The 57,671-nt window shown below is 41.9% G+C and carries 45 protein-coding genes and 1 tRNA gene (2 of these 46 running past the window's edge); 20 read left to right on the plus strand and 26 right to left on the minus strand.

Annotated features, from left to right (window positions below; genetic code table 11):
* The 3 genes in view from K8B83_RS13280 to K8B83_RS13290 are tightly spaced (at most 16 nt apart) and all read left to right on the plus strand, a layout consistent with a single transcriptional unit that may run on beyond the window.
* Nucleotides 1-265 carry the end of an MBL fold metallo-hydrolase gene (locus tag K8B83_RS13280; protein WP_188737690.1) on the plus strand. Its footprint begins 605 nt before the window's first position, so only the last 265 of its 870 coding nucleotides appear in the window; its start codon lies off the left edge, out of view; the stop codon is at nt 263-265.
* A gap of 16 nt (nt 266-281) precedes the next feature.
* Entirely contained in the window at nt 282-1,031 is a 750-nt protein-coding gene (locus K8B83_RS13285) for a sulfite exporter TauE/SafE family protein (RefSeq protein ID WP_188737688.1), read from the plus strand.
* A gap of 15 nt (nt 1,032-1,046) precedes the next feature.
* Nucleotides 1,047-1,451 carry a rhodanese-like domain-containing protein gene (locus tag K8B83_RS13290; RefSeq protein WP_188737686.1) on the plus strand — a complete coding sequence of 135 codons (405 nt, stop codon included), beginning with the start codon at nt 1,047-1,049 and terminating at the stop codon, nt 1,449-1,451.
* A 191-nt stretch (nt 1,452-1,642) separates the two neighbouring features.
* On the opposite strand, the gene K8B83_RS13295 is transcribed toward K8B83_RS13290, so the two are convergent.
* The 3 genes from K8B83_RS13295 to K8B83_RS13305 all read right to left on the minus strand — a co-directional run bounded on the left by K8B83_RS13295 (nt 1,643) and on the right by K8B83_RS13305 (nt 4,653).
* On the minus strand, nt 1,643-2,509 hold the full coding sequence (locus K8B83_RS13295) for an MBL fold metallo-hydrolase (protein ID WP_188737684.1): 867 nt from the start codon (nt 2,507-2,509) through the stop codon (nt 1,643-1,645).
* 225 nt (nt 2,510-2,734) lie between these two features.
* Nucleotides 2,735-3,370 carry a Tll0287-like domain-containing protein gene (locus tag K8B83_RS13300; protein WP_188737682.1) on the minus strand — a complete coding sequence of 212 codons (636 nt, stop codon included), beginning with the start codon at nt 3,368-3,370 and terminating at the stop codon, nt 2,735-2,737.
* Nucleotides 3,367-4,653, minus strand: coding sequence for an NAD(P)/FAD-dependent oxidoreductase (locus tag K8B83_RS13305; protein WP_188737680.1), 1,287 nt, complete (start codon nt 4,651-4,653; stop codon nt 3,367-3,369). Before K8B83_RS13305 ends, K8B83_RS13300 begins: the two co-directional genes overlap by 4 nt.
* Nucleotides 4,654-4,893: 240 nt before the next feature.
* On the opposite strand from K8B83_RS13305, the gene K8B83_RS13310 reads away from it, so the two are divergent.
* On the plus strand, nt 4,894-6,216 hold the full coding sequence (locus tag K8B83_RS13310; RefSeq protein ID WP_223417410.1) for a sigma-54 interaction domain-containing protein: 1,323 nt from the start codon (nt 4,894-4,896) through the stop codon (nt 6,214-6,216).
* On the opposite strand, the gene K8B83_RS13315 is transcribed toward K8B83_RS13310, so the two are convergent.
* Nucleotides 6,213-6,737: a NifB/NifX family molybdenum-iron cluster-binding protein gene (locus tag K8B83_RS13315; protein ID WP_188737678.1), complete on the minus strand. Its 525-nt coding sequence runs from the start codon at nt 6,735-6,737 to the stop codon at nt 6,213-6,215. The genes K8B83_RS13310 and K8B83_RS13315 overlap by 4 nt on opposite strands.
* Before the next feature lie 551 nt (nt 6,738-7,288).
* Between K8B83_RS13315 and betI the strand changes: the two genes are divergently transcribed.
* The 6 genes from betI (at nt 7,289) to K8B83_RS13345 (ending at nt 13,822) form a co-directional block, all read left to right on the plus strand.
* Complete coding sequence (betI, locus tag K8B83_RS13320; RefSeq protein WP_188737676.1) at nt 7,289-7,885, plus strand: transcriptional regulator BetI; 597 nt, start codon at nt 7,289-7,291, stop codon at nt 7,883-7,885.
* The gene (betB, locus tag K8B83_RS13325) at nt 7,885-9,351 is read left to right on the plus strand and encodes a betaine-aldehyde dehydrogenase (protein ID WP_188737674.1); all 1,467 of its coding nucleotides are present in this window, start codon (nt 7,885-7,887) and stop codon (nt 9,349-9,351) included. Before betI ends, betB begins: the two co-directional genes overlap by 1 nt.
* 14 nt (nt 9,352-9,365) lie before the next feature.
* Nucleotides 9,366-11,048: a choline dehydrogenase gene (betA, locus tag K8B83_RS13330; RefSeq protein ID WP_188737672.1), complete on the plus strand. Its 1,683-nt coding sequence runs from the start codon at nt 9,366-9,368 to the stop codon at nt 11,046-11,048.
* 214 nt (nt 11,049-11,262) lie between these two features.
* Complete coding sequence (locus K8B83_RS13335; protein ID WP_223417411.1) at nt 11,263-12,480, plus strand: BCCT family transporter; 1,218 nt, start codon at nt 11,263-11,265, stop codon at nt 12,478-12,480.
* A 24-nt stretch (nt 12,481-12,504) separates the two neighbouring features.
* Complete coding sequence (locus tag K8B83_RS13340; protein ID WP_188736814.1) at nt 12,505-13,212, plus strand: TorF family putative porin; 708 nt, start codon at nt 12,505-12,507, stop codon at nt 13,210-13,212.
* A gap of 127 nt (nt 13,213-13,339) precedes the next feature.
* Nucleotides 13,340-13,822, plus strand: a complete 483-nt coding sequence (locus tag K8B83_RS13345) for a MarR family winged helix-turn-helix transcriptional regulator (protein WP_188736815.1) — start codon at nt 13,340-13,342, stop codon at nt 13,820-13,822.
* A gap of 84 nt (nt 13,823-13,906) precedes the next feature.
* Here the strand turns inward: K8B83_RS13345 and K8B83_RS13350 are convergent, their stop codons facing one another.
* Both K8B83_RS13350 and K8B83_RS13355 read right to left on the minus strand, forming a co-directional pair.
* Nucleotides 13,907-14,575: an SDR family oxidoreductase gene (locus K8B83_RS13350; RefSeq protein WP_188736816.1), complete on the minus strand. Its 669-nt coding sequence runs from the start codon at nt 14,573-14,575 to the stop codon at nt 13,907-13,909.
* Entirely contained in the window at nt 14,572-14,886 is a 315-nt protein-coding gene (locus K8B83_RS13355) for a hypothetical protein (RefSeq protein WP_188736817.1), read from the minus strand. Before K8B83_RS13355 ends, K8B83_RS13350 begins: the two co-directional genes overlap by 4 nt.
* Nucleotides 14,887-15,129: 243 nt before the next feature.
* Here K8B83_RS13355 and K8B83_RS13360 point away from each other — a divergent pair, with 243 nt between their 5' ends.
* Together K8B83_RS13360 and yghU are read left to right on the plus strand one after the other, a co-directional pair.
* Entirely contained in the window at nt 15,130-15,801 is a 672-nt protein-coding gene (locus tag K8B83_RS13360; protein ID WP_188736818.1) for a haloacid dehalogenase type II, read from the plus strand.
* Between the two features lie 117 nt (nt 15,802-15,918).
* Complete coding sequence (yghU, locus tag K8B83_RS13365; RefSeq protein WP_188736819.1) at nt 15,919-16,770, plus strand: glutathione-dependent disulfide-bond oxidoreductase; 852 nt, start codon at nt 15,919-15,921, stop codon at nt 16,768-16,770.
* A gap of 353 nt (nt 16,771-17,123) precedes the next feature.
* Here the strand turns inward: yghU and K8B83_RS13370 are convergent, their stop codons facing one another.
* A complete protein-coding gene (locus K8B83_RS13370; RefSeq protein WP_188736820.1) occupies nt 17,124-19,139 on the minus strand; it encodes an oxidoreductase in 2,016 nt (671 codons plus the stop codon).
* 163 nt (nt 19,140-19,302) lie between these two features.
* On the opposite strand from K8B83_RS13370, the gene sppA reads away from it, so the two are divergent.
* Nucleotides 19,303-21,147 carry a signal peptide peptidase SppA gene (sppA, locus tag K8B83_RS13375; protein ID WP_188736821.1) on the plus strand — a complete coding sequence of 615 codons (1,845 nt, stop codon included), beginning with the start codon at nt 19,303-19,305 and terminating at the stop codon, nt 21,145-21,147.
* Between the two features lie 145 nt (nt 21,148-21,292).
* The gene (gene ansA / locus K8B83_RS13380) at nt 21,293-22,306 is read left to right on the plus strand and encodes an asparaginase (RefSeq protein ID WP_188736822.1); all 1,014 of its coding nucleotides are present in this window, start codon (nt 21,293-21,295) and stop codon (nt 22,304-22,306) included.
* Between the two features lie 84 nt (nt 22,307-22,390).
* Here ansA and K8B83_RS13385 read toward each other — a convergent pair whose 3' ends face one another.
* The 10 genes from K8B83_RS13385 to K8B83_RS13430 all read right to left on the minus strand — a co-directional run bounded on the left by K8B83_RS13385 (nt 22,391) and on the right by K8B83_RS13430 (nt 34,094).
* Nucleotides 22,391-22,672: a YeaC family protein gene (locus tag K8B83_RS13385; protein ID WP_188736823.1), complete on the minus strand. Its 282-nt coding sequence runs from the start codon at nt 22,670-22,672 to the stop codon at nt 22,391-22,393.
* The gene (locus K8B83_RS13390; protein WP_188736825.1) at nt 22,669-22,986 is read right to left on the minus strand and encodes a zinc ribbon domain-containing protein; all 318 of its coding nucleotides are present in this window, start codon (nt 22,984-22,986) and stop codon (nt 22,669-22,671) included. Before K8B83_RS13390 ends, K8B83_RS13385 begins: the two co-directional genes overlap by 4 nt.
* 32 nt (nt 22,987-23,018) lie before the next feature.
* Nucleotides 23,019-24,143: a M14 family metallopeptidase gene (locus tag K8B83_RS13395; RefSeq protein WP_188736827.1), complete on the minus strand. Its 1,125-nt coding sequence runs from the start codon at nt 24,141-24,143 to the stop codon at nt 23,019-23,021.
* Between the two features lie 294 nt (nt 24,144-24,437).
* Entirely contained in the window at nt 24,438-25,097 is a 660-nt protein-coding gene (locus K8B83_RS13400) for a response regulator transcription factor (protein WP_188736828.1), read from the minus strand.
* Nucleotides 25,098-25,255: 158 nt separating this feature from the next.
* Nucleotides 25,256-27,055, minus strand: a complete 1,800-nt coding sequence (locus K8B83_RS13405) for a DUF885 domain-containing protein (protein WP_188736830.1) — start codon at nt 27,053-27,055, stop codon at nt 25,256-25,258.
* A gap of 286 nt (nt 27,056-27,341) precedes the next feature.
* Complete coding sequence (locus tag K8B83_RS13410; protein ID WP_188736833.1) at nt 27,342-28,658, minus strand: DEAD/DEAH box helicase; 1,317 nt, start codon at nt 28,656-28,658, stop codon at nt 27,342-27,344.
* Between the two features lie 193 nt (nt 28,659-28,851).
* Nucleotides 28,852-28,941: transfer RNA gene (locus tag K8B83_RS13415), tRNA-Ser, on the minus strand.
* 244 nt (nt 28,942-29,185) lie between these two features.
* On the minus strand, nt 29,186-29,818 hold the full coding sequence (locus K8B83_RS13420; protein WP_188736835.1) for a YchE family NAAT transporter: 633 nt from the start codon (nt 29,816-29,818) through the stop codon (nt 29,186-29,188).
* 477 nt (nt 29,819-30,295) lie between these two features.
* A complete protein-coding gene (locus K8B83_RS13425) occupies nt 30,296-32,347 on the minus strand; it encodes a dipeptidyl-peptidase 5 (RefSeq protein WP_223417412.1) in 2,052 nt (683 codons plus the stop codon).
* Between the two features lie 190 nt (nt 32,348-32,537).
* Nucleotides 32,538-34,094, minus strand: a complete 1,557-nt coding sequence (locus K8B83_RS13430) for a fumarate hydratase (RefSeq protein ID WP_188736839.1) — start codon at nt 34,092-34,094, stop codon at nt 32,538-32,540.
* Between the two features lie 190 nt (nt 34,095-34,284).
* Here K8B83_RS13430 and pabB point away from each other — a divergent pair, with 190 nt between their 5' ends.
* A complete protein-coding gene (gene pabB, locus K8B83_RS13435) occupies nt 34,285-35,721 on the plus strand; it encodes an aminodeoxychorismate synthase component I (protein WP_188736841.1) in 1,437 nt (478 codons plus the stop codon).
* A 22-nt stretch (nt 35,722-35,743) separates the two neighbouring features.
* Here the strand turns inward: pabB and K8B83_RS13440 are convergent, their stop codons facing one another.
* On the minus strand, nt 35,744-36,370 hold the full coding sequence (locus tag K8B83_RS13440) for an HD domain-containing protein (protein ID WP_188736843.1): 627 nt from the start codon (nt 36,368-36,370) through the stop codon (nt 35,744-35,746).
* Between the two features lie 285 nt (nt 36,371-36,655).
* On the opposite strand from K8B83_RS13440, the gene K8B83_RS13445 reads away from it, so the two are divergent.
* The 3 genes from K8B83_RS13445 (at nt 36,656) to K8B83_RS13455 (ending at nt 41,914) form a co-directional block, all read left to right on the plus strand.
* Nucleotides 36,656-37,333: a glutathione S-transferase family protein gene (locus tag K8B83_RS13445; protein ID WP_188736845.1), complete on the plus strand. Its 678-nt coding sequence runs from the start codon at nt 36,656-36,658 to the stop codon at nt 37,331-37,333.
* Between the two features lie 232 nt (nt 37,334-37,565).
* Complete coding sequence (locus K8B83_RS13450; RefSeq protein ID WP_188736848.1) at nt 37,566-39,287, plus strand: phospho-sugar mutase; 1,722 nt, start codon at nt 37,566-37,568, stop codon at nt 39,285-39,287.
* 233 nt (nt 39,288-39,520) lie between these two features.
* Complete coding sequence (locus K8B83_RS13455; protein WP_188736850.1) at nt 39,521-41,914, plus strand: TonB-dependent receptor plug domain-containing protein; 2,394 nt, start codon at nt 39,521-39,523, stop codon at nt 41,912-41,914.
* Between the two features lie 92 nt (nt 41,915-42,006).
* On the opposite strand, the gene K8B83_RS13460 is transcribed toward K8B83_RS13455, so the two are convergent.
* The 6 genes from K8B83_RS13460 to malQ form a co-directional block, all read right to left on the minus strand.
* Nucleotides 42,007-43,698, minus strand: a complete 1,692-nt coding sequence (locus tag K8B83_RS13460) for a glycogen synthase (protein ID WP_223417413.1) — start codon at nt 43,696-43,698, stop codon at nt 42,007-42,009.
* A gap of 9 nt (nt 43,699-43,707) precedes the next feature.
* On the minus strand, nt 43,708-44,970 hold the full coding sequence (glgC, locus tag K8B83_RS13465; protein WP_188736854.1) for a glucose-1-phosphate adenylyltransferase: 1,263 nt from the start codon (nt 44,968-44,970) through the stop codon (nt 43,708-43,710).
* A gap of 98 nt (nt 44,971-45,068) precedes the next feature.
* Complete coding sequence (locus tag K8B83_RS13470) at nt 45,069-47,591, minus strand: glycogen/starch/alpha-glucan phosphorylase (protein WP_188736857.1); 2,523 nt, start codon at nt 47,589-47,591, stop codon at nt 45,069-45,071.
* Between the two features lie 3 nt (nt 47,592-47,594).
* On the minus strand, nt 47,595-49,694 hold the full coding sequence (gene glgX, locus K8B83_RS13475) for a glycogen debranching protein GlgX (RefSeq protein WP_223417414.1): 2,100 nt from the start codon (nt 49,692-49,694) through the stop codon (nt 47,595-47,597).
* 44 nt (nt 49,695-49,738) lie between these two features.
* Nucleotides 49,739-51,964 (minus strand): 1,4-alpha-glucan branching protein GlgB, encoded by a 2,226-nt coding sequence (gene glgB, locus K8B83_RS13480; RefSeq protein ID WP_223417415.1) that lies wholly within the window; start codon nt 51,962-51,964, stop codon nt 49,739-49,741.
* 13 nt (nt 51,965-51,977) lie between these two features.
* Nucleotides 51,978-54,167 carry a 4-alpha-glucanotransferase gene (gene malQ, locus K8B83_RS13485; protein ID WP_223417416.1) on the minus strand — a complete coding sequence of 730 codons (2,190 nt, stop codon included), beginning with the start codon at nt 54,165-54,167 and terminating at the stop codon, nt 51,978-51,980.
* 449 nt (nt 54,168-54,616) lie between these two features.
* Between malQ and K8B83_RS13490 the strand changes: the two genes are divergently transcribed.
* The gene (locus K8B83_RS13490; protein WP_188736866.1) at nt 54,617-55,192 is read left to right on the plus strand and encodes a CoA pyrophosphatase; all 576 of its coding nucleotides are present in this window, start codon (nt 54,617-54,619) and stop codon (nt 55,190-55,192) included.
* A gap of 76 nt (nt 55,193-55,268) precedes the next feature.
* On the opposite strand, the gene K8B83_RS13495 is transcribed toward K8B83_RS13490, so the two are convergent.
* A complete protein-coding gene (locus K8B83_RS13495; protein ID WP_188736867.1) occupies nt 55,269-55,604 on the minus strand; it encodes a hypothetical protein in 336 nt (111 codons plus the stop codon).
* A 247-nt stretch (nt 55,605-55,851) separates the two neighbouring features.
* Between K8B83_RS13495 and asnS the strand changes: the two genes are divergently transcribed.
* Complete coding sequence (asnS, locus tag K8B83_RS13500) at nt 55,852-57,252, plus strand: asparagine--tRNA ligase (RefSeq protein ID WP_223417417.1); 1,401 nt, start codon at nt 55,852-55,854, stop codon at nt 57,250-57,252.
* A 54-nt stretch (nt 57,253-57,306) separates the two neighbouring features.
* Here asnS and K8B83_RS13505 read toward each other — a convergent pair whose 3' ends face one another.
* On the minus strand, nt 57,307-57,671 hold the end of the coding sequence (locus K8B83_RS13505) for an EAL domain-containing protein (RefSeq protein WP_223417418.1). The gene runs 409 nt beyond the window's last position; 365 of the gene's 774 nt are visible here — the last part of the coding sequence; the start codon falls outside the window, past its right edge — the gene reads right to left on this strand; its stop codon occupies nt 57,307-57,309.

Below are 57,671 nucleotides of genomic sequence, written 5' to 3' on the forward strand. Positions count from 1 at the left end.
TATTTATGTTTGTCATGACTACCCTACAGAGGGTCGTAACCATCAATTTAAAACTCAGGTCGGCGAACAGAAAGCACACAACATCCATGTCAAAAATGGCATAAATAAAGCAGATTTTGTCGAACTTCGTCAAAAGCGCGATGCCACCTTACCCATGCCAAGACTGATATTGCCATCAATTCAGGTCAACATTCGTGCAGGTAATATGCCCGCACCTGAAGACAATGGCACCGTGTACTTAAAAGTACCAATCAACTTACTTTAAAACTAAGGTTGTCAATATGATACAAGCTGTTTTAGGTGCGTTAGTGATTGGCTTAGTATTGAGCATGCTAGGCTCTGGTGGCTCAATACTCACAGTGCCAGTACTGTTATACCTTGTGGGTATGCAGCCCGAAGTCGCTATTGCATCGTCTCTTTGTATCGTTGCCGCCATCAGTTTATTTAGCAGTATCAGTTTCATTAAACAAAAGCGGGTTTCTTGGACGCATGTATTGATGTTTGGCCTTCCTGGAATGGCGGGTACATATCTCGGCGCTTGGATGAGCACCTTTGCAACAAGCCAAATTCAACTCAGTGTATTTGTTGCGTTAATGCTGATTGGCGCTGTGATGATGTGGCGCAAACAAACTAACAGCCTCACTCAAGGGAAATTGGTTCTCACAAATGTATTACTGCAAGGTTTATTAGTAGGCGTAGTAACCGGATTTGTAGGTGTTGGTGGTGGCTTTTTAATTATCCCTGCTCTGGTGTTATTAGGCGGTATTGAAATGACATTAGCTGTGGGCACCAGTTTATTAATTATCACCATGAACTCTTCTATCGGGTTTATTAAGTATTACAACTTATTTTCAGCTCAGGGCGTGCAATTTGATTGGCCGGTTATCGCCGTCATGATTGCCGGTGGCTTTATTGGCAGCCTGGCTGGAGGAAAATTCACTCGATATCTCCCAAAAGCGATTTTACAAAAAGTATTCGCCGTATTTTTAGTGGTAATGGCGACGTTTATTACCACTCAATCCATTATTTAGTTTCACGAGGTACACATGAAAACTGCACAACAATATATTAGTGAAGTTAAAAGCAACATTATTGAAGTCTCAACACAACAATTGCTGTCAGCAATGTTAAACCCAGAAGTGATTATTATTGATGTGCGTGAACATGAAGAGTTTTTGACTGGACATGTAGATGGCGCAATTAATTTGCCGCGCGGGGTGTTAGAAATGAAAATTCATGAGCATCCATCAGTGAGTCATCATTGTGAATGGGTGTTAGCCTTGAATGAATTAGCAGATAAAGAGATATATCTTATTTGTCGTACCGGTGGACGTTCGGCATTGGCTGCTGCCTCATTACAAAATATGGGCTTTACCAAACCGTTATCGGTTGCTGGTGGCATGATGCAGTGGCAACAAGATGGTTTTCCTGTAGTACCGCATAAAATATGATTTACTGCTTGAAATCTTAACAAACCTTAACTCAAAGCGATAAACAAAACCTATAAAGTTAAGACAGCATGAAGATGGAAAAATCTATATCAGTGAGTCAGTATTAGTGCATATAAAATGAGCCATTTATGGCTCATTTTTATTGTTGAATTGATTATTCATCGTTAATAACTGAACATTTAGCAGTGCCTTTACCATTGATTGAGTGGAATTTTTAGAAAATAATTATCTTCGCCTTCAGGCGGCGGTAGGTGACCCGCTCTAATATTGAGCTGTATAGCAGGCAATAATAATTGCGGCATGACGGCATCGTTATGTTGCTGTTGATGTAACTTAACAAACTCTTGTAAATCAACCTCGCCACCCACCACTTTATTGGTGCGTTTTTGCGCAATAATTGAGGTTTCATATATTGTTTTTTGAGTATGAACTAAATTCGGATTATGACCCACAAACACACGTGTACTATTAGGCAAAGCCAATATTTTTTGTATAGATTGATATAAGGTTGTCACACTGCAATTAGGAAAGTCCTGATGAACAGTCCCCACCTCAGGAGGTGCAAGCACGTCTCCTACAAATACTGCATCTTCAATTAAATAACTCACACACGCTGGAGTATGTCCAGGAGTGTGCATCACATGGACATCTAGGTGACCGAGTTTGATCAATTCTTCATCGATAAATAAGTGATCAAACTGATCACCATTACAATGAAAGTTATCATCTAAGTTAAGAATACGCTTAAACATATGTTGAACTTTTACGATATGCTCACCGATCCCCGTATTTCCGCCTCGTTGTTGCTTAATATAACAAGCAGCGGAGATATGATCGCAATGGGCATGAGTTTCTAAAATCCATTCAAGCTCATAATCATGTTTATCAAGGTGGTCTATGATACTGTCGGCAAACTCAGTGCTAATTTTACCTGAACTGATATCAAAATCTAAAACAGGATCAATTATGGCGCTTTGTCTCGAGGCGGGGTCTGTTACTACATAACAGATTGACTGGCTGCTTTGATGATAAAATGGATCAATTCGGATTTTACTCATGTTTATACACTCGCAATAAAATACACAATGATTTTGCAAGTCCTCATTAGGCCTATTTATGGAACCTATTGAGGTGATGCTAACGTCAGTAAAATAGTAAATGATAATGCATCAATAAACTGCGGCTAACTTCGCAACAAAGAGTCTGCATAACCGCAAAATATTGATAAATGCTCTATGGGCCAAACATTTTAATCCCAGCCCGATAATAAATCGTAAACCTTGTTAAGGTTTTGCGGTGATACTGTGCTCTTGAGTGCCAATGACTTTTTGCAATGAAAATGCACCGCGTATATCGCCCAATTCAAAGTTTATCGCTTTATCATCTGGATAAGCTTGCTTAATCAATGTACTTAGCTCGGGAGTAATATTGCTACCATGGCAACCTAAACAAAGTTCTTGTGTGGGGATGGCTTTCATATACCTAAAGGTTGTGGTATCCCCCTTAGCAACATATTCACTAGACACAATGGGAGTTTGTGTTTGCGGCACACTAGCAGCTTTTATTTGCTCAAACTGATTTAATTGCGCTAACTCCCATGCATCAGGGCTGTTATTACTGTTTCTCACGCGTAAACTGGTACGTTTTAAGACCCAACCATCAGTTGAATTCTGTGCTGCAATAGAAGGAGCAACAGATTGACAAACTGACACGCCTGCAGGGAGTCCACCTTGTTTAATTGCCGCTTGTAATTGCCCTTTTAATGCCTGGCTAAACTCTGCAATTTTTTGGTTTGCTTGTTGCTCAAGTTGTTGTTGCTCAGTAAATGACTCAGCATTTACGGTTGAACTCAAACTTGCCAATAATGTCACTGTACTTAGCGTCATTAACTTAACCTGTGAACAGTTTATGTTTTTCATTTGTCATCTTCCTCTTCTAGACGTGTTATTCCCATTAGTTTTAGTGCGTACTTTTCATAAAGTGGTTCGCTACTTCCACTCTTCATTTTCGATAAGAAGTATTTTTCAAAGCCAATCTTGGCTAAGTGTGCCCATTTGCCTGTTGCAAACCAGGACACATTACGTGGAGCAATTTGTGGCATGGCAATAAACACTGCACCCGTATCTCCCATGTCGGCAATACAAATAGCATTCCAGGTGCCTTTACTTGTAGGTTCGCTCTTTTTCACAATAATGTTGTGTAAGTTATGTGCTATTGCAGTCATCATCGATTCAATCATATAACCGGTTTTCGGCATTCCTGTTGGCACGGGGGTCGTTGAAGCCGGAGGAATGGCAACACAAACGCCACCAGCAAAAATATTGCCATATCGGATAGAACGCTGATGCTCATCGGTAATCACAAAGCCTTTTTTATTACACAGGCCATCAACATTTGCCACAGCATCTATACCCACAAACGGCGGGATAAACATCGCATGCTTAAAGGGGAGCGCGTGATTAAAATCAATATTACCTTTGCGATCTAGCTCATCAATATGCATTGTGTCTTTCTCGATGTAATCAACGCTGGCATTGCATATCCATTTTATATCTCGTTGGCGTAATGCTGATTCCAGCATCGATTTAGAATCACCCACACCATCAAGCCCCAAATGCCCGATATAAGGTTCGCTGGTAATAAATTGGATGGGTACGTGCTTTCTTATGCCGGCATCACGTAATACCTTATCGAGGATAAACACATATTCATAAGCAGGGCCAAAACAACTCGCACCTTGAAATGTTCCCACTAAAACTGGACCAGGGTTAGCAATAAGTGCATCAACATTTTCTTTACAAGATAAAGCATGTTCAAGAGAACAAACTGACTGAGTAAAGTGCTCTGGACCTGCCCCAGGAATTGTATCAAATGCCAATTTGGGCCCAGAGGCAATCACCAAATAATCGTAATCGATAACGTCATGTTCAGCGGTGATCAATTGGTTGTTGTCAGCATCAATTTTAGTGACAAAAGCACAGATAAAATCAATGTGTTTTTTGGCTAAATGTTTAGCAATAGGAATGCTTATCGCATCAGGCTCACGCCAACCAACAGCCACCCAAGGGTTAGAAGGAATAAAGCGAAAATGCTCTCGTTCATTAACCATCAACACTTGATGCTCTTGACCCAGCAGGTGTTTAATTTCATAAGCTGCAGGCATGCCACCTGTACCAGCACCTAGTACTACAATTTTTGCCATTGCATTACGCTCCATTGACCTTCTCTATAAACGTGATTATTTGTAGAGATATGTAAACTATTGCTATACAAAGCTTGTGCCATGTCACAAATAAATATTAATAGCAACATTTACAATAAGTTAAAAAGTGTTGCTAGAAATAATCTAAATCTGCTAGGGAAAGCAATTGACAAAAATGACACTAAATGTCATTTTTGATGATAAATATGACACTTTATATGTAAAAAAGATCCTATCCTTATGAAAAACACCACCGTAGTACAGTCGATGATCAATGCAATTGATAAACCTGCCATCTTTATCACGCCTGATTATGTTATACATGCGGTAAATAAAGCCTACCTCGAAACCTATGACACTGAAGTCACATTAGGACAAAGCCGTTGTCATCAGATATCGCACCACAGTAATGAGCCTTGTGACAAACACGGAGAACAATGTCCCTTGCAGCAATGCCAAAACACTGCGCGAGCTGCAAATGCTGTGCATATTCACAATACAACTGATGGCAAATCGTATTGCGATATTTTGATGAAACCAATTAAAGGCGATAACGGCAAAATCATGGGTTTTCTTGAGATTTTAGATGCCATTGACTATGCATCCACCGAGTCTAAAAAAGACACAATGATCGGCCAGTCAGCGCCATTTAAACAGATGCTCAATAAAATTAATCGGGCATCTCAGTCTAATATCGCCGTGTTATTACAGGGTGAAACAGGCGCAGGTAAAGAGCTAGTGGCAAAAGCGGTTCATGCCGCAAGCAATAGAAAAGAAAAACCTTTTGTAGTGATTGAATGTACCGGTTTGAACGAAAGTTTATTTGAAAGCGAACTTTTTGGTTATGAAAAAGGCGCGTTTACCGGAGCAACAACCACTAAAAAAGGCTTAATTGAAATCGCACATGGCGGCACAGTGTTCTTTGATGAAATTGGTGATATTCCAATGAATATGCAGGTTAAACTGCTCAGGTTATTAGAAACACAATGTTATCGTGCCGTGGGGGGATTAAAGCAAAAACGTTCGGATTTTAGATTAGTCAGCGCCAGCCATAAAAACTTACTCGATTTAGTTGAAAAAGGTGAATTTCGCCGCGACCTTTATTATCGAATAGCGGGTTTTCCTATTTACCTGCCCTCACTGCGTGAACGTCAGGAAGATATTCCAGTCCTCGCCAATCACTTTATAAGATTATCAGAATACAAACATAAGAAGTTTTCCAACAATGCATTAACGCTATTAAGCCAGTATCCGTTTCCAGGCAATATTCGTGAACTCAAAAATATCATTGAACAATCTGCGTTAATAGCAAACGAAGATATTATCCACAGAAGTGATCTGCCCGAGAGCATTACCCATTCTAAAACAACAACAGTTAATCAGGCCCAGGCTGTCGACACTGCAGTGATCAGTTTAGATGATGTTGAAGCAGAATATTTGTCCAAAGTTTGCCAACAATATCAAGGTTCGCCTGCTGAATTAGCCATCATGCTTAATGTGAGCGTACGAACCTTATACCGAAAATTGCAACGTTATGGCTTAAAGCTGCCTGTAGCAAATTAGTTGTGTCGTAATAAAGAATGTTTTTTCTGGCAACACCGCTTCATGTGTATGCCCTCTGGTCGCTCAATATCACTTGCATGATGATCGTGGGAGTCGCAATGTCCACCATGACAACCACCTTCACCATGTTCATGATCGCAACAACCACCATTGGCTTGTTTAGCTAAATGCTTCATTGATGGTCTGCCTTGTATCGCATCACTAAATTGCTCACATTGTGGTAAATGATTATGTGCTAAATCTTCAATGGTTGTACGGCCATTTTTTACATGAAACACTTTCAGTTGATGATTGAGTATTTTAGACAGTAATTGCTGACCAATATTTCGCACAATAACCCGCTCTGCGCCATGGGCCACAATCAAATTCAATAGTTGTTTTTTACCATCACAGCCAGCAGCTAAAGCTGGGTTAGCAAAACGCGTTATCACTTCTGCCTGTTCATTAATAATAAGCATGCTATCTGCACGGCTAAAATGGCTGGCAATATGGTCATCTTTTATTGGTATGGCTGTAATCATTTTATTCTCTCTTGCAGTATTGGTACTGCTTTATTCAGTGAGTGTTATTCAGTTTGTCAGTGATCGCTGGCTCATTAGCATGATTGTTAACTTGCCCTCAATTACCTGTAAAGCAATTTACATACCCATTAATAGCCTATGCCAATTATATTTTATTAAGTGTGATCTTTGCCCGAGCCTACTGTCTCACTAAGTCATAATTTAACGAGTCGCTTAACTGACTATGCCAACTAATGCTTCACAACTTAGCAGCCAGTGCCATGTTACTAAGTTAATGTCATTACCAGATTGACTTAAATAGCAACAGCCAAATCATTACAGCTAAAATGAATTAAAAATTAATTACTTTAGTATTTCGTTAAGTTCAATTTAAATAAATTATTTATTAACAATGACTTACTAACAACCGCACAATTTTAAAACCGTTTGTCAAGAGTGTTTTTTATGATCCAGATCAAATAAACACTTGATAGTTACAACTCTAATCATTAGGATCGTTATTAATTGAACGTTCAATTAATAACGTTCTAGCGATAAAAAGGGAGTTATTTATGCCAAGACCTGCAATGAAAAACGTCAGACAACAACAGCTCATCGATGCCACGTTAATGTCTGTCGAACGTCATGGATTACAGCACACCACTATCAACACGATCAGTGGGTTAGCGGGTATGTCATCAGGGATCATCAGTCATTACTTTGGTGGGAAACAAGGGTTAATCGAAGCCACGTTAAAATTCTTACTAGAAGAGTTAAAGCAAGCCTTACTGGCGAAAACGTCAGGCAAAACATTAACCGCACCAGAGCGCTTGTCGATCATAGTCGAAGCCAACTTTACCGAGCTGCAACGTTCAAATGCGGCCACCAAAACATGGCTAAGCTTTTGGTCTCAAGCCATGCACGACCCTGGATTGGCAAGATTGCAAAACATTAATAACCACCGTCTTTACAGCAATCTGCTCTACTCATTTAAACAATTATTGCCTAAGGCTGAGGCTGTAAATGCCGCCAAGCAAACCGCGGCAATCATTGACGGTTTTTGGTTGCGTAGTGCCTTAAGCAGCAACCCTAGTCAAGAATTTAAGCAAGCCCAGACGCTATCAAAAGCCTTTATAGAGGCAGTACTAGTGCAACACGGAGAAATTTAATGTCAGCGTTAGTCACTTATCAAAATTATGTACACGGTCAATATATTTCAAATGGCAGCGGAGAAACCTTCGAAGTCATCAACCCTGCTACTGGCAGTGTGAGTTATTTAGTTGAAGTCGCCACCGATAAAGTAAAACAAGCCGCCATCGACAGTGCAAAAGCAGGCTTTGCTGTATGGTCAAAAATGAGCCCAATGGCACGCAGCCGAATTTTATTAAAAGCCGTAGCCTTATTGCGCGAGCACAATGACGAACTTGCCGCGGGAGAAGTACTCGACACAGGTAAACCTTGGCAAGAAGCCTCCGTGGTCGACATTGTCACTGGTGCTGATTCAATTGAGTTTTTTGCAGGCCTTGCCCCCAGCATTGAAGGAAACCAGCAACCTGTTGGCGAAGACTTTTACTATACCCGCCGCGAGCCATTAGGCATTTGCGCTGGTATTGGCGCATGGAACTACCCATTACAAATTGCATGTTGGAAAGCGGCCCCAGCTTTAGCTTGCGGCAATGTGATGATTTTTAAGCCTTCTGAAGAAACCCCACGCGGTGCAATGCGTTTAGCCGAAATATTCACTCAAGCTGGCGTACCTGATGGCGTATTTAACGTGGTTCAAGGCGATGGCCGTGTGGGCGCATGGTTAACCACCCATGATGATATCGCTAAAGTGTCATTTACGGGTGAAGTTGGCACAGGCACTAAAGTCATGGCCGCGGCGTCTAGCACCTTAAAAGAAGTCACCATGGAACTTGGCGGTAAATCGCCGTTAATTATCTTCAATGATGCCGATGTCGAAAACGCAGTGTCTGCTGCCATGCTAGCCAATTTTTACACTCAAGGTGAGGTGTGTACCAATGGCACACGTGTGTTTGTGCAAAAAGACATGTACCCCACATTTATTGAACGCTTAAAGCAACGCACAGAAAACAATATTGTTTGCGGCGACCCAATGGATGCTGAAACCAACTTTGGCGCGTTGATCTCACGAGGTCATCAACAAAAAGTGCTTGAGTATATCGCTATTGGTAAAAAAGAAGGCGCAACACTACTGACTGGCGGCACAGCGTTACAACCCGATAACGCCCCACATGGCTTTTTTGTTGCACCGACCATTTTCACCGATTGCACCGATGATATGACCATAGTTAAAGAAGAAATTTTTGGCCCTGTAATGTCGGTATTAACCTTTGATGACGAACAAGAAGTCATTGAACGAGCTAACAATACTCACCTAGGCCTTGCCGCTGGCGTATTTACTCAAGACATTAGCCGTGCTCACCGCGTAATACACCAATTACAAGCAGGTATTTGTTGGATAAATGCCTATGGCGCATCGCCTGCAGAAATGCCTGTGGGTGGTTATAAAATGTCGGGCATTGGCCGCGAAAATGGCAGCGAAACATTAAAGGCATACACTCAAATCAAAGCGGTATACGTTGGTATGCAGTCGCTTGAAAGCCCATTTTAGGAGTGACGCAACTTATGTCTCATCAATACGATTATATTATTGTCGGTGCAGGTAGCGCAGGCTGTGTACTGGCAAATCGCTTAACTGAAGATCCAAAAAACCAGGTGTTGTTATTAGAAACCGGTGGTAGCGATAAAAGCATATTTATCCAAATGCCAACCGCGCTTTCTATCCCGATGAATACCAAAAAGTACGCTTGGCAGTTTGAAACTGAAGCTGAGCCACATCTTGATGATCGCCGTATGCATTGCCCTCGCGGTAAAGTGTTGGGCGGCTCATCGTCAATTAACGGCATGGTATATGTACGTGGACATGCCCGTGATTTTGACGAGTGGCAACAACACGGCGCTAAAGACTGGAACTATGCCCATTGCTTGCCGTATTTCAAAAAAGCAGAAACATGGTCATTTGGTGGCAACTCGTATCGCGGCGACAACGGCCCATTAGCGGTTAACAACGGTAACGAGATGAAAAACCCGCTGTATCAGGCCTTTGTTGATGCCGGTGTAGATGCCGGATATTTAGCAACCGCCGACTATAACGCTAGCCAACAAGAAGGTTTTGGCCCTATGCACATGACGGTTAAAAACGGTGTGCGCTGGTCAACCGCTAATGCATATTTACGCCCAGCAATGAAGCGTGACAATTTAACTGTTGTAACGCATGCACTCGTTCATAACGTGATAATGCAAGGTAAAACGGCTGTGGGTGTACGTTTTGAGCGTAAAGGCCAAATGCTAGAGGAGATGTGCAATAAAGAGATTGTGCTGTCTGCAGGCTCTATTGGGTCGCCACACATTTTGCAATTATCTGGTATTGGCGATAAGCAAACACTCACAGATGCCGGTATTGAGCCCATTCATCATTTACCGGGCGTGGGACAAAACCTGCAGGACCACCTGGAGTTTTACTTTCAATTTAAGTGCTTAAAGCCGATTTCGCTCAACGGCAAATTAGATCCATTGAATAAATTATTCATTGGTACCCGCTGGATTGTAAATAAATCAGGTTTAGGTGCGACAAATCATTTTGAGTCTTGTGGCTTTATTCGCTCAAAACCTGGGCTTGAATGGCCGGATCTTCAATATCACTTCTTGCCTGCCGCAATGCGATATGACGGTAAAGAAGCCTTTGCAGGCCATGGTTTTCAGGTTCACATTGGCCATAACAAGCCAAAAAGTCGTGGCGCTGTCACCGTGGTTTCAAATGATGCCAAGGTTGCGCCTAAGATCCAGTTTAATTATTTATCACATCAAGATGACATTGAAGGCTTTAGAGCATGTGTGCGTTTAACCCGCGAGATTATTAATCAACCGGCGTTAGATGAATATCGTGGTGAAGAAATTCAGCCTGGGCTAGCCGTTCAAACTGACGAGCAAATCGATGCAATTGTGCGCAGATCAGTTGAGAGTGCTTATCACCCATCTTGCTCATGCAAAATGGGCGAAGATGATATGGCTGTAGTGGACTCAGAAACCAAAGTCCATGGTATTAAAGGATTACGTGTTGTGGATTCGTCAATATTCCCTACCATCCCAAATGGTAACTTAAATTCACCCACCATTATGGTTGCAGAGCGCGCCGCCGACATAATTTTAGGTAACAAGCTATTAGCACCGAATTTGGCCAACGTGACGCTCGCCAATGATTGGCAACAGCAACAACGCCAGCAAGCGCCAAAGAGAGCGTTGAGTTAATTAATATCATCCGTTTTATGGGTAACTGGCCAACCTACATATTTGTAAATGGTCAATTTAAGCCAAGTTCAATCTATCAGGATTTAACTATCGACAGCGATATTTAAGGCTTGAGGGCGTGATTGTCTTTAAAAATTGTTCTATGGCGAAATATAAACATGCAACAAGGAGCTAACACTATGTTTGCACGCACAATAAAAGCAGGAGCTAAGTAATGACTACCTGGTTATCAATCGGCATTTTATTTACTTTTTCCGCCATCGCATTTGTGATTTATCGTTGGGGTAATATGCAATGTATTGGCGTCACGCCGGTGCGTAAATTTACTTTTATTGCGATTTTATTTACCTCTGGTTTAGATGTGGGACTGATTATGTTCCCGCTAACCGAATTTGCGGGGTATGCAGATTTAGCCGCCAGCCCTGAATACGGTTTTACTAATCCACTTGCCATTGAGTTTGGCTTTTGGGCCTGTTTAATTTGGGCATTTTACTTTTTAACCTGTTTCTATTTTTGTGTGATAGAACCAAGAGTGAAGTATTTTGAAATACCATTAATAAAGTTTATTAATAACCTAGTCATTATTGGTACCTGCGCCTTTACTGCGTATTTATTGCTAACCAACCTACCCTGGTATTTGCCCAACCTAGGTGATGGCGAATCGCTAGTGAGTAGCTTTTATTTAATCGTATTTATGGTGATTGCCGCAGCGGTATACTCAAGTACCAGCATTAAATATGTACGTTACTTAAGCCTTGCCAGTACTTGGTTATTCTTTGGCTTAATCGCCCTTATGTGGTCTGGGGCATTTTTGGGTGAAGACTCAAGCGTTGGCGAATTTTTTAACACCTTTGCATTAATTGGCGGCTACTTTGCCAATATGCATGAGTTTGTATTGCCAATGAATGATTACCACGAGTTTTATCTATTTTGGTGGTTTGCCTGGAGCATCATGATTGGCCAATTTACCTCACGTTTTGTTGGCGGCATGAAAACCTATCAAGTACTACTGGCGATGATGGTCTTCCCGTCTATTCCAATTGCAATTTGGTTTACTGTGCTTTATTACTATAGCGCTAATGGTATTGATACTACTGGATTTTATAACCTTGCAATGGTAATCGTTGGCATTACTTTTGTGATTAACTCATTAGATTCATTGGTTCGCTTGTACACCGACAATTTAAACCTCACGGTTGAACGTTTTGGTAAAGTGCCCTACATCATCGGCAACATTGCATTATTAAGCGGCTTAACTTTATTGTTTAAATTAGACTTTTTAGAAATACAATGGGTAGGCGCTTTGGCCATTGCCATTATTCTTAGTTGTTTCGTTTACATATTAAAAGATCATTTAAGCAAAGTGTCAGACATTGAACGCTCACCTAAAGCGAACAAAATTGATTTTACCAAGATTGAACTACTAGATTAATACAATAAAAAACAAGGATTGATAATGAACACGAAATTAAAAACACTTGCGCTATTAGGTTTATTTACACTGCCAGCAACAATAATGGCTGATGAATTAACCAGCACAATTAACGCCACCACAGATTACACCTTCAATGGTGTTAGCCAAACAGACAATGGCCCTGCATTACAAGCTAGCCTTGATTATGCATTAGACAGTGGCTGGTACATGGGTGCCTGGGCATCGAATGTTGACTTTGGTAGCGGCGAAGACACCTGGCTTGAGCTGGATTTTTATGTGGGTAAATACATGGAGCTTACCGACAGAGTCTCACTTGATGCCGGTATTGCGTATTACACTTACCACGGTGATGATGCCTCGGATGAATATTACTACCCTGAAATTTACAGCAAATTTGGCTATAGCTCGTCGTTAGGCCAGAGCGAATTAAACTTCTGGTATTCATGGGATTACTTCGGTTTAGATGCGGGCCATTACATTGCGATGGTCGCCCATACTTTTAACATTGCTGAAGGCCATGACATTCGTATCAGTTTTGACCGTTCAACATCAAACGATAAAAATAAGTGGTCATGGGATGGCGATAAGTCTTACAACCATTACCGTGCAGAGTACATGACCAGCTGGGAAGGCTTTGATATCAATGTCGCCGTTGAAGACACCAGCATGGACACCGATTTAAGTGATACACGTGCATTGGTGTCGGTATCTCGCACTTTTACGCTGTAAACTACGCGCAATAACAAAGGCAGAATAACCCAAAAGGTTGTTCTGCTTTTTGATTTTATCCATGTGTCTTAGCGCTTTTTCTGATAAGGTGCGAGCAAAATGCTAATTCGATGGTCTAGAGGACATTATGGAAAAGTACGAACAATTATTAATTTCATTGCGCCGCGTGATCAGAGCGATTGATATTCACTCACGTCAATTAAATAAACTTTCTGGCCTAACGGGCCCACAACTGATGGTGATGAAAAAAATCCATGAGCTTGATGCCCCTTTAGCCAAACAAGTCGCAAAAGAAATCAACTTAAGTGCGGCCACGGTCACGACTATTATCGATCGTCTAGAAAGCCGTCATTTGGTGATCCGAACACGCAGTGAAACTGATAAACGCAAAGTGCATTTATCATTAAGTGACGCTGGTAAAGAATTACTCAGTGGCTCGCCCAAACCACTCCAAGAACATTTTATTAAGCATTATCAAAATCTTGAAGAATGGGAACAAAGCCAGCTTTTATCAGCCGTTGAACGCATCGCTTCAATGATGGACGCCGATGAAATAGATGCATCGCCAGTATTACTGGTTGGCCAAATCCAGCCAGAAGTACCACAGTAAACTGCCCTACTTTATTGTTAAGCATATAGCCTTATACAAAAACGCGAGCTCATGCTCGCGTTTTTTATCTGGTTTATTAGTCTATTACCAGGGAAGCTCTTGACCATTAGAGTGTTTAAATACACCCGTGGTTGCCATGCTTAACCCATCAATCAAGCCAATCAATCGTGAGGCTGACTCAGTGGCAGAAATATCACCGCCGTGGTTCACCATCTCTGTTTGCACATAACCTGGGTGGTAAATGCCCACTGCAATATCTCTTGGGGCTAAATCATGGGCTAATGACATCGACGCTGCATTTAACGCCGCTTTTGACATGCGATAACCATAACGGCCACCCGATGTATTGTCAGTAATTGATCCCATGCGAGAAGTAATCATCGCCACTTTGGCCCCGTTAACTAAATTAGCTTGTAAACTGGCCACAATATGCAAAGGTGCTATAGCGTTAACCTCAAACTGCTCACGTATGGTATCAAGGTTAAGGCGCCCTAGTCTTTCGTCGCGTAAAATACCGGCATTACAAATTAACAAATCAATCTGTACCCCATGTAAACTGTGTTGCATGGTTTCAATACCAGAGGCTTGAGTTACATCTACGCCTTCAATTACCTTAACATTATTGCCTAAGGCCGCTAACTCAACTGACGTCTGTCGACAAAGCGCATAAACAACATGGTTTTGCTGAGCATATATTGTTGTCAGCGCAAGGCCTATGCCTCGGTTTGCCCCAGTGATTACTATTGTTTTCATGATTGTTCCTTAGTTTCAGCCTGTTCAGCAATAATCATTTTGCCTTTAAATACGCCAAACAGCGCAATACAGGCACCAGCAAAAGCAGCAAATGAACACATTAACCGGTAATCACTGTTTTCAAGAAAAAAATTTGTCACACTGAATACGAGCAATATCAGCATACCGATATTTTTTACTTGCATCATTTTAGGCTCAAACATCAGCCAGGTATCGCATTTAGGGCATTGGGCTTCAACACCATGTTTACCTTTGCGAAGCACTTTTAATGCGCGTCTTGCAAATTGACTTTTGCAGTAAGGACATTCCATTTTTGTTCACCTTGATCCACTCTTTGGCAATATGATAGCGCGACCTAACTGTCTGATAAAGTTACAATGCCGTTAAATTGATCATATTAACAATCAAATCTTTACACCTAACTTGAATGCTTGCTCAAATATTATATTGAACACTTGATATTGTTGGTTTATAGTTTGGCCATTGATATACAGATCCAAAAAGAATGTCTACAGTAGATATACTTTTGGGGTCATGCAGGAATGGAAGAGCCTATGAACTATTCGATTGGTTTTGATGTGTATGGCACGTTAGTCGACCCTGTTGATATGGGGCTACATCTTGAAAATCTTATTGGCGACAAAGCCGCAGAATTTGGCCAGTTATGGCACGATAAAAAAGTAGAATATGCCTTTAGACGCGCATTAATGCAACAATATGCTGACTTTACGGTTTGCACTCAACAGGCGCTACAATATTGTTTAAATGTATATCAGCTATCTTTATCATCTACAGAACAGCAACAATTAATGGCAAAATTTGCCGAGTTAAGTGCTTTTGATGATGTAATACCAGGACTCATGTCATTGGCAAAACAAGGACATAAACTGGCAGCATTTTCTAATGGCCCTGAAGCCTCAGTACGTAAACTGATGAGCAATGCTCAAGTATTACCTCACTTACATGACGTAATTAGCGTTGACGATTTACACACCTACAAACCCAATCCTGACGTTTATCAGTATTTAATGAGACGAATGCTCGCCGATATGAACTCATGCATGATGGTGTCGGGTAATCCTTGGGATGTGATTGGTGCTAAATCTGCTGGTTTACAAGCTGTGTGGGTTAAAAGAAGCCCAAATAAACTCTTTGATCCATGGGAAATACAACCGGACTTAATTGTGAGTGATTTAGCTGAATTAGCCAAAGTACTCAATGGATAATGGTTACATTTACCACATCGGCTTGAGCATTTAGCAGATACGGCGATAACAACAAACATTTAATACAAATACGGCTTTGCAATGGCTGGCGAAAATTTATCAAAAATGAGGGATTTTATGACTAATCAATATGTTCCACCGAAAGTATGGGTTAATGAGCCAAGCAGCGCTAACAAATGGTCAAACATTAACAAACCGGTTTCGGGTGCAAGGTTCGAAAAATCTTTACCTGTTGGCGAGCATGCTTTGCAACTTTACTCCTTGGGTACACCTAATGGCCAAAAAGTCACTATTTTACTCGAAGAATTATTAGCCCTTGGGGTTAAAGAAGCGGAATATGACGCTTACTTAATTAACATTAGCGAATTAGATCAGTTTTCAACAGGGTTTGTCGCCGTTAACCCAAACTCTAAAATCCCAGCGCTAGTGGATAACTCGGGTGATGAAGCCGTTAATGTGTTTGAGTCAGCATCAATCCTTGTGCATTTAGCTGAAAAATTTGGCCACTTTTTACCAAAATCAGGTCCTGCACGCACGAAAACCTTTAATTGGTTATTTTGGGCACAAGGTTCTGCGCCGTTTCTTGGTGGTGGATTTGGTCACTTTTATGCCTATGCCGATGAAAAACAAGAGTACCCCATTAACCGATTTGCCATGGAAGTAAAACGTCAATTAGACGTATTAGACAAGCAATTAGCCCAAAATACGTTTATTACAGGTGACAGTTATACCATTGCAGACATGGCCATTTGGCCCTGGTATGGCAACCTGGTTTTAGGCAATTTATATAGCGCTGCAGAATTTTTGGAAGTTGAAAGCTATAGCAATGTTATGCGCTGGGCAAAACAACTGCTACAACGCCCTGCGGTACAACGCGGTAAAATTGTTAATACCTCATGGGGTGATATCAATTTAGCAGAGCGCCACAGTGCCGCTGACATTGACGCTGTACTTAACAGTGAAAAATAACCTGTACTAAATACGACTGGTATTTTCAAACTAATAAAAAACCTAGCAATGATTGCTAGGGTCTGTTTTCTTTCAAGGTTATTTTTGCAGCGAATTGTTGGCCATTTCTACAAGGCAGAGACTTTGAGGTGTAGTTATTCTACATAAAAAGTCGATAACGCAGTAAAAATGGCCAACAAACGCTGCCCGAAGGGTTCGGCTAAAAACGTTTTACTCTTTGTTAAATGGATTTTGCTTAGATTGCTAGGCATCAATCCATTCGCCTCGATTAAAACGTTTTTAACTCGAACAAAATTCAACCAGCAAAGAACAACAGACCCTAGGGTTTTTATTGGTTAACGGCTTAACTTGGCTTAAATCACCATGGCTAATTCGGCACCTTGACGAATAGCGCGTTTAGCGTCAAGTTCAGCGGCAACATCAACCCCACCAATAAGGTGAACAGGTAATCCTGTGGCTTTCATTTCGTCAACCAGTTTGGTGTTAGACTCTTGACCAGCACACAACACAACGTTGTCAACTGCAAGCACTTCTGTTTGTTCACCCACTTTTATGTGTAAGCCTTGCTCGTCGAACTTTTCATAACTCACGCCGGTTTTCATTTTCACTTCATGCTGTTTTAGCACGCTGCGATGGATCCAACCTGTGGTTTTACCTAAGCCTTTACCCATTTTACTGGTTTTACGTTGCAGTAAATACACATCGCGACCAGGTTGGTGTTCTGCTTCTTCAGTTAAACCACCTGCATGTTGATATGTTTTATCAATACCCCACTGCTTTAACCATTTGTCGGTTTGCAAACTGGTTGACTCACGCTCACACAAGAAATGCGCCATATCAAAACCAATACCACCGGCACCAATAAGTGCCACGGTTTGGCCAATTTCAACCTGTCCATTAAGCACTTGTTGATAATCAACCACTTTCGGATTATCAAAACCCGGGAGTTTCAGCTCACGTGGAACCACGCCCGACGAAATCACCACTTCATCAAATTTTTCAGTCGCAAGTACTGATGCATCCAATTTGGTGTTTAGGCGTAAATCAACCTTATGCAGATTAATCTGGTTGATAAAATAGCGGATGGTTTCATTAAATTCTTCTTTACCCGGTATTTTACGTGCCAGATTAAATTGGCCGCCAACTTCAGATTTGGCTTCAAACAGCACCACATCATGACCGCGGCTTGCAGCGTATACAGAAAACGCCATGCCAGCAGGCCCTGCGCCCATTACAGCAATGCGTTTTTTATGGGGGGTTGGTGTGAAATTGATTTCGGTTTCATAACAGGCACGTGGATTAACTAAACAGGTTGCCCGCTTCATTGAGAAGGTATGATCTAAACATGCCTGATTACAGCCAATACAGGTATTAATGAGTTCTGGCGTATTGGCAGCGGCTTTATTGACAAAATCAGCATCGGCTAAAAATGGCCGCGCCATTGATACCATGTCGGCTTGTCCAGAAGCAATGATCGACTCAGCTATCTCTGGCGTGTTAATCCGGTTTGTGGCAATTAAAGGAACCTTAACTTCTTTTTTAAGTCTTTCGGTAACCCATGCAAATGCGCCACGTGGCACGCTGGTTGCAATAGTCGGCACTCGAGCCTCATGCCAACCTATACCGGTATTAATGATGCTAACACCGGCTTGTTCTAACCATTTAGCTAACTTAACCACTTCATCCCATGTTGAGCCATTATCGACTAAATCGAGCATCGACAAACGGAACACAATAATAAAGTCTTTACCAACCTTTTCACGAATGGCGTTAACTATTTTTACCGGAAATTGCGCACGATTATCAAAGCTACCACCCCACTCATCAGTGCGTTGGTTTGTTCGAGAACTGATAAATTGGTTAATTAAGTAACCTTCTGAGCCCATGACTTCAACACCGTCATAACCAGCCTTTTTTGCTAATGCAGCGCTGGTTGCATAATCTTTAATTGTGCTACGTACTTGACGGCCAGACATGGCTGATGGTGTAAAAGGCGTAATGGGTGATTTTATTTTGCTCGGCGCTAGGCTAAATGGATGATAACTGTAACGGCCAGCATGCAAAATTTGCATACAGATTTTACCGCCCGCTTCATGCACTGCATCAGTCACGATTTTATGCTTACTCACCTGCCAAGAGAAACTCAATTGACACGCATTAGGCGCTAGGCGTCCGCGTAAATTAGGCGCAATACCACCAGTAACAATTAAACCAACACCGCCTTGAGCACGTTCTTTGTAAAATGCTGCCAGCTTCTCAAATCCGCCTTTTTCTTCTTCTAAGCCTGTGTGCATTGAGCCCATTAACACGCGATTTTTCAGCTGTGTAAAGCCTAGATCTAAAGGTTCTAATAAGTGTGGAAACGACATTCAAACATCCTTTTTAAACAAGTGATTTAAATCAGCATACAACGACATGACAGTTTGCTCAATCATTTAAGCAATCGTTTGTTAAAAACCTTTACAATTCAGTTTCACATTTTATTTGATTTTCAGTTAGGATGACTATATTAGACTGATAAAGGAGTGGCTAATGTCCGCTAAACCCTCGTTTTTAAAAAGGATGTTTTTACTGTTGTGGAATACAGTAAACACGATTCGTAAACTGATTATAAACTTCATTTTCTTTGGTATTTTGGCCATCATCGGGGTGGTATTACTCAGCAGTGACGACGAAATTATTGTCGAAGACCAATCTGCATTAGTACTAAACCTCTCTGGCAGTATTGTTGATCAAAAACATTATGTAGATCCTTTCGAAGCGGCATTAACCCAAGGCCAAGAGAACGATCCTAACGGTGAAATATTATTATCTGACGTGCTTTACAGCATTAATAATGCCACTGAAGATAAGCGCATCACTAGCATAGTATTAGACTTAGCCAATCTGCAAAGTGCTGGGATCAGTAAAATGACCGCCATTGGCGAGGCGCTAAACAAATTTAAAGCGGCTAATAAATCTGTTATTGCCATGGCCAATAATTATGATCAAAACCAATACTTTTTAGCCAGTTTTGCTGACAAAATTTATCTTAATAACAAAGGCATGGTGTCACTTGATGGCTTAAGCCGTTATCGCCTTTATTACAAAGCGGCGTTAGAAAAACTTAAAATTACCACTCATGTTTTCCGTGTGGGTACCTTTAAATCAGCCGTTGAGCCTTTTATTCGTGACGACATGTCTGAAGCTGATAAAGAGGCCAGTAAAGTATTGTTAGGCGATATTTGGCAGAGTTATTCATCTACAGTGGCCAGTAATCGCCAAATCGCACCCGATCAACTCGTGCTAAGTACAGATGCTTACCTTGAGCAGCTAGAACAAGCTGAGGGCGACAGCGCACAAATGGCCCTAAATATGAAATGGGTCGATGAGTTAGTGAGTGCAGAGGCATTTCGCTTAGCCATGATAGAACGTGTGGGTAGCGATAAAGAAGGTAAAAACTATCGCCAGATCAGCTTTAACGACTATCAAAGCGTTATAAAGCCAATGCCTAAATTTATTGAAAATGACTCTGTTGCCGTGATTGTCGCCAAAGGCAATATTTTAAACGGTAAACAAGCTGCAGGTCAGATTGGTGGCGAAAGTACCTCTGAGCTACTAATGAAAGCACGCTTTGACCCTGTGGTGAAAGCGGTCGTATTACGCGTTGACAGCCCTGGCGGCAGTGCATTTGCATCAGAGCAAATTCGTCAAGAAGTGTTAGCACTCAAAGCAGCAGGTAAGCCGGTTGTAGTGAGCATGGGCAGTTTAGCGGCATCTGGTGGTTACTGGATCTCAGCGAGCGCTGATTACATTGTCGCGACACCAACCACGTTAACCGGTTCAATTGGTATTTTTGGTATGTTTGCCACGTTTGAGCAGGCATTGACTCATATCGGCGTAACATCAGATGGTGTGGCAACATCAGACTGGGCTGGTTTATCACCCGCTCGTGAACTCAGACCTCAAGTTGCGGCTGTTATACAACGTCATATTGAGCGCGGATATCATGAGTTTATTTCGTTAGTAGCACAAGAGCGGAATATGACTTTAGAGCAAGTTGATAATATTGCTCAAGGTCGTGTATGGACAGGTAAACGAGCCCTCACGTTAGGATTAGTTGACGAGCTAGGTGATATGAACACCGCGCTGTCTAAAGCTGCTGAGTTGGCTAACATGGATAAATTTGACGTGAAGTTGATTGAACAAGAACTCAGCGCAGAGCAACAACTGATGCAGCAACTATTTAATGCAACGGCTTCGTACATACCAAGCAGCTTTAGCCAAAGCACTGTGGTTGAGAAAATGGTTAAGCAATGGGCGAGTGTTTATGAGGAGTTTTCAAAGTTTGATGACCCAAATAATGCCTATCTATATTGTGAAAATTGCAGCTATTAATCGATGTGTTAATGCTTCAACATTTCACCATAATGAATAATATTCAAAAAAGGCCTGCTTAGCAGGCTTTTTTATTGGGGATCTGCAAATAAACTCGTATAATTTACATTATCTTCATTAACGTTCTCTTTCGAGTGCACACTTCATGACAAAACGTTCAATCTACGTAGCTTATACTGGCGGTACTATCGGTATGCAAAAAACGGCGAATGGCTTTGTGCCTGTTGCGGGTTTTTTAACTGATTGTGTTCAATCTATGCCTGAGTTTTACCACGACGAAATGCCAAGTTTTGTCATCCATGAATATAGCCCCTTGATTGACTCATCGAACATGGCACCTACCGATTGGCAGATGATAGCCAATGATATTCATGCCAATTATGACAAATACGACGGCTTTGTGATTTTGCACGGCACTGACACTATGGCCTATACCGCGTCGGCATTGTCGTTTATGTTACAAGGCTTATCTAAACCGGTTATTGTCACTGGTTCGCAAATTCCTTTAGCGCAACTGCGCTCAGATGGGCAAACCAATTTACTCAATTCGTTATACATTGCAGCCAACTACCCCGTGGCAGAAGTATGCTTGTTTTTTAACAATAAATTGTTTCGTGGTAATCGCTCAACCAAAGCCCATGCAGACGGTTTTGATGCGTTTGCATCGCCTAACTTCCCGCTACTACTTGAAGCTGGGATTAAAATTAATGTCAAAGCAGGCAAAATCAGCTCGCCAACAGCACAACCCTTAGAAGTGGTCACGATTAGCCCACAACCTGTTGGTGTAGTGACCTTGTACCCTGGTATTTCGACCGACATTTTTATGAATATTTTGCAGCAGCCAGTTAAAGCCCTCATTATGCTGACTTTTGGAGTAGGCAATGCCCCGCAAGATAAAAACCTACTCGACACGTTAAAGCAAGCTGACGAGAGAGGCATTGTATTGGTTAATTTAACCCAATGCTTCCAAGGTAAAGTGAATATGGGTGGTTATGCTACAGGCAATGCATTAGCCAAAGCCGGTGTCATTAGCGGTTCAGACATGACCATTGAAGCGGCGTTAGCTAAATTGCATTATTTACTATCAATTGGATTGACACCAAAACAAATAAAAGAACGTATGCAGCAAAATCTAGTGGGCGAACTCACTGAAGGTTAAGTTTAATTTATTGAATTTATTTAATAAAACAAAAAGCGCAAACCACATGGCTTGCGCTTTTGCATTTAATTATTTTCACATACGTTACAAATCAGCTTCTTTAAACTCGGCAATGGCCTCGCCTTTAAACTGCTTTTTCAATTCAGATTTAGACAGTTCATTGATGTTTCCACCAGATGCGATGGTAAAGTGATCAGTTTGATTAAGTTTTCGAGCTTGATACATCATGACAACCTGTAACGTAGATTCACGTTGCTGTTCGGTTAACACGGTACCATCTTCCCATTTGCCAAGTTCAGTTGCAGACAACAAACGTTGGTACACTTCATCTGGCATTTCATCGATGACTTTATTGATATCGTTCATACTGATTTCCGTTTATGTAACACAATTCTAATTCGAGTGATCAAGTAGCCTGTAAACCCTGTCACAAAGCTTGCTATTGCTATGTATAAGGTGACACCTTGAGCAGGCTCGCCGCCCCAAAACCATACAACGACACCCGCGATAAACAAGGTTAAATAGATAAAACTTTGATTCATCAAACTATTTGAACGCTCTATATGACTAATGACAGACAAAGATTGTGTGTTTCCAGTCAGATCAGTTTTACAATGCTGGCATTGCTTAGCCTGACTCGAAATACGTTTCTGACATTTAGGACATGCTACTAACGCCATGTGAACATTTTCCTGCTTAAATTAACTGAATACTACAAGCTATCAACTACAGCTAACATGGCTATAAGTGATGCTTCGCCTAGGTAAATACTGCGCTCTGGTGACCATCCCACAAATGGGTCTGACAAATTGGCATTGTCTTTAAATGGCATTTCTAATGTATTAGATAAACATGAGAAAGTATTAGCAACCCAATTTGAACCCACGGTTAAATTTGCTTTACCTGGCTCGTCTTTATCGTAACCAAACTCAGTTTGGAAGTCTGCACTGGCAATGGTTAAGGCGCTCACAAATTGTTGTTGTAACGCTGCCATTTTATCAGTGTAGTTTGGTACCCCTTCGCATCCTGCTAAAAACACATAAGGTAAACCTTCATCACCGTGAACATCGTAAAATAGATCTACGCCAGTTTGATGCATTTTGTTCACTACATAATACACTTCTGGGCTTTTTTCTAGGCTGGGTGTTTGCCATTCACGGTTTAAGTTTGTGCCCACGGCATTGGTACGTAGGTGTCCACGTGCGCTTCCGTCTGGGTTCATATTAGGTACAACATAAAAATTTGCCTTGTCTAACAATGCCTTAGATGTTGGGCAGTCGCTATCAAGTAATCGGTTTAATAGCCCTTCTACTAACCATTCAGCCATGGTTTCACCCGGATGCTGGCGAGCCGTAATCCAAATGTTTTTCTTGTCTGGGTTACCATCTCCGATGTTAAGCAAGGTCATGTCACGACCATCTAAGGTTAAACCTAAATGCTCTAAACTGACTGCAGGATGAAGCTGGACTTCACTGATAAGATCTAAATGACGTTCATAGCTGTATGGTGCAAAGTAAGCGATTTGTATTGCTTCGCAATCTAATTGTGCTTGGATCGTTAACACGCCATTTTCATATTTTGTTGGTAATCTAAACCACGTCGCGCGGTCGTAACTGGCTACTGCTTGATAGTCTTCCCATCCCTTTGGATAAGATGCGTTACCGGCATTGAGGATATTGAGGGTATATGTTTGACCGACCTCACCTTCTAAACGAAAATTAAACCACTGATAAAATTCATCACCAAAATCTGGACGAATAGCGAGTTGAATGTCGTCGTGTTTGTCGATATTAATGACGTTAATATTGCCACCGTCAAAGTTTGCACTGATCCGCATTAGGACGTTCCTTTAATTAGCTTACGCTTATATTTATCCTGAACTCGGGATAAGGGATGACATTATGCTATTGAAAACAGCATGTTTACCCACATCAATTTCAAACGTGTTATTTGTTTGCTAATAAAACAAATAGACTCACCAATAGTTGAGCTATGGTTAGTCAATTCAGCGTTGTTAACAGGCAAAGGGCTGTTTGAAAGGTGTTTATATACCGTGCTCAAGTTACTTAGGCATTTATATGCCTTATTTTATGCGCCATAGCTTATCAAATGCGGCTATTACTGTGAACCTTTAAAAGCTAAAGCTGTAACCCTGCCCGCGTACGGTATTTATCAATTCACGTGGTAAATTACCTTGTGCAAGCTTACGTCTAGTATTGCTGATATGCATATCAAGATTACGGTCAAATCGGCCTAGTTCTTTGTGTAACACCCGTTGCTGTAATTCTGCTTTGGTTACCACTTTACCTTTATGTTCAAAAAGGTATTTAAACAGGCGATATTCTGTTTGAGTCAACACTAATGACTTATCAACTAAATGGACAGTATAGTCAGTATCATCAAAACTAATTTGCTCGCAGAAGGTATCGTTTAAAGGCGGTTGTGATCGTCGTTTAAGCACATTGAGACGCAGTTGTAACTCACGAACATTCACCGGGTGGCTAAGATAATCATCTGCACCAAGTTCGAGTGCATTAATGCGTTCAAGTTCATTATTGGCATCTGCAATCACGATAACAGGTGTTGGCGCCTTTCTGGCCACTAAAAGCCAAAACGAATCCATTTTGGGGACGGCAAAATCGAGTAAAATGGCGTCTAGAGTTAACGTTTCCATTTTTATCAAGGCATCGAACGCATTATTAACATGATGCACACAATAACCTTGTGCCGTTAATTGATAGAATAGTTTATTAGTTGCAGAGTTTAATTCAATTAATAGGATATGTTTCATACACAAAACCACTTAATGATAACGATTTCTATTTAGATTATCACATCTATTCGTGGCTGACTATGTTGAGATATCACATTAATATTAACTTTTTAAAAAGCAAAAAAATGGCCCGATCGTAATCAGGCCATTTGCAGCAATTGATGGTGATAACAGAATTACTTTTCTGTCATTAATTGCTTAATAAATTTAACTGGTGCACTGCCATAACTTAAAAATGTTTCATGGAATTGCTTTAAGTCAAAATCATCGCCCAGTAGCGCTTTTTGCTGTTCACGAAAATCATAAATTTCACGGTAACCTGCATAATAACTGGTTAACTGAACCTGGCTTAATGTTGCACGGCGCCATTTACCTTCAGCTTCTGCACGTTGCTGAAATGCTTCGTTTTCAAGTAGGCTTATCACCTCTTGCTCACCCATGCCTTTAACCTGAATGCTGTAATCTAGGATGGTGTTACAAATCACTCGTAGGTTCCACTTGTAATACATTAACCACATTTCAGGCTCAAAATTACCGTAGCCCTCTTCTAGCATCATTCGCTCAGTGTAAACCGCCCAGCCTTCAATCATGGCACCATTGCCAAATAAACTTTTCACTAAACTCGGTGACTGGTTTGAATAAACAAGTTGGGTGTAGTGGCCAGGAATAGCCTCGTGAATATTCAGTACTTGTAAAATCCAATGATTGTACTCACGTAAATAGCTTTCGGCTGACTCATCGCTCATGCTATCTAGAGGCGACACGTTATAGTAGGTATTGCCGCCTTGATCATATGGCCCAGGAGCACTGATAGATGCGCCAGCAAACCCACGCATGTATTCTGGGGTTTCACGTACTATTAACGGTTTATTAGGATCTAGCGTGACAAGCTGTTTGTCGTTAACGAACTGAATCAGCTCTGGGATCTGTTGACGCACTTCTGCTACGAAATCTTCGCGCTTAACATGCTTAGCTGATAACACATCAATTAATTGTCGAATGGCCACTTTGTCATCGGTTGGCTTTGGCGTGTTAATGTATTTAGACCAAATTTGTGTGGTAATTTTGGCCATTTCTTGTTGGATTTGGTTTTTGTCTGCGATTGCTTTTTCATATAACTGTTTAGCGGTCATACCCGATTGAATATCAAAAGCAAATTTTTCTTCGTATAAGGTTTCACCAATACGAAAATCACGCGCGCCATCTTTGGTCAGTTTTACTTCAAGCTCACTCAGCCAGTCAATATGTTGAGTAATGGCGGCTTTTGCGGCATCAAATCGTTCGGTAAACAAGGCTTTTTGTTCAGCCGTTAAACCTGAGTCTGCCACTTGCTTTGCTAATGCATCAGATAATACCGAAAACGCACCTTGGTTTTGCATAATGGCAAGTTGCGTGTGTTCTAACGTTGGGTCGCTTATGTTTGCTCTGGCGGCCTCATAATAGGCCGGCACATTTTCAAGGCGCGCAATAACAGAGGTTAATCGCTCATCAAGCGGTGCAAAATCTTCATTAATAATTTGTGCAAAACCTCCAGCAACATTGTAGTTTGATGGATCCCATTGCCAGCTTTTAAAACTGTGTATATCCCATTTCATTGATTCGGCTAAATTACTAAGCAATTTATAGTCAATTTGTTCATTGGGAGACAATGTCAGTGGATCAAACTGGGCTAAGGCGGTTTGCTGTTTGTCGACAAAAGCTAACGTCTTGTCACGGCTTTGTTTGTTGGGGATCTCTAAATATCCATCGTTAACATGTTTACCACTGTAGAGTGCCCATGTTGGCGACAATTGCCAGAGCTCATCAATAAACTGTTGAGAGTATTCACCAAAGTTAACTTTTTCGGCACCTAAAGGTGTGGCAGCCTCTTTTGCCGCTGTGGTTTGTTCAGTTGCGACACTCGCTTGATTGTCACTACAGCCGAGCAAACTTGTAAGCGCAAAAGAAATGGCCAAAGGCAATAATGCTTTCTTCATTTTATGTCCCTAAATTTATCGTTCTTGTTTTTGATTGGTATGCACATAGTTAAGCATGCCCGCTGATTTTTTGCAGCCACTTGACACCTTTTGTGACACAAAAAATGCCTTTAAGAGCAGGCAATGCTGAAGCGTCACTGGGCACGCCTTAATTCATCATGATATGACAATAAAAGGTGTGGACCTAAGGCCTGCTAAGTTAATGGTAGAAGATGTGTGCCAGACTATGCAGCTAGAAACAAGCATGGCTTAAGCGCATACCGCGCTTAAGTCATGAATAAGATTGTTATAGATTCCAAGGGTTAGGCTTTGGCCCTTTTTTTATGGGTGCTTTTTGTGTTTTTGCTTTTCTAAAATCAGTATTGTCGCCTTTAGATTTACCTACACTTAAGGTTGGCCTTTCATCTTGAGTTTTCGGTTTATTTTGCCTGCTTTTAGGCACGTAATTGAGGATAGACTCAGGCACAGGTTTGCTTGGCTCAAACCCTTCAATCACTTTACGCTCGAGCAAATGCCCTAATCGGCTTTCAATCATACACAGGTTTTTAAAATCATCTTTGGAAACAAACGATATTGCCTCACCACTCGCCCCTGCTCTACCTGTACGTCCAATGCGATGAATGTAATCATCGGCAGGATACGGCAGGTCGTAGTTGATAACCCGGGACAGATCGTCAATATCGATACCACGAGACGCTATGCCTGTTGCGACAAGATACTGAATTTTACCCGATTTAAAATCAGCTAAAATTTGTTCGCGTACTGGCTGGCTGCGGCCACTGTGAATACACTCGGCTTCAATATCGCGCTTTTCTAATTGGCTGACTAGTTTGGCGGCGCCTTGCTTGGTTTCAATAAATATCAGCGCTTGATCCCAGGCTTGGGTTTTGATCAAATGACTTAATAAAGCTGATTTTTTGTCTTTGTCGACCGTTGTGATCCATTGGTCAATCTTGGGAGCAGCGCTTTTATCGGCAATCAAAGAAATTTCAACCGGACGGTGTATGGCCGTTTTAGCCAGAGCGCGCACCTGATTTGATAATGTAGCAGAAAACAACAAGCTTTGGCGATCTGATGGCAGTTTATCGATGATTTTATTGATGTCTTCAATAAAGCCCATGTCTAGCATGCGGTCAGCTTCATCAAGCACTAACACTTCTAGCTCGTCAAAATGCACTGCGCGCTGGGTGTATAAATCCAGTAAACGCCCAGGTGTAGCAACTAAAATATCAACCCCATCAATAAGCGCTTGTTTTTGCGGCTTGTCGTCAACACCGCCATAAACCACAAATGAGGTCACGCCAACATATTTAGCATAGGCAATTATGTTGCTTTGTACTTGTACGGCTAGCTCTCGGGTAGGCGTTAAAATTAGGGCGCGAATACGCTTTTTACGTTCAGCTTGCGTGTCAGCTAAACGCTCTAATATTGGCAGCACAAAACTGGCGGTTTTACCGGTACCGGTTTGCGCGGCGGCAAGCAGGTTTTTACCTTGTAAAATGACCGGAATGGTTTGTTGTTGAATTGGGGTTGGGTTGCTGTAACTCACTTCAGCTAAGGCGTTGACAATAGTGTCACGTAATCCAAGTGTCGAAAATGGCATGAAATGAGTACTCAATATTAAAAAAAATAAACCAAATAAAAGCGTGCGGGTAAGTATAGCATTCACTCACAGGTCAATACACTTGATACCAATCAGCAATCTGTGATCACTTATTTATCCTATTGGTATGAATGACATTGAGAGTGGATAACAGAAATAAAAAAAGACGCCCAAGGACGTCTTTTTTTATATTTGGCGGTGAGCGAGAGATTCGAACTCTCGTTAGGGATTAACCTAAACACACTTTCCAGGCGTGCGCCTTCAGCCACTCAGCCAGCTCACCAATTTTGCGGAGTTAAATACGTTTTGTACATAATTCCAAATATTGCTGTGTTTACTGTGTTGTAGAGCAATTAAAAATCACGTCTACTTAGTGTTCAGTAAACCATCATTACCGCTTATGAATAAAAAAATAACCAGTGGTAATGCTAATCGTGGCGTACTTTACGCAAATGCCGATAGCGGGTCAAGCTAAATCACCCCACTATCAAACGTTTGCACAAATGCTCGACAACTTACGACCATTTCTATCCAATAAGCGTTGGAAATAAGCCCTTTACCCCTGCTGAGATAACTTCAATACCGAGAGACAACATTAATAACCCCATTAAACGAGTAATCACGTTAATGCCGGTTTTGCCCAAAAATTTAAACAGCATTGGCGCCATGCGAAATAATCCCCAGCTCACTAAACCTAAAGTGACAATGGTTAAAAACATCCCGATGAAGTTAACCATTTGGTTGTGCTCAGCCGCAAACACAATCACCGAACTAATGGCACCGGGGCCCGCCATTAAAGGCAACGCTAAGGGCACCACAGCAACAGATTCCATTGCCGATGCTTCACGGTCTTCTTCTTGGTTGCGTTTAACTTCACTGATTTTACCTTGCAACATCGACATTGCGATAATGCAAATCAAGCTACCACCAGCAATGCGAAATGCTGATAGCGAAATACTAAACATGCTTAAAATATGCTGGCCAGCAATCATAGTCACTAATAGGATCACCACCACGGCAAAGTTTGCTACCCGGTTAGTGTGTTCACGCTCTACTGCTGTTTGATGGCTAGTTAAACTCACAAATACAGGCAATAACCCTACCGGATTAATGATCGCTAACAGCCCTAAGAAGAACTTGGTATAAAGCATAAAATCCACTAACTGTACCCTCTTGATATGACCTGAATTAACGCTCGTTTCTGAGCGCGCTAATGTAGCTGAAACCCCCTAGTTTACATAATGAGATTTTTTGTTATTTCAACGCCACTTTGCCCTATAAAATCTAATCCGAATAACAGTAAAGAGTATCATTGGTGAGATCAAAGTGATTTTTATCATCATATTTTTGCGTAATTATATTTCACAATTAACAATCTTGCCGTGTTTATATGGCCTTATTGCACAATGAGCGCTGAACATTTATACAAAGCCGCTTGGTTTTTGATAATTTAGTTAACACATTTGTATGTTTGCAATACAGCTTGCCATTGAGCATAAAACAACCATGATGAAAATTACTAACGTTAAGGTAAGCTGAAGGCAAAAAAAGAGATGCCACCTTAAGTGACATCTCTTATTACTTGGGTCATACCAAGCAAGTGGTTTTTACCTTAACCCGTTAACTCGTCATTACCACTATTTTGCAGTCCAACGGTCCATCCAACCTAATACGTTTTTGTACCATTGCTGTAAGTTGTCTTGATTTAAAATCCAGTGATTTTCGTCTGGAAACACTAACAACTCAGATGGAATACCATTACGCTGCATGTAGGTATATGCCGCTAAACCTTGACCATAAGGTACACGGTAATCTTTTTCACCGTGGATCACTAACATAGGCGTTTTCCAGTTTTCAACATAGTTAACTGGGTTAAACTTCTCATAAAGTGCTTTGTTCTTGTCGTATGAGCCGCCAAACTCATATTCAGGGAACCATAACTCTTCAGTTACATAGTACATTGAGCGCATGTCAAAAAGACCGGCATGGTTAACAAGACACTTGAATCCATCGTTCCATTGGCCCTGGATCCAGTTCATCATGTAACCGCCATATGAGCCACCTAATGCACACGCATTATTCGCATCTAACCAAGGTTGTTGCGCCGTAACGGCTGCTATACCTTTTTTAAGATCTTCAAGTGGCTTGCCGTCCCAATCTTTGCCGATAGAATCGGTAAATGCCTGGCCATAACCGGTAGAACCATGAAAGTCGACCATGACAACACCATAGCCTGCACCAGCCCATAATTGCGCATTCCAGCGACCACTAAAACTGTTGCCAAATGAGCCTTGTGGACCACCATGGACTAAATACGCTATCGGGTATTTTTTACCTTCTTCATAATTAGCTGGCTTAATCCAGTAACCATGAACGGTTTCGTCATTCCAGCCTTTAAAATTAAACTGCTCGTACTCACCAAATTTGATGTTAGCCAGTTTGTCTTTGTTAACATCGGTTAACTTAGTGAGTTGCTCACCTTCTGAAGTGACGCTATAGATATCACCAGGTTCAACAAGAGATGATTTTTGGAAAATCAATTTGTTGTTAGTGACCGCAATTAAACTATTGCTACCTTGATTATAAATAGGACGCACATCACCAAATTGAGTATTCACTTCAAAAATACTGACCTGGCCAACATCTTGCGCAGCAACATATAAAGTACGGCCATCAGCACTAAAACTGATTGAGTGTGGACTACGATCCCACAAAGGTGCGACTTCTTTTTCTTGTCCGGTTACGTTATCTCTTAACATGATACGGTAACGGTCAGCTTCATAGCCTGGTTTTGTCATGGCTAAATAAGCTAGGTAACGACCATCGGCTGAAAACGTAGGTTGTGAGTCCCAAGCTGTGTTGGCTTCTGTTAAGTTTACGGTGTCGCCGCCAGTGACAGGCACTTGCCATAAATCGTAGTTAGTGGTCCAGGCTTGATCGCGACTTGGCGCTTTTGCACTGTACACTACGTATTTACCGTCTGGGGTGAAAGTCACTTCTTCCATACCAGAAAACGGTTTAGGCGGTGTTTCTGTGTCGCGATTGGCGGTCACATTAACGGGGGCGGTAATTTTTTTACCGTTAATTTGCGCAACAAATAAATGATTACGGGCATGGTCTTCCCATGTGTCCCAATGACGCACCATTAACTGCTTGTATTCACGGCCTGATGTTTTACTTTCATCAATGGCGGTGAACTTGTCTTTAGAACAGGCTAAATCAGCACACTCTGGAAACACGCGCATGGTCATGACAACTTGTTTGCCATCTTGGGACAATTTGTAACCATTCACATCGAGAGGTAAATCAGTGACAGCAATGGCTTCACCACCATTAAGGGCTAACTGATATAACTGGCTGCTGCCCGTACGGCTTGCCAGAAAGTAAATTGACTGGCCATCAGCTGAAAAGCTGACATCATGCTCAGTACCTTCTGCTGAGGTCAGCTGTTTGGGTGTGGCATTTTTATTATTTAAATCAAGTAAAAATAGATCTGAACTGGCGTTACCTTGTTCATCGATCACTTTAACGCCATAGACAAGGCTTTTACCGTCGTTTGACACGGCAGCTGAATGCACTTTATTTAAATTGACTAATTGCTGCACATTAAAAGGGGTCGGCTGAGCCGCAAGTGCTGATGTTGCCATTCCTGCGGCAACCAGTGCAAATAATACAGAGGACTTTTTCATTGTTATGGAGTCTCAATTGTTTTTAGTAGTGATTGTGAGCCGTGTTGTGCTGGCTTACAACAAAGATATATTGCAGACTAGCGAAAGCAAAACGCTCAGGCAACAGGCCTTTTGTAAACAGCTGTAAACCTGAGCGTCTTATCACATTGACACTGTAGTGAGTCTATGTGTTTGCCGTAAATAACGACGATTATTTAGCTTTGCTATTGGCAATATTCACTTTCCATATTGCAGGGCCAGTCTCGTGAGCATTAACGCCATTTGAGTCTACCGCAACGGTCACTGGCATGTCTTGCACTTCAAACTCGTAAATGGCTTCCATTCCTAAGTCTTCGAAGGCAACGACGCGTGCTTTTTTAATGGCTTTAGACACTAAATACGCCGCACCGCCCACAGCCATTAAATACACAGCTTTGTGCTTTTTAATCGATGCCACCGTTTCAGGGCCACGCTCAGACTTACCAATCATGCCCATTAGGCCGGTTTTTTCTAGCATCATGTCGGTGAATTTATCCATACGGGTTGCCGTTGTTGGGCCCGCTGGGCCAACCACTTCTTCACGCACTGGATCAACTGGGCCAACGTAGTAAATAAATTTACCTTTAAAATCGACACCTTCAGGTAGACCTTCGCCTGAATCTAATAACGATTGAATGCGCTTATGCGCCGCATCACGGCCGGTTAACATTTTACCGTTAAGCAATAAGGTATCACCGCTCTTCCAGGTTTCGATTTCTGCCTGTGTAATGTTATCTAAATTTACCCGATGGGTGTTCTCGCCCGCTTCGCGCGTGATTTCTGGCCAGTCAGATAAAGAAGGTGGCGCCAATTCAACAGGGCCTGTGCCGTCTAAATGAAAGTGCACATGGCGAGTTGCCGCACAGTTAGGGATCATCACCACAGGCTTTGACGCAGCATGAGTTGGCGCAGATTTGATTTTGATGTCTAACACTGTCGTTAAGCCACCTAAACCTTGGGCACCTATGCCTAAGTTATTAGCACGCTCAAAAATGTCTAAACGTAATTTTTCTTCACTTGTTTGAGCGCCGCGAGCCATTAACTCATGAATATCAACCGGATCCATTAATGACTCTTTTGCCATTACAGCAGCTTTTTCAGCCGTGCCGCCAATGCCTATGCCGAGCATACCCGGTGGGCACCAACCCGCTCCCATAGTCGGTAAGGTTTTCTCTACCCAAGCTGCAATATCATCAGACGGGTTTAACATCGCCATTTTTGATTTGTTTTCAGATCCGCCGCCTTTAGCTGCAATCATCACTTCAACCTGATTACCAGCAACCATATCAATGTGTACAACCGACGGTGTATTGTCTTTGGTGTTTTTGCGCACGCCAGCGGGATCGGCAACAATCGATGCACGTAATGGGTTATCTGGATTAGTGTATGCACGGCGTACACCTTCATCGACCATTTCTTGTACTGTCATATCGGTTTTGTCCCACTGTACCGACATACCAATTTTTACAAATGTGGTGACAATCCCCGTGTCTTGACACAACGGACGCTTACCTTCGGCAGACATACGCGAGTTAATCAAAATTTGTGCGATCGCATCTTTAGCGGCAGCGCTTTGCTCACGTTGGTATGCATTGTACATCGCATCAACAAAGTCTTTAGGGTGATAGTAAGAAATGTACTGTAGTGAATCTGCGATACTTTCAATAAAATCAGCCTGTTTTATCACAACAGGAGAATTAGAATGAGTTGTAGGGGTATTGCTCGACATAGTGGGCGCTCCAGCAGCCATTGCGGCCTAACATTATTATCTTTAACACACAGTTGGGTATTATCTATGAATCGCTCAAATAAATGACGACTCATTAGACGCTTACCAAACTGAGGTTAACTATTTAGACCAATATGATACTCTTTCCATCCTTTTTGGGCTACATCACATTTTTAGATAAGGGTCATCGATGTTTGCGCGGGCAAAAAATGCACTTTATGGGCAAAAATTAGATTGGCAAATTGAGACAAAACAACTGTTTGCATTATTTTGTGACACCCCATGGGCGATGTTACTCGACTCAGCTCATGCCGCTCATGCCGATGCTAAGTATGATGTTATTGCCATTAATCCCATCGCCACATTAACCAGTGATGAGGGCAAGTGTCAGTTTACTGCAATTGATCCTAATATTGCGCAGCTCAACATCGCCTTTGCTGATGCACAAACGCCACTTGAAACCTTAGCCCATATCCACCATTTACTTTATCCCGCGGTTCAAGCATGTGAACACCCTTTTAGTGTCGGTGCAGTTGGTGCTTGGGGTTATGATTTGGGTCGCAGCATTGAAAAACTGCCTGAAATAGCCAACAAAGATATTCACTTAAAAGAGATGAATATAGGATTTTATGATTTCTGCCTGCTCTACAGCTATGAGGAAAAATCTTGGTATGCATATCATTTTAATGGAAAATCTGCGCTTGATTTTGAGGTGAATTTAATTCACTCAAAAATACAATCTAAACACAAAGATAATGTAGATGCTCACGTCGGCGCACAAGATTTTAGCTTAACATCAGCATGGAAAAATCAAATAACAGAGCAAGAATACCAGCGTAAATTTGCTCAGGTGCAGCAATATTTACTCAGCGGTGACTGCTATCAAATCAATTTAACCCAGCGCTTTGAAGCGCAATATCAAGGTGACGAATGGCAAGCGTATTGTGCATTGTCTTGTGCTAACCAAGCGCCCTTTTCTGCATTTATGCGTTTACCTGAGCATTGTGTACTATCCATTTCGCCTGAACGCTTTATCCGCTTACAGCATAATGTTATCGAAACCAAACCCATCAAAGGCACCTTGCCACGTAATATTGACCCTAGCTTAGACTTGCTTGCAGCTGACACATTACGTGGATCTGAGAAAGATCGCGCCGAGAATGTCATGATTGTGGATTTACTGCGTAACGACATTGGTAAAGTCGCCGCAGCTGGCAGTGTTAAGGTGCCGTCGTTATTTGCAATTGAAAGCTTTCCTGCTGTACATCATTTAGTGAGCACGGTAACAGCCACACTGGCAGCGGATCATAACGCCTTTGATTTACTCCAGGCCGCCTTTCCTGGCGGTTCGATTACCGGCGCCCCCAAAATACGCGCCATGCAAATTATCGAAGAGTTAGAACCATCAAGACGAAACCTGTATTGCGGCAGTATTGGTTACATCAGCCAGGACGGCAATATGGACACCAGCATTACCATTCGCACCTTAGTGACCGAGCAAAACAACATATATTGTTGGGCGGGCGGCGGTATTGTGGCCGATTCTGATGCAAAAGCGGAATATCAAGAAAGCTTTGATAAAGTCAGTAAAATCTTGCCCTTGTTAGAGAATCTGAATAAACAATAATACGCTGATATTTTCTAAGCCGTTAAATCTCAGTACTTAATTGAGCCAAAAAGCTTTTCATATACTTAATTCTTTTGCTGGCTTCTATTTTTGCAGATTCGGTGTGCATGGTGTCAGCAAGCTTAAATAATTTTGTGAAGAAGTGGTCAATCGCAAAAAGCCGATCATTGGCTTGTCTGTTGATACAAAATGGGTCATCTACATGGTATAAGCTCACACCAAGGCTGGTGCTGACTTGAAGACACCTTGCAATGCCAATGGCCCCTAATGCATCTAGCCTGTCGGCATCTTGAACTATTTGAGCTTCGAGACTTTGTGGCTTAATATTGGCACTGTAACTGTGGGCGACAATCGCATGGTGAATGGCGGGCAGTAGTGTTTTGGGATAGTCAATATTGCGCAAAAACGCGATCGCTTTATCTGCCGCAAAACGAGAGCTCTGAGCACGGTCTGGATGATTTTTAGCAAACGAAAAACAATCGTGTAAATAGGCTGCGGGTACCACAACGTCCATGTTTGCACCTTCACTTAAGCATAACGATTTGGCCATGTTAACGACTCTACACACATGACGAATATCATGGGCTAAATCTTGTTGCATTTCTATTTTAATAAATTCAATCAATTGATCTTCATATTGTTCGATCATGCTATTCCTTGCGCGGCTCACTGATTTATAGTTTCTACTCATATTGGCAATGTATAAAACCAATGCCATACATCAAAGCATGCTAATGACTGATTAGCCACAATAAAACCCTTTTTCTGTTAAAGCATACACAAACAAATAAAAACCAAAATTCAGGTTATTTCTATGACTAAACACGCCATGGCGAAATAAAGGCTCATAATTTTTGACCGATTGTTCAAAATAATGTTGAGCGTTCACTCAAAATCTGTTTCAATATTAGCCCTAATAGAAAAGGAGTGACTCATGCTTAAGTTTTTTTTCCATCCAGGCCCTAACCCAATGAAAGTTGCATTGTTTCTTGCCGAAACCGGTTTACCTTTTGAACTGGTGCCTGTTGATACCCTTAAAGGTGAGCAACATACTGCTGAATTTAAAGCGATTAACCCAAATGCTAAAACCCCTGCAATTGAAGACAATGGCGTCAGAGTATTCGATTCAAACGCGATTTTATTATACTTAGCTGAAAAGTCTGGTCAGCTTTTAGGTAAAGCTGAAGACCGCGGTGAACTGCTATCATGGTTAATGTTTGTTGCAACTGGTCTTGGCCCTTTTTCTGGTCAATGTGTGCACTTTAGACACCATGCGCCTGAGAAAATTGCTTATGCCACTAACCGATATTTACGTGAAGCCCAACGCCATTATGAAGTGTTAAACGAACATTTAGCGGGTCGTCAATACCTGGTCGGCAATGAATACACTATTGCTGATGTATCTGCTTGGGGCTGGATTGACAAAGCAACGGTAGTACTAGGCGAAGAAGGCTTAACACCTTACCCTCATTTACAGCGCTGGTTTGAGAGCATAAGTTCACGACCAGCCGTTGAAACTGCCCGTAACCTCGGTAAAGATATTGCTTTTAAAGGTGAGTTTGATGAAGAAGCAAAACGAGCTTTCTTCCCGCAAAATTTCCCAAAAGCTTAACTAAACCAATATTCAGTTAACAAGCTCAAGTCATTAAAAACGCGTATTGCTTTGCATTACGCGTTTTTATTTAGCCATTTTCACCATAAAGTCCACAACGCGATGAGTGAGGTAATCAATATGCCACGTTGTGATTATTTACTGCTGATATTGCACAATTTAACTTGTTCTTATGAGGTAATTTTTCTACTGTTACTGTAGCGTTTAAATATGATTATCAATGAGGTAAATCATGAATACTCACTTACATCATCAAGTTAACCAATGGTTTGAACAAGACCCCGACCCAAAAACCCAACGGGCTTTAAAAATCCTGATTGATAACCAAGATGAAAGCACGTTAACAGATATGTTTTCTGGGCGTTTAGCGTTTGGCACTGCAGGACTTAGAGGTGTCGTAGGTCCTGGTCCCATGGCCATGAACCGCTTAGTTGTTAGGCAAACTACCGCAGGTTTGGGGGCATATTTATTATCACAAATAAGTTACGCCGCTTCGCGCGGTGTAATTATTGGGTATGACGGTCGCCATGATTCATACACTTTTGCCCATGATGCTGCTAGCGTGCTCACCGCAATGGGCTTTACCGTTCGATTAACAGCGCAGGTTGCACCAACGCCACTCGTGGCATTTGGGGTAAAACACTTTAATGCAGCAGCCGGTATTGTCGTTACAGCGAGTCATAACCCACCACAGTACAACGGTTATAAAGTGTATTGGGAAAATGGCGCACAGATTATTCCACCGCACGATTCAGGTATTGCAGCCAGAATTGAGCATGCAGCAACTCAAACGATCCCATTTATGGATTTGGAACTGGCTGAAGAGCAAGACAAACTCATTTGGCTCAAAGATGAGTTTTATCAAACTTATCGTCATGGCATACACAATGCGACTATTTTACAACAGCATGCCAACACAAGTAAGGTCAGTTTAGCCTACACCGCCATGCATGGCGTGGGCGCTAATATGGCTGAAGCGGTGTTACACGATGCAGGCTTTAAACAAGTTTATTCTGTAGAAGCTCAACGCGAGCCAGATGGCGACTTTCCCACCGTCAACTTCCCAAACCCTGAAGAAGAAGGCGCAATGGATTTAGTCATAGCAGAAGCGAACAAGCATCGAGCCATGCTGGCTTGCGCTAACGATCCAGATGCTGACCGCTTTGCTGTTGCGGTACGTACTTCTGATAATGACTATAAAATGTTAACTGGCGATCAGGTAGGCGTATTACTTGGCGAATATTTGTTATCAAACGCACCAGCACATCAACGTTTAGTCGGCACGACGATTGTCTCTTCAAGTTTATTGTCTAAAGTCGCTCAGTCGTTTCATGCAAGCTGTTATACCACGCTCACCGGATTTAAATGGTTAATGAATGTGGGCATAAACAGATGCGAAGCTGATAACCAATTTTTATTTGCCTATGAAGAGGCCCTTGGTTATACCGTAGGCAGTATGGTATGGGACAAAGACGGCTTGTCAGCCCTGGTTGCTTTTGCTCAAATGTGCGCAAAACTGGCAGAAAAAGGCCAAACAGTTTGGGATAAGTTAGAGCAAATTTATCGCCAACATGGCTTTCACTTAAATGCACAGATAAGTATTGCCCTTAAACCTGACACGCCAAATATTGGCGAGTATTTACGTCAACAACCACCTGAAAAAATTGCCGATTATACGGTGCAGTTCTGGGATGACTTGAGCCAATCACGTCGTACATTTTGCGATGGTAGCACCGCTGTGATTGATTTACCTAAAAGCGATGTATTGATTTACAGTTTAGAAAATGACGCCAGAGTGATAGTGAGACCCTCGGGGACTGAGCCTAAAATTAAGTGTTATTACGAAGTGGTAGAAAGCATGGATGAAACAGATACCTGGGCCACAGCACAAATGCGCGCTCAACAAACAATGGCAAACTTTATTAAAGCTCATCAAGCCAGTTTGCCTGAGTAATATATTTATATTTAATGGGCAAATGTTAAACACCTGTTACATTTAACAGGTGTTACCACTTGTTTAAAACATTAATTTAACACATTGTGATCATTAAAAAAATTCACTATAACTGTGTGTCATTAGTTATGCATCTTTAAACTAATTGACAATAGATTAAACTGATCTATTAAACGGTGAATTTACTCTATAATGTTATAAAAATTATCATAACGTTATAGCAGGATGATGAAATGTATAAAAGTCTCGTTAGTGTGGCCGTTGCTGCAAGTATCACAGTCCCAACAGCGTTCGCTGCACAAGAAGGTGAGAATTTAGAACGTATTCAGGTAGTTGGCTCGCGCATTGCACTGCGAACAGCAACTGATAGCCCGACGCCAGTGGACATTATTACTGCTGAGCAACTCGAAGCCACAGGTATAACAGAAACCGCAAAGGCACTGCAATTTGCAGCCCCAAGTTACAGCTTCCCTTTTTCTTCAATTACCGATGGTAGTGATGCGGTTCGTCCTGCCAGTTTGCGCGGAATGTCGCCTGATCACACCCTAGTGTTAGTCAATGGTAAACGTCGCCATGGTTCTGCACTAGTTCATTTATCAGGAACTGTGGGTAAAGGCTCTTCAAACGTTGACCTCAACGCAATACCAATGACAGCCATTAAGCGTATTGAAATTTTGCGCGACGGCGCATCTGCACTATATGGTTCGGACGCCATTGCTGGTGTGATTAACGTTGTGCTTAAAGACAGCGACGAAGGTGGCAGCATATCAACCCAAATTGGTCAAACCTATGAAGGTGACGGCGAACAAGTCCGTGTGGGTGTTAACCAAGGTTTTAGTATTAGCGATGATGGTTTTGTTAACGTATCGCTTGAAGCCCATCAAAAGAACGCCACAAACCGTGCAGGCCTGGACTCTCGCCAACAATATCCTACATTAGATGACGGCAGTTTAGACCCTCGCGAAGAAACCTTTGATCGGCAAAACCACCATGTTGGCGACAGTGATTATGATAACTACGGTTTATTTGCCAATGCCGAGCAAGCCATTTCAGACACCAGTAAAGTGTATGCATTTGGTGGAATAAGCAAGCGCAACTCAACTTCTGGTGCATTTTATCGCCGTGCGATAGATTCTCGTAATATCATTGAAGTCTATCCAGACGGATATTTACCGCAAATTAGCCCTGAAATTATCGATTTTTCTTTGTTACTTGGTTACGACTTTGAAATTGGTAAATGGACGATTGATGCCTCAGCAGGCTTTGGCAGTAACAGCTTTGAGTATAACGTTGAAAACACCATTAATGCTTCGTTAGGTCCCACCAGCCCGACGGATTTTTATGCAGGCACCCTGTCAAATAGCGAACTCAATTTAACGTTAGATGCGTCAACTTATTACGACTTTTATAATGACTCTGAATTGATGGTAGCCACAGGTGTGACGTTCCGCGAAAGTGGTTATGAAATTGAAGCAGGCCAAGAAGAGTCGTACATTCAAGGTGATTATGAAGGTAAAGCGGGTGGCAGCCAGGGTTTTGGCGGCTTTACTGAAGAGTCTGAAGTGAATGAAGATCGCACCAATGTTGGTTTGTATATAGAACTTGAAAACCAATTAACTAACGAATTTTATTGGGCGGCTGCTGTACGCTATGAAGATTATTCTGATTTTGGTAGCAACACCAGTTGGAAGTTGTCTGGGCGTTATGATCTCACCGATAAGTTAGCGTTTCGTATAACCACTGATACAGGTTTCCGCGCGCCAAGTGTACAACAGTTATACTTTACTAACGTGTCGACTTTCTTTGATCCTGATCCAGTCACCGGTGAATTTGTGCCTCGAGAATCAGGCACCTTTAACCAACTTTCGCCAATTAAAGAGGCGCTAGGGATCCCTGATCTTAAAGCCGAAATATCACACTCTTACAGTGCAGGCCTAGTGTATAACGGTGATAATGGTTTTACTGCCACATTAGATGCATACCAAATTGATGTAGACGACCGAATTATTTTGTCTGGTTCTGTTGATCAAGAAAGCTCCGCAGTGATAGCTGCAGCTCTTGCAGGGACTAACGCAGAGTCTGCGCGTTTCTTTATGAACGCAGTTGACACCCAAACTCAAGGCGTTGATTTAGTAATGACTCAGCAATTTGACCTGGGACAGTATGGTGATGTGTCAACTAACCTAGCCTACTCATATAAAGAAACAGACATTAAGTCGGTCAACTTACCGTCAATACTCAACGGTTTGGAAAGCGAGTTATTCGACAGAATTGAAGAAATTCGAATGACAGAAGCAACGTCTAAGCATTCTGGCAACATTGGATTTACGCATCAATATGATGACTTTACCACTAACTTACGTTTTAGTTATTTTGGTAAATACACCGTGGGTTATTCAGCAAGTGAAGTTGAATATGATGCAAAATGGACCACAGACTTAAGTACCCGTTATCAAGCGACAGATGCGCTTGCCGTAACACTTGGCGTACAAAACTTGTTTGACACATACCCTGAAAAACGTCCTGAAGACAATAACTTCAATGGTATTTTTGTTTATCCATTAACCAATACACCATTTGGTTTTAACGGTGGTTATTACTACTTAGACCTACGTTATACTTACTAATAAATATATTAACCAACGCTTAGGTTAATAATGTACCAAACAAAAAGCACCGATAATTCGGTGCTTTTTCATTTAAGCCCAACTAACTGTTGTTAACCATACAACTTATCGATGTATTCTTGAGCGACACTGTCCCAGGTAAAGCGTTGCTGTGCGGCCTTTTGTGCTACTTTTTTCCATTGAGGCGTGTCATACAGTGCCAACACTTCGCTTAAACGCATCACTAATGCGCTGCCCTGTTGTAACAATGACTCACCAGTAAACGCCCAGCCACTCTCATTATCAATAATGGTGTCTTTTAATCCACCCACGGCATGCACTAAACAAGGCTGACCTGCCCTCATCGCCAACATTTGGCTGATGCCACAAGGTTCAAATGAACTTGGCATTAAAAATAAATCACCTAATTGATATAACTCGTCAGACACTGATTCATTATAACCATGAATAAACACCAGATTGTCATACTTTGCAGCAATCGTTTGCAGGTGTGCTGCAATGTGTTTATCACCACTGCCTAATAGCCAAAACACCCCGTTGGATTGTTGTTTTTTTAGGGTGCGAAGTAATGCCTCCAGTACAGTGATGGATTGCTGATGCCCATGACCATCAACATAGGGTTGTAATAAAATCAGCACTTTTTGTTCAGTTAAGCGCCCAACCGATGTCAACAGAAACGGGATTTGCAATGTATCTTCTCGTAACAGTTTGACACTCAATTGTGATAAACGATTCAACGCAATACTATCAATGGCGCTGACATGAGCAACATTGGCTTGCCAGCTTAACACGGCATTTTGTGCATTCGTCAGTAACTGAATATACGAGTCACGGTCTTTGGTTTCGCGTTGATGATTGTCATACACACAACCATTAATAATGCCAACCAAATCATCTTGCTGTGCTTTAACGGCTAAATCACCTTCAAGGCCTTCACCACCAAAAAAGCCTTTGCCATGATTGGATGCCATTAGCACTTCCTTGGCATAACTTGGCGACACTAAATGGACTTTATCAGACAGGACAATTCCCATACGCATTGGATTAATACAATTATCGTATCGCGGGTCAAATATGCTGACTTTAGCAATGGCTTTAAGCTGATATGCGTATTGAGGAAACCAGGCAGCAAATGAAGATTCATCGCCACTAAACGGCCTGATCCCTTGCAAGGCTAAGTTATGAATAGTATATACACAGGCGATGTCATTGAGACGCTCAAACTCATTAACGCATTGCCTTAACATGGCCACCATAGCCGCATGCCAATCATGCAAATGAAGCACCTGGTAACGAGGCAGAATATTGTCAACTAAGCAAGTCGCCACGGCCAAAGAGAATAAAGCAAATTTAGTTGCATCATCGGCAAAAGGTCTGTCATGTGCTCCGTTACAATACACTTGCCCATTATGATTAAATAACGGGTGGTCGAACAAATACACCATAGGTGGATTTTGCTGTAATTGCTCTGGCAGTAAATGATCACCGGGAAGAGAATGAATGGCTAATACATCGTCTTTGTGAGCAGGCCTTGGCATGCAAAACACCTTGATATGATGTTCCGCACCCGAAAAATGAACACTAATATTGGCATAATGCTTTGCATGATAATGCCCAGCCAAAAAGCCATAATTTGGCATGGCCACATCGGCTATAACACCACATTGCGCCAAAGCAGGCGGTAAATCGCGGATCACATCCGCCATACCGCCCACCTTCGCCCCATGTAATGCATCGTTTTCTGCCGCCACCAGCAAAACACGTTTTACATTTTCTTGGGTCATTCGGGGTCCTTATTCGTAACCAACAGCTAAACCTAACATTTTACGCGTCACCAAGGTAATCCCTTTTTCTGACACCCTAAAGCCTCTCGCCCTATCGTGGTCTTGGTTGTATCCAATAACCATTCCGTCAGGAATAATGCAACCACGGTCAATAATTGCGTTTTGAATTTTGCAATTTTTTAATACCACAACATCGGGCAGCAGCACAGAATCTTTAACAAACGAGTAGGAACACACTCTGACTTCATCAAACAACACACTGCGTTTAACTTTGGCACCAGAAATAATGCATCCGCCAGACACTATCGAATCAACAGCCATACCACGGCGATCTTCATCGTCAAATACAAATTTTGCAGGTGGTAATTGTTCTTGATATGTCCAAATTGGCCATTTAGCATCGTATAAATTTAACTGTGGTGTCGGTGATAACAGCTCCATGTTAGCTTGAAAAAATGAATCTAATGTACCAACATCACGCCAGTAAGCGGGTTCTTCAGGTACTGCACTGGTGAACGGATACGCAAACACATTAAACTGCTCAATAATGGCTGGAATGATGTCTTTACCAAAGTCTCGATCTGAATTTTCGTTTTTAGCGTCTTTCTTTAGCTGGTCAAATAAAAACTTAGTGTTGAATACATAATTACCCATCGAAGCAAGGCATTTTTCTGGATCATTGGGCGTAGGTTTAGGGTTAGCCGGTTTTTCTTCAAAACCAATCACACGCATATTGCCATCAACTTCCATAACACCAAAAGCACCAGCGGCTTCTGCGATCGGCGTTTCTAAGCAACACACTGTCATGTCGGCACCAGACTCAGCATGAGCGGCGAGCAATCCAGCATAATCCATACGATAAACATGATCGCCAGATAAAATCATCACGTATTTGGGGATTTCATGGCGAATAATGTCAATATTTTGAAATACAGCATCTGCAGTGCCTTGATACCAATTACCCGAGGTTTGTTGTGATGCAGGTAAAATCTCGACCGATTCGCCTAGTTCTTTTTTAAAATGGCCCCAACCACGAGTAACGTGACGAATGAGTGAGTGTGATTTGTATTGAGTCACCACACCAACACGGCGAATACCTGAGTTAATACAGTTAGACAGTGGAAAGTCGATAATGCGAAATTTTCCGCCGAAGTATAAGGCGGGTTTTGCACGCCAATCGGTTAACTCATATAAGCGCGAGCCCCGGCCGCCGGCTAAAATGATTGCATAGGTATCACGAGTTAAATTACTAATATAACGAACATTACTCATAAACAGACTCCATTCGGCTTTATAGTTAAGCCACGATTAATAAGCATATATCCACGCCTTGCTGTACAACTTGGCGATGCTGCCATCGCCTCCTTGTTTTACTTTTTCATCCAGATATCATCGCGATAACCTGAAATGGTGTTATCACTCGAAAAACGCCCGCTGGCTGCGCTATTTCGAATACTGATTTGTTGCCATTTAGCTTGATCTAAATAAGTCGCAGACACGTTTTCTTGGGCGATTCGATAGCTGTCAAAATCTGCTGCGGTCATCCACTGATCAAAAGGATCAACAATGGATGCGATAATGTGATCAAATATGCCGGGTTCAACTAAATTGAAATGACCACTTTTTAGCATGTTCATTACCCCTGTTAGGGCTTCTGACTCAGCAATTATCTGTTGTGGTTGGTAATGTGCTTTAGTTTGTGCCACTTCTTGGGCATTTAAACCAAATAAGAAGAAGTTATCTTTACCAACCTCTTCTAGCATTTCAATATTAGCGCCATCAAGCGTGCCAATGGTTAATGCACCGTTCATCATAAACTTCATGTTACCAGTGCCTGAGGCTTCTTTACCTGCGGTTGAAATTTGTTCTGACAAATCGGTGCCTGGGCAAATTTTCTCCATTGCACTGACGTTATAGTTGGGTAAAAATGCCATTCTAAGATAAGGGGTAACTAAAGGATCCGAATTGACCATGTGAGCCACATTATTGGCTAATTTAATGATTTGCTTGGCCATGGCATAACCAGGTGCAGCTTTACCGCCTATTAACACACAGCGGGGAGCCATACCTTGGGTGTCGCCATTTAAAATGCGGCGGTATAAATGGATAACATGCAAAATATTAAGTAACTGGCGCTTGTATTCGTGTATACGTTTAACCTGCACATCAAACATCATTTGTGGGTCAAATGTAACGCCACATTGTTGTTCTACAAATTCACTTAATGCTTGTTTGTTGGTTAATTTAATCTCAGCCCATTCTTTGACAAAGGCCTTGTCGCTGGTAAAAGCATTGAGCGCGGCAAGATGGGTCAAGTCTGTAATCCATTCTTTGCCTAATCGACGGGTAATTAAGCCTGAGAGTTTAGGATTACAATATGCAAGCCAGCGTCTTGGCGTTACACCGTTGGTTTTATTGTTAAATTTATGCGGCCATAGCTGATAAAAATCGCTAAACAAACCTTGCTTGAGCAGTTCAGTGTGCAGCCCTGCAACACCATTGACAGAAAAACTGGCCACTATCGCTAAATACGCCATGCGAATTTGTTGTTCTGGGCCTTCTTCTATAATTGACATATCGGCCAATTTTTGAATATTACCAGGCCAATGATGCGCTACTAACTCCAAGTATCTTGCGTTGATTTCAAAAATAATTTCAACAATACGCGGCAGCATATTTTTCATCATCGGCACTGGCCAGCGCTCTAATGCTTCTGGTAATAACGTATGGTTGGTATACGCCATAGAACGGCTGGTAATATCCCATGCCTCATTCCAGCCCAATCCATACTTGTCCATTAATAAACGCATTAACTCAGGTACGGCAATACTGGGATGAGTATCATTTAACTGCATAACATTGCGACGACTAAATTCACTGAAGTCTTCACCGTATTGGTCTACATATCGAGCCAGTAAATCTTGCAAACTGGCAGACGATAAAAAGTACTGCTGCCTTAACCTTAACTCTTTACCATTGACGCTGGCGTCGTTGGGGTATAACACCATGGTAATTTGTTCTGCTAGGTTTTTGGTCGCCACCGCTTCTGCATAATCACCATCATTAAATTCTTCTAAATCGAATTCATCGTTGGCTTCGGCTTTCCATAAACGTAAGGTGTTAATCCGGCCATTATTAAAGCCTGGAATTGGCATATCATAAGGAACAGCGAGCACATTTTGTGTATTAGTCCATACATGATGACGGCGCCCATCTTTGTCTACATAGGTTTCGGTATGACCAAAAAATGGTACCGTCACAATACGGTTTGCAATGCGAACCTCCCATGGATTGCCGTGACGCAACCAACGATCTGGACGTTCAACCTGATAGCCATCAATGATTTTTTGTACAAACATGCCATATTGGTAACGAATACCATAGCCGGTTACAGACAAGTCAAGACACGCACAGCTGTCTAAAAAACACGCAGCGAGGCGACCTAACCCACCATTGCCCAAACCTGCATCGTGCTCGACCTGCTCAAGATCTTCTAATGTGGTGGCGTAATCGGTTAGTACCTTTTGGGCTTCGTCGGTAAGATCTAAGCTAAGTAATGCATTACCTAACGCGCGGCCCATTAAAAACTCCAATGACAAATAAGCAATCTGCTTTTGCTGATATTGATTGTCTTTAATGCGTGTTTCTCGCCAATTGTCGAGCATTTGCTCTTTGACACTTTCTGCAACCGCAGTAAATAACTCCTCTTTTTCGTGTTCATCGCGGCAAAGGCCATAGCGAATATGGCGAGCAAGAGAAGCCCCTAGAGTGTCACACGGCTCACAAGGCTCCGATGTTTGTACAACTGAGGTTGCAGGCTTAGTTGTTTTAGTGGTCTTTTTACGTGTCGTCGTGGCTTTTTTCACGCTGGCGCTTTCTTTAGCTGTGGTCATCCATCACTCCTTGGTAAATTCGGTATGAAATAACATTAAACTGCGGTCCATTAATACAAGTTGTTGGCTAGCATCAACCTCAGGCTCAGACGCTTGGGTATGCAATAAACAATGCCAATGCCTTAAATGCGCAAATTGAGGTAATGTAAAGGTGTGCGATTGGCTATCAGCATTAATCATTAGCAGCAATGCTTCAGTGCTTTCGGGCACAGCGCCAATATCAGCATGACCTAAATTACCTGTCACAATCACACTCAATGTACGAGTATGGTGTTCACACCAATGGGATTTTGTCATCGCTTCACCCTGGCGATTAAACCAAGCTAATCCGTTGTCGAATAAGGCTTCTGGTTTATGAATAAAGGCCTGATGGCATAACATTGGAAACCGTTTGCGTAGGGTAATTAACTGAGCCGTAAAGTTAACCAATGCCCAATCGATGTTGTCCCAGTTGAACCAACCAATGGGATTATCTTGGCAATAAGCGTTGTTGTTACCTTGCTGGCTTTGTCCAGACTCATCTCCGGCAAGCAACATAGGTACACCTTGTGATAGCAGCAAACAGGTCAATAGGTTGCGTTTTTGACGATCGCGAATCGCGTTAATTTCGGCATCATCCGTTTCGCCCTCTACACCATAATTATCACTGCAGTTTTCTTGGTGACCGTCGCGATTATCCTCACCATTGACCAGATTATGGCGATCGCGATAACTGACCAAGTCGTGCAAGGTAAATCCATCATGACTGGTAATAAAATTAATACTGGCTGAAGGACCACGGCCATTATGTTCAAAAAAGTCGCTTGAACCATGAAATCGTTTAGCAAATTCTGGCAGTAAACCACTGTCACCCCGCCAAAATCGGCGCATTGCGTCACGGTATCTGTCGTTCCATTCACTAAAAGCAACCGGATAGTTTCCAAGTTGGTAACCGCCCGGCCCTATGTCCCAAGGCTCGGCAATGAGCTTAACTTTACACAATATTGGATCTTGAGTAATGGCATCAAAAAAACCACTGCCAGGGTCAAAACCATATACCTCACGTCCAAGACAACTGGCTAAATCAAAACGAAAACCATCAACGCCCATCACCTCAACCCAATAACGTAATGAGTCCATCACTAACATAAGCACTTGTGGATGGTTTAAGTTAAAGGTGTTACCACAACCGGTATCGTTAATATTAAAACGTTTATCGTTAGGCAATAATCGATAATAACTGGCGTTATCTATACCTCTAAAACTGTAAGTTGGCCCAAGATGATTACCCTCTGCAGTGTGGTTAAACACCACATCGAGTATCACTTCGATACCAGCTTGATGCAGCCTCGATACCATGTGCCGAAACTCGGCTATGTCACCTGTTTTATCCGCTATATAGGCATTGTGTGGCGCCATAAATGTAATGCTGTTGTAGCCCCAATAATTATTGAGTTTTTTTTCTGTCAAAAATGGTTCATCAAAAAAACCATGTACTGGCAACAGTTCTACACAGGTGATGCCCAGGTTTTGCAAGTAATCTATGACGACTTGGCTGGCAAGGCCGGCAAATGTACCTTGTTTAGTCGGGGAGATTTGAGGGTGCAGCTTAGTAAAGCCTTTTACATGGGTTTCAAATAACACACTTTTATTTAATGGTTTGGCTAATGGCGCAATGGGAATCTCGACAGAAAAATCGCAATTCACCACCTGACATTTAGGCATGTAAGCGGCACTGTCTTGGACATCAAAAGACAAGTCTTGGTTTTTGTCTGTGACATCGTATCCGTACAATGCAGGATGTTGGATCACCTTACCGACAAGCTTTTTGGCATATGGGTCAAGTAATAATTTATGATGATTAAAACGATGACCTAACTCTGGTTGATAAGGGCCAAAAACACGATACCCATACAATAATCCAGCTTTTGCCCCTTTAAGATGGCAATGCCAAATTTGGCGAGTATTTTCACGCATCACATATTGTGCAACTTCAACCTGGCCGCCAGGGTCAAACAAGCACAGCACCACTTTAGTGGCATTAGCCGAAAACAACGAGAAATTTACCCCGTTATTGTCGAGCGTTGCCCCTAATGGATATGGGTAGCCACTGGTCATTTCCATAACAAAACCCTGTAAGTTAGCAATCTAACGAGCGTCATGAGCCTTTATTCAGCCTCAACCAAAGACTCTGGTACAAAATAAGCACAACCCAATGGTGGTACTGAAATCACGATGCTATTTTCCATGCCTTGCCACTGTGTAGATGAGGTAATACACATTCCATCATTGATGACATGACTGCCGCCGTAATGGCCATGATCACTGTTAAGTATTTCGATGTAGTTATCACAACTTGGCACCCCAACACGAAAACCGTGGTGCACTTGCGGTGACATATTGACCACGATAATGACGTGCTGTTGCTTATCTTTGGCATAACGGCAATAAACCAAAATGTTGTTGTCTGCATTATTGCAATCAAACCAGGCAAAACCGTCACTTTGATGATCGCATTCATAGAGTGCAGGGGTTTGTAGATAGCACTGGTTAAGATCACGAACCCAATCTTGAATACCTTGATGCGGTGTATATTCGAGTAAATGCCAATCAAGGCTTTGGTTATGATCCCATTCATTGCGTTGAGCAAACTCATTGCCCATAAACAACAGTTTTTTACCCGGATGCGACCACATAAACCCATAATAGGCTCGTAAGGTCGCAAATTTTTGCCAGTCATCGCCGGGGATTTTATGCAACACGGAGCCTTTACCGTGCACCACTTCATCGTGGCTAAGTGACAATATAAATTGCTCTGTAAAGGCATAAACAAGGCTAAAGGTCAGTTCGCCATGGTGATAGCGTCGGTAGAGCGGATCGCAACTTATGTAACGCAAGGTATCGTTCATCCACCCCATGTTCCATTTAAACCCAAAGCCCAGCCCATTATGATCGGTTGATTGAGTTACACCGGGCCATGCTGTTGATTCTTCAGCAATCATGTTGATACCGGGAAAACACTGATACATACGTGCATTTAATTCTTGTAAAAATTGTATGGCTTGAAGATTTTCACGCCCGCCAAATTCATTAGGTACCCATTGATCAGCATTACGGCTGTAATCGAGATACAACATCGATGACACTGCATCTAATCGTAGGCCGTCAAAATGAAATTCATCGAGCCAATAATGGGCATTACTGAATAAAAAGCTGCGCACTTCAGCACGGCCATAATTATAAATGAGGGTATCCCAATCTGGATGCTCACCTTTGCGAGGATCTTCATGTTCGTACAAGCAGCTGCCATCAAAACGAACCAATCCATGAGGATCACGAGGAAAATGGGCAGGCACCCAATCGAGTAAAACAGCAATATCTTGCTGATGACATGCATCAATAAACGCTTTAAGGCCGTTAGCGTCACCAAAGCGATATGTCGGCGCATATAAGCCTACGGGTTGATAACCCCAAGAACCATCGAATGGATATTCACTGATGGGCATTAACTGTAAATGGGTAAACCCCATTTCTTTTACATAAGGCACTAATTCACTGATTAACTGTCCATAATCGGTATATTCCTGCCCTGCCTCACCCGTACGGCGCCATGACGCTAAATGAACCTCATAAATAGACATGGGTTGCTCATGGCTTTTACTGAGCATTCTTTGTTGCAACCAGCCTCTATCTTGCCATTGATAGCACTCTTCAGAAGGCGTGATTGAGGCATTATGAGGTGAAGGCTGCATTGACACTGCATAAGGGTCCGATTTAACCAAGGTATGGCCATTTGCATCAGTTATCGCAAATTTATAGTGCTGGCCAGCCTCAACATCGACCATAAAAATATCCCACAAGCCACTGGCAGGATGAAAACGCATAACATGTCGCTTTGCGTCCCACACATTAAAATCACCGATTAGCGCCACTTTTTTTGCATTCGGTGCCCACACACAAAAATGAATGCCCTTTACACCTTGATGTTCACGCCAATTAGCACCTTGAAAACGGTAGCCCTGTAATTGACTGCCTTCACCAAATAAGTACACATCTTGCGGATCCAGTAAACTGTCATATTGATAAGGGTCGGTAATGATTTGTTCGCATAATGGATACTGAACTCGCAGAGTATAAGCAAATGGCTTCACTCTTCGGCCCATTTTTCCAGCAAACACACCCTGGTTATCCAGCGGCTCTAAACTGGCCACTTTACGACCATCTTTAGCACTCAATACATCAACCGCGGTTGCGCCAGGAATAAAACAACGAACGATCAACGATTTGCCCTCATTGGCACTGTGCATACCCAGTAAAGAAAACACATCTGTGTATTCACCATTGACTAAAGCGATTTCGCTACCTTGTTCAAAATATGGAGTGGCTACAGTCATATACAATGATCCATTATTGTTCTGAGTTATTGGATAAAGACACATTTGCAGCAAATGAACGGCTGCATGCCTGTCTTGCTTGTTGAATTACTCTGATCCTTTGCTGCACTTTGCTACTTTGAGCAATTTGCTCAATGCTCAGCGGTAATCGTCTCTGCCAGTTAGGAAATTCTTTCCATGTGCCTGGGATATTCACACCGTGTTTGTCTGCGACAAGATCACTAAGTTGGACGCTAAATAATTGCGCATTCCCTTTGGCAACGACATCCAGCCATGCCAAAATAACGCAGTCAAAATCAATTAAATCAATATTTTGCTCCATGCTGGCATCTAATGCACCTTGTCGATTGAGTAAGGCAATAAGCTCAAATTTTTCTTGCTGTCGCTCATCCAAGGCATGTTGTAATTTATCGTCCGAATCAATTAACGCTAACTTGCGTCTTAATTTGAGATCGTCTCCCGTCCACCATGCTGTAATCGTAGGTACATCGTGATTAGCCAACATCATTAAGCTTTGATGTTTGTAATCTCTAGGCGATTTAAATCCATTGTGGTCTTTGCAAAAATAAAATAACTCGTTAGAAAAAATTCCCGCTTTGTGCAATCGAGACACGATTTCCGGCGGCACAATCCCTAAATCTTCACCAATCACAATGCAACGAGCTCGCTGACTTTCAAGGCACACAATAGCCAACAGGGTTTCAACCGGATAATACACATAGCTACCTTGACCTAAATCTTTGTTTAAAGGCCACCACCATAGTCGTAATAGCCCCATGACATGATCAATACGTAATGCACCACAGCTTTGCATGTTACTTCTAACCAATTGAATAAAGTGGCTAAAATCGTGTTGTTTTAATTTAACAGGATCAAAGGGAGTTAATCCCCAATTTTGGCCTTGTTCAGCAAATGGATCTGGCGGTGCACCAATGCTGGCGTTATCACAAAACATCGCTAAATTTTCACTCACTTCAGCACCATGACTCACCGCACCCACAGCCAAATCCCTAATCAAGCCAATACTCATGCCACATTGTTTTGCATTTAAATGGCAGGCTTCAAGTTGTTCATTTGCCACAAATTGCAGGTACAAATAAAACCCCGCATCTTGATTGAAATATTTTGACGCTAACTTTATTTCACTCTCAACAAACTGCATTAATGCCGGTTTGTCTTTTTCAATAAAAGCCAAATAAGCTTGGTATCTTGCGGTTTCACGCTTAACATGTTCCTGACAAAAAATTTGATACATCTTTTCAAAAATAGCATATTTAGTGCTTTGCACTTCTTGATAATTAATCAATTGAGATTGATTAATGGCTTGCTTTTTTTGTAACCATTTTTGGCTAGCTAATTCTGGCTCAATGGCTTTGTATTCATAAACAGATTCAATTTGAATATACAGCGGGTTTAACCGACGACGGTCGGTTGGACTATAAGGGCTGGGATTTTCCGGCTGACTAATATCCAGTGCATGTAACGGATTAAGTAAAATAAAATCTGCACCTGCGTGTGCCGCATAATCGATCAACTCGGCAAGATTACCAAAATCACCTATGCCCCATTGTTCATCGCTACGTAAGGCATACAACTGTGCATTGATCCCCCAGGGCTGTTGAGTACTGGCCGACACCTGCGCCATACGGCCTTGATAAGCCATTTGAGGCGCGATCATGATTTGCCCATATAAGGTATGAGCGCGAGTGGCATCACCAATAAAAGCCAAACTCAGATGATGGTATCCTAAATGCAAATTGGGCTTATCTAACTGCAACCGATACTGGCAATAGCGCAGACCATTAATGTGGTACTCACCGACAACAGTACACTCATCGCACTTAACCGTTACAGACAAGGTATCAATACTTTCGCCAAATACTGTTAGCTGTATTGAATAGGGGTAATTTTCTGGTAGCTGAATATCAATATGAGGATTATCAATTTCGCACCATTGAAATCGATGTAATGGTAGCAACCAAGGAGACACATCAAGTAGCTCAATACGTTGAGCGACTTTTTCATCGGTAATTAATCCAGCATATTCGCTGGGGTCACATTGATGTTGATTGAATGATGTTGGTAGCAACATCGTGGTTAAAATACCCTGCCTATCCTTAGCAGGAATGTGCACAAGATTACCGAAACAATCGATAAACTCTGCTCCAACGCCTTGCAAATATAGCAACTTCTCAAGTCCCATATTTGTCTTCCCTCGCGATTATTAACTGCATGAAATCCAGCAGATACCATGCCAGTTAATGGTAACAAATTGACTACAGTAAAATGGCAATAACATGACAAGAATATATTATTTAGAATCATTGAGTTAGTAAAATAATTTGCATTAAAACAACTGTTTAAGACAAGTGTTTACCAAAAACCATCTGCACTAATTTTGTGCAGCAGAGGCAAAAAGGGTGCAGTGAGTTAACTAAAAACTTGATTATTTGCGATAAAATGGCGCAGCAATATGACTTAACACAAACATTTACGTTTTTACTGATTGACCAAGCTGAAAACCACATAAGGTAAAATATTGCTAGGCTCATTGTTATAGGCAATACGAAGGGGTTGCAGACTTTGAGACACTACGCCACCCTGCTATGATGACATCATGCAAACCCCTGTGGCTAAGAGATAAATCCATCAATGAATAAACACGAATTTACGCTACGCTACAAATTACATCAGTTAACTACAGCCATCACTTCTGCACCGTCAACCTATTTAGGTCGTAAAGCGGCGGTTTTAATTCCGATAATAGAGCGGGATCAGCAACTGCATCTTTTATTAACTCAGCGAGCCATGCACCTTCGCCATCATCCAGGACAAATCAGTTTTCCCGGTGGAAAGGTAGAACCGTATGACACCAATGCTGTTGAAACCGCATTACGTGAAGCTCAAGAAGAAATAGGCTTAATGGCAGATAATGTTGAAGTATTGGGTGTTTTTCCTGCACATAAAACATTTACAGGCTTTGAAATCACCCCAGTAGTCGCTCTGGTAAAACAGCCATTTGAATTGATCATTGATCCTGGAGAAGTTGCAGACTGCTTTACAGTACCGTTGAGCTTTTTTATAGATAACAACAATCGGCATCAGGTATTTCACTACCGTCATGGCAAACGCTATCACGTACATTTTATGCCATTTAACGATCGTTTTATTTGGGGCGTAACAGCCGCAATAATTGATTTATTATGCCGCCATGTCGCTCGCAGGTAATTTAGCGCCTTGCACTCTCACAAGGATACATACATAAAATAAACGCATCGATATAAAATAATACATAACCAAATACTTATATTACATAGCGAATGTATAAACCAGCAGAAAGCGACACCACCAACAACAAAGGAATGTTAACCCAAAAGCCAATTTTGGTAGTGGTTTTAGCGTAAAAGTTAACTAACAGATTTAAAAAACTGACACCTGCACACCACCAGATTAAATATTCTAATTTAATCGTTAAATCAGGATCCCAATACAAACGTACCGACACCCCTTTACTTAAAAAGTAGCCCACGGCTCGATCGGGTCTGGCTTCACCATAAATAATTAGCGCATAAATGGCTAAGCTCCAGCCCAAAATCGACAATACCGTCAACACCACTTGCAACACACCTAATCGAGACATATCCAAATCCTTGGTTTACGCAATATAATCACTCAAGCTTGTCATTATTATCTAATGGCACTTTCAGCAATTACCTTGTTCGGCTTTAGCTTAACTTACACATTTGCCATATATTTAACCGACTTATTCAAAAGTAACACATTAATCAGTATAGAATAGCGTTTTCAGCTTGAGAAAAGCCACCAGCAAGGTAAGATAAACCCAAATTTTATATTCATAATTCGATATGTTGGAGAATTAAGCAACAATGAGCATTACATCTGTCGCTTCTGTATTTAAAGGTGAACACGCCATCGGTTCGCAGGTCACTGTACGTGGCTGGGTAAGAACACGTCGTGATTCTAAAGCTGGTATTTCTTTCTTAGCCGTTTATGACGGTTCATGTTTCGATCCCATTCAGGGCGTCGTGCCAAATAGCCTAGACAATTACAATGACGATGTATTGAAATTGACAGCAGGCTGTTCAGTGGTTATGACAGGTGAAATTGTCGCCTCTCCAGGCGCTGGCCAAGCATTTGAAATACAAGTATCGAACATTCAAGTTACTGGCTTTGTTGACGATCCTGATACATACCCAATGGCCGCTAAACGCCATTCAATTGAACATTTACGCGAACTTGCCCACTTACGCCCTCGCACTAACATTATTGGTGCAGTAGCTCGTGTGCGTAACTGTTTATCGCAAGCTATTCACCGTTTTTACCATCAAGAAGGCTTTATTTGGGTGTCTACACCGCTTATCACTGCATCTGACTGTGAAGGTGCTGGTGAAATGTTCCGTGTATCGACATTAGACATGGAAAACTTACCTCGCACTCCAGCAGGAAAAGTAGATTACGACAAAGACTTTTTCGGTAAAGAATCTTTCTTAACCGTATCAGGTCAGTTAAATGCCGAAACCTATGCTTGTGCATTGTCTAAAGTCTATACCTTTGGCCCTACCTTCCGTGCAGAAAACTCAAATACCACTCGTCACCTTGCTGAGTTTTGGATGGTTGAACCAGAAGTGGCGTTTGCCACATTAGAAGATGCCGCAGAATTAGCTGAAAAAATGCTTAAATTTGCCTTCAATGCAGTATTAGAAGAGCGCATGGACGATTTAAGCTTCTTTAACGAACGTGTTGATAATACCGTCGTTGAACGCTTGCAATCATTCGTTAACAGTGATTTTGCTCAAGTTGATTATACTGATGCAGTTGAAATCCTTAAAAACTGCGGCAAAACATTCGAATTCCCTGTTGAATGGGGTATCGATTTACAGTCTGAGCATGAACGTTATTTAGCTGAAGAACACTTTAAAGCACCGGTAGTTGTGAAAAACTATCCTAAAGACATTAAAGCCTTCTACATGCGTTTAAATGACGACGGTAAGACGGTTGCCGCAATGGACGTACTTGCACCTGGTATTGGTGAGATCATTGGTGGAGCACAGCGTGAAGAGCGTTTAGATGTATTAGATGCTCGCCTCGCAGAAATGCAATTAAACCAAGAAGATTACTGGTGGTACCGTGATCTTCGCCGTTATGGCACTGTGCCTCACGCAGGTTTTGGTTTAGGTTTTGAGCGTTTAGTGTCTTACGTGACAGGTGTTAATAACATTCGTGATGTTATTCCATTCCCACGTGCGCCTCGTTCAGCTAACTTCTAATACTGAGCTGTAATACCAATAAAAACGCGCCTTGCGGCGCGTTTTTTTATTGGTTTAGAGCATTAATGCATCAAAATCAATGTCAGGTAAAGATTCAAAACCTGGTTTTGCGAATAAATAACCTTGCATTAAATCAATACCGATACTTTTTAGCCACAGATATTCTTCAATTGTTTCAATGCCTTCTGCCAATGCAGTGATGTTTAATTCATGCATCATAGCCAAACAATGTTTTACAATAACTTGCCTTGTTTTATCTGTATGAATATTCCGGATCAATCCCATATCGAGTTTAATAATATTGGTTTGAAAATCCGCTAATAAGTTTAAGCCTGAAAATCCTGAACCAAAATCATCTGTGGCGGTTTTAAAACCCAAAGCTTGATAATAATTGACAATTTTTTTGATGTGATTACTGT

It is taken from the genome of Shewanella inventionis (assembly GCF_019931735.1).
In the GTDB taxonomy this organism is placed as follows: domain Bacteria; phylum Pseudomonadota; class Gammaproteobacteria; order Enterobacterales; family Shewanellaceae; genus Shewanella; species Shewanella inventionis.

What these genes read in the sequence shown, in the direction of transcription:
- K8B83_RS13285 (WP_188737688.1), top strand. Translation starts at nt 282, where the DNA reads ATGATACAAGCTGTTTTAGGTGCGTTAGTGATTGGCTTAGTATTGAGC.
- K8B83_RS13290 (WP_188737686.1), top strand. Translation starts at nt 1,047, where the DNA reads ATGAAAACTGCACAACAATATATTAGTGAAGTTAAAAGCAACATTATT.
- K8B83_RS13295 (WP_188737684.1), bottom strand. Translation starts at nt 2,509, where the DNA reads ATGAGTAAAATCCGAATTGATCCATTTTATCATCAAAGCAGCCAGTCA.
- K8B83_RS13300 (WP_188737682.1), bottom strand. Translation starts at nt 3,370, where the DNA reads ATGAAAAACATAAACTGTTCACAGGTTAAGTTAATGACGCTAAGTACA.
- K8B83_RS13305 (WP_188737680.1), bottom strand. Translation starts at nt 4,653, where the DNA reads ATGGCAAAAATTGTAGTACTAGGTGCTGGTACAGGTGGCATGCCTGCA.
- K8B83_RS13310 (WP_223417410.1), top strand. Translation starts at nt 4,894, where the DNA reads ATGAAAAACACCACCGTAGTACAGTCGATGATCAATGCAATTGATAAA.
- K8B83_RS13315 (WP_188737678.1), bottom strand. Translation starts at nt 6,737, where the DNA reads ATGATTACAGCCATACCAATAAAAGATGACCATATTGCCAGCCATTTT.
- betI (WP_188737676.1), top strand. Translation starts at nt 7,289, where the DNA reads ATGCCAAGACCTGCAATGAAAAACGTCAGACAACAACAGCTCATCGAT.
- betB (WP_188737674.1), top strand. Translation starts at nt 7,885, where the DNA reads ATGTCAGCGTTAGTCACTTATCAAAATTATGTACACGGTCAATATATT.
- betA (WP_188737672.1), top strand. Translation starts at nt 9,366, where the DNA reads ATGTCTCATCAATACGATTATATTATTGTCGGTGCAGGTAGCGCAGGC.
- K8B83_RS13335 (WP_223417411.1), top strand. Translation starts at nt 11,263, where the DNA reads ATGACTACCTGGTTATCAATCGGCATTTTATTTACTTTTTCCGCCATC.
- K8B83_RS13340 (WP_188736814.1), top strand. Translation starts at nt 12,505, where the DNA reads ATGAACACGAAATTAAAAACACTTGCGCTATTAGGTTTATTTACACTG.
- K8B83_RS13345 (WP_188736815.1), top strand. Translation starts at nt 13,340, where the DNA reads ATGGAAAAGTACGAACAATTATTAATTTCATTGCGCCGCGTGATCAGA.
- K8B83_RS13350 (WP_188736816.1), bottom strand. Translation starts at nt 14,575, where the DNA reads ATGAAAACAATAGTAATCACTGGGGCAAACCGAGGCATAGGCCTTGCG.
- K8B83_RS13355 (WP_188736817.1), bottom strand. Translation starts at nt 14,886, where the DNA reads ATGGAATGTCCTTACTGCAAAAGTCAATTTGCAAGACGCGCATTAAAA.
- K8B83_RS13360 (WP_188736818.1), top strand. Translation starts at nt 15,130, where the DNA reads ATGAACTATTCGATTGGTTTTGATGTGTATGGCACGTTAGTCGACCCT.
- yghU (WP_188736819.1), top strand. Translation starts at nt 15,919, where the DNA reads ATGACTAATCAATATGTTCCACCGAAAGTATGGGTTAATGAGCCAAGC.
- K8B83_RS13370 (WP_188736820.1), bottom strand. Translation starts at nt 19,139, where the DNA reads ATGTCGTTTCCACACTTATTAGAACCTTTAGATCTAGGCTTTACACAG.
- sppA (WP_188736821.1), top strand. Translation starts at nt 19,303, where the DNA reads ATGTCCGCTAAACCCTCGTTTTTAAAAAGGATGTTTTTACTGTTGTGG.
- ansA (WP_188736822.1), top strand. Translation starts at nt 21,293, where the DNA reads ATGACAAAACGTTCAATCTACGTAGCTTATACTGGCGGTACTATCGGT.
- K8B83_RS13385 (WP_188736823.1), bottom strand. Translation starts at nt 22,672, where the DNA reads ATGAACGATATCAATAAAGTCATCGATGAAATGCCAGATGAAGTGTAC.
- K8B83_RS13390 (WP_188736825.1), bottom strand. Translation starts at nt 22,986, where the DNA reads ATGGCGTTAGTAGCATGTCCTAAATGTCAGAAACGTATTTCGAGTCAG.
- K8B83_RS13395 (WP_188736827.1), bottom strand. Translation starts at nt 24,143, where the DNA reads ATGCGGATCAGTGCAAACTTTGACGGTGGCAATATTAACGTCATTAAT.
- K8B83_RS13400 (WP_188736828.1), bottom strand. Translation starts at nt 25,097, where the DNA reads ATGAAACATATCCTATTAATTGAATTAAACTCTGCAACTAATAAACTA.
- K8B83_RS13405 (WP_188736830.1), bottom strand. Translation starts at nt 27,055, where the DNA reads ATGAAGAAAGCATTATTGCCTTTGGCCATTTCTTTTGCGCTTACAAGT.
- K8B83_RS13410 (WP_188736833.1), bottom strand. Translation starts at nt 28,658, where the DNA reads ATGCCATTTTCGACACTTGGATTACGTGACACTATTGTCAACGCCTTA.
- K8B83_RS13425 (WP_223417412.1), bottom strand. Translation starts at nt 32,347, where the DNA reads ATGAAAAAGTCCTCTGTATTATTTGCACTGGTTGCCGCAGGAATGGCA.
- K8B83_RS13430 (WP_188736839.1), bottom strand. Translation starts at nt 34,094, where the DNA reads ATGTCGAGCAATACCCCTACAACTCATTCTAATTCTCCTGTTGTGATA.
- pabB (WP_188736841.1), top strand. Translation starts at nt 34,285, where the DNA reads ATGTTTGCGCGGGCAAAAAATGCACTTTATGGGCAAAAATTAGATTGG.
- K8B83_RS13440 (WP_188736843.1), bottom strand. Translation starts at nt 36,370, where the DNA reads ATGATCGAACAATATGAAGATCAATTGATTGAATTTATTAAAATAGAA.
- K8B83_RS13445 (WP_188736845.1), top strand. Translation starts at nt 36,656, where the DNA reads ATGCTTAAGTTTTTTTTCCATCCAGGCCCTAACCCAATGAAAGTTGCA.
- K8B83_RS13450 (WP_188736848.1), top strand. Translation starts at nt 37,566, where the DNA reads ATGAATACTCACTTACATCATCAAGTTAACCAATGGTTTGAACAAGAC.
- K8B83_RS13455 (WP_188736850.1), top strand. Translation starts at nt 39,521, where the DNA reads ATGTATAAAAGTCTCGTTAGTGTGGCCGTTGCTGCAAGTATCACAGTC.
- K8B83_RS13460 (WP_223417413.1), bottom strand. Translation starts at nt 43,698, where the DNA reads ATGACCCAAGAAAATGTAAAACGTGTTTTGCTGGTGGCGGCAGAAAAC.
- glgC (WP_188736854.1), bottom strand. Translation starts at nt 44,970, where the DNA reads ATGAGTAATGTTCGTTATATTAGTAATTTAACTCGTGATACCTATGCA.
- K8B83_RS13470 (WP_188736857.1), bottom strand. Translation starts at nt 47,591, where the DNA reads ATGACCACAGCTAAAGAAAGCGCCAGCGTGAAAAAAGCCACGACGACA.
- glgX (WP_223417414.1), bottom strand. Translation starts at nt 49,694, where the DNA reads ATGGAAATGACCAGTGGCTACCCATATCCATTAGGGGCAACGCTCGAC.
- glgB (WP_223417415.1), bottom strand. Translation starts at nt 51,964, where the DNA reads ATGACTGTAGCCACTCCATATTTTGAACAAGGTAGCGAAATCGCTTTA.
- malQ (WP_223417416.1), bottom strand. Translation starts at nt 54,167, where the DNA reads ATGGGACTTGAGAAGTTGCTATATTTGCAAGGCGTTGGAGCAGAGTTT.
- K8B83_RS13490 (WP_188736866.1), top strand. Translation starts at nt 54,617, where the DNA reads ATGAATAAACACGAATTTACGCTACGCTACAAATTACATCAGTTAACT.
- K8B83_RS13495 (WP_188736867.1), bottom strand. Translation starts at nt 55,604, where the DNA reads ATGTCTCGATTAGGTGTGTTGCAAGTGGTGTTGACGGTATTGTCGATT.
- asnS (WP_223417417.1), top strand. Translation starts at nt 55,852, where the DNA reads ATGAGCATTACATCTGTCGCTTCTGTATTTAAAGGTGAACACGCCATC.